The sequence below is a fragment of the Achromobacter sp. RT286_PF genome (assembly GCF_059760425.1).
In genome coordinates, this window is the sequence record NZ_JCBAMR010000001.1 from 1 (window position 1) to 56,219 (window position 56,219).

Sequence of the window (56,219 nt, forward strand, 5' to 3'; positions counted from 1 at the left end):
ATCAAGCGCATCGCCCTTTTTTTATCCCGACCGTTGTTGCGGTTGTTGGGGGTTACGCCGGCGGGTTCAGCTGACGTCGCCCAGACGCGCCAGCGGGGGGTTGGCCGTGAAGTAACGTTGAATGCCGGTCATCATGGCTTGCGCCAGCTTGTCCTGGTGCGAATTGCTGCGCAACAGGGCTTCTTCCTGCGGGTTGCTGATGAAGGCGGTTTCGACCAGCACCGAAGGGATGTCCGGCGCTTTCAGCACGGCAAAGCCGGCCTGCTCGACGCTGTTCTTGTGCAGGCGGTTGATCTTCTTGATTTCGTCCAGGAAGGCGTTGCCCACCTTGAGCGAATCGTTGATCTGCGCGGTGGTGGACAAGTCCAGCAGCACCTTGGCCACCTGACGGTCGTGGCTGCCCAGGTTGACGCCGCCGATCAAGTCGGCCGCGTTTTCCTTGTCGGCCATCCAGCGCGCCTGCGCGCTGGACGCGCCACGTTGCGACAGCGCGAACACCGACGAGCCGTTGGCCGACGGCTTGACCCAGGCATCGGCGTGGATCGAGATGAACAGGTCGGCATGCACGCGGCGGGCCTTTTGCACGCGGACATGCAGCGGCACGAAATAATCGTCGTCGCGGGTCAGGTAGGCGCGCATGTAGGGCTGGCTGTCGATCAGCGCTTTCAGGCGCCGGGCGATGCGCAGCACCACGTCTTTTTCGCGCAGGCCGCTGCTGCCGATGGCGCCGGGATCTTCGCCGCCGTGGCCGGGATCAAGCGCGATGGTCAGCATGCGCTGCTTGCCACGGCCGGCGGTGGCCGGGGGCGACTTGGGCGCGGTGGGCAGGGGCGGGGCCGGCTGCTGGCCGCGCACGCGCGGCGGCTCGGGCGGGTCGGCCCGCGTAACCGGGTTGCGCTGGATGTCTTCCAGGATGCGCGCCAGGGGGTCGTCGACGTCGGGGCCGCTTTTGTTCAGGATCGCCACCAGCGGGTCCTGGGCGATCTTCGGATACAGGTCCAGCACCAGGCGGTACTGGTAGTCGGCCACGGGCTTGAGCGTGAATACCTGCGGCGCCACGGGCTGCTTCAGGTCGAACACCAGCCGCACCACGTTCGGGCGGTTCTGCGCCACGCGCAGGCTTTGGATATAGGGGTCGTCGGGGCGGACCTTGGAGACCAGGTCGTTCAAGGCCGCGCTAAGGGTCAGTCCCTCGATATCCACGACCAGCCGATGGGGATTTTCAAGCGTGAATTGTTCCGCCTTCAGCTCGCTATCGAGCTCCAGCGTGACTCGGGTGTATTCGTCGGCCGGCCAGGTACGTACGGCCAGGATCGTTGCCGCCTGCGCCAGACGCGGCAGGACCGGCAAGACGAGCAGAGTGGCGGCGACGCTGATCAGGCGTCGTCGGGTGGCGCCTGCCGAGGGAAGGGCGCCGTCTTTGGCGGGGGGACAATCGCGTTCAACCATGTTTGTCCTCGTGCGGTGTACGCGGTCAGGGTGGCGTCGCGGCCCTCATCGGCATAAGCCAGGGAAATCAGCAAGTCGGGCGGGGGCAAAAGGCCCTCGGCCCGCTCCGGCCATTCGATCAAAACCACCGCGTCTTCACGCAGTAAATCCCGAAATCCTGCGTCCAACCATTCGCGCGAATCACTAAATCTATAAAAATCAAGATGATAGAAGTATAAGTTAGAAACTTTATAGGATTCAAGCAGCGCGTAGCTGGGACTTTTGATTCGGCCGGTGATGCCGCATTCGCGCAACAGGGCGCGGGTGAAGGCCGTTTTGCCCGCGCCAAGGTCGCCTTGCAGGTGTATGCAGGCGCCGGCGGGCCCGGTCTGTCCCCCGGAAACCAACGGGGCAAGCTGCCGCGCCAGCGATTCCGTGGCGGCTTCGTCGGGCAGGTGCAAGGTCAGGCTGCAAAGAGGGGCGGACATGGCGCGGGGCGAGTGGTAAAAAACGGTGGAGGGATTTCGGATTTCCGCAATTATAGGAATGCGGGTTTCTGCTAATCTATTTAGTGATTTTCATTCTCAATAAGTCGCTTGCGGCCGACGCCGCGCTTTGCGACTGTCAGCCGCCACGGAGTTGTACGCGCCATGAAGACCCGCATCGAAAAAGACACGTTTGGGCCGATCGAAGTCCCCGAGGATCACCTCTGGGGCGCCCAAACGCAACGTTCGCTGCATTTTTTCGCGATTTCCACGGAAAAGATGCCTGTCCCGCTGGTCAACGCCATGGCGCGCCTGAAGCGGGCGGCCGCCAAGGTCAATGCCGAACTTGGCGAGCTGGACCCGAAGATCGCCGACGGCATCATTCGCGCGGCCGACGAAGTCATCGCCGGCAAGTGGCCCAACGAATTTCCGCTGTCGGTCTGGCAGACGGGGTCGGGCACGCAAAGCAACATGAACATGAATGAAGTGCTGGCCAATCGCGCGTCGGAACTGCTGGGCGGCGTGCGCGGCGAAGAGCGCAAGGTGCACCCGAACGACCACGTCAACCGCGGCCAGTCGTCCAACGATACGTTCCCGACCGCCATGCACGTGGCCGCCGCCGTCGAAGTCGAACATCACCTGCTGCCCTCGCTGAAGCAGTTGCGGGCCACGCTGGCCGAGAAAAGCGCAGCCTTCTACGACATCGTCAAGATCGGCCGCACGCACTTGCAGGACGCCACGCCCTTGACGCTGGGCCAGGAACTGTCCGGCTATGTGGCGCAGCTGGATCTGGCTGAACAGCAGATCCGCGCCACGCTGCCCGGCCTGCATCAGTTGGCCATTGGCGGCACGGCGGTGGGCACGGGCCTGAACGCGCATCCCGAATTCAGCGCCAAGGTGTCGGCCGATCTGGCGCATGCCACCGGCACGGCCTTTGTGTCGGCGCCCAACAAATTCCAGGCACTGGCCTCGCACGAGGCCTTGCTGTTCGCGCACGGCGCGTTGAAGTCGCTGGCGGCCGGGCTGATGAAGATTGCCAACGACGTGCGCTGGCTGTCCAGCGGCCCGCGTTCGGGCCTGGGCGAAATCAGCATTCCGGAAAATGAGCCGGGCAGCTCGATCATGCCGGGCAAGGTCAACCCCACGCAGTGCGAAGCCGTCACCATGCTGGCCGCGCAGGTCTTGGGCAACGACGTCGCCATCAATATCGGCGGCGCCAGCGGCAACTTCGAACTGAACGTGTTCAAGCCGCTGGTGATCCACAACTTCCTGCAATCGGTGCGCCTGCTGACGGACGGCATGGCCAGCTTCAACGCGCATTGCGCGGCCGGCATCGAACCCAACCACGAGCGCATCGCTGAACTGGTCGACCGGTCACTGATGCTGGTGACGGCGCTGAACCCGCACATCGGCTACGACAAGGCCGCGCAGATTGCCAAGAAGGCGCACAAGGAAGGCTTGTCGCTGAAGGAGTCGGCGCTGGCGCTGGGTTACGTGACCGAAGCGCAGTTCGCCGAGTGGGTGGTGCCCGGGTCCATGACCAACGCGCACAAGTCGTAAACGTCTGGGGACAGGGCTCAAGCACAGGGCCAAGCCCAAGCCCAGGCCCAAGCCCAAGCCCAGCCCAAGCCCCACAAGGCTGCCCGACCCGGCAGCCTTTTTTTCGTCGGATCAGGGCTGCCCGGCCAGCAGCAGCCACATCGGTATCGTCACCGCCGAGAACAGCGTGCCCAGCGATATCAGCACCGCCACCATGCGCCCGTCGCCGCCCATGCGCATGGCCAGTACATAAGCGGCCGAGGCCGTCGGCAGGGCCGCGAACAGCAGCAGCATGCGCGCTTCCAGCGGCGGCAGGCCCAGCAGCATCGCCACGCCCAGCGCCACGGCGGGCAGCGCGACCAGTTTCACGGCCAGCATCCAGGCGATCAACGTGCCGTAACCCTTGCCGCCTTCCCAGGCCAGGCTGGCGCCTACGCAAATAATCCCCAGCGCCAGCGCCGCCGCGCCCAGCCGCCCCAGCACCGTGTCGACGGGGCCGGGCAGGTGCAGGCCCGCCAGGTTGCAGGCAAGCCCAACCAGCGTGGACACGACCAGGGGGTTGCGCGCCAGCTCGCGCAGCAGATTGCCGCCGTTGTGGCGCGCCAGGCCATAGACCGCGGCCACATTGGCCATGGGCACGGCAAAGCCGACGATCAGCGCCATCACCGTCTGGCCCTGCGTGCCGGCAAGGCTTGCCGACAGCGCCAGGCCGATATACGTGTTGAAGCGGTACCCGCACTGGGCCGACGACGCCAGCCCCAGCGACGACGGCCGCAACACCCAGCCGGCCAGCCACGCCATCGCCACGCCCGCCACCACCACCGCCGCCGTGGCCTGTAGCAACATGGCCGCGTTGCCCGCGGTGATGGGCGTGCGCAGAATGGATTGGAACAGCAGCGCGGGGAACAGGACGAAGTAGACAAGACGCTCGGTGCCCGCAAAAAACTCGCGCGAAAAACCCAGCTTGTGACGCAGCGCCCAACCGAGCGCGACCAGCATGAAATCAGGGAAAACCAGGAAGGCGACCGACATGAGGAAAGGGTGTTTTAACAGCGCGTTGACCGGGGATCGGCACGCTATGCGGGTGTAAGCATTTGCTGCTATTCTCCGTCATTCTGGCGGGCGCGTCTGCCACAAGCACCTTATAAAAGCAGCGCCACACACGCTGCACAGAAGCAATGCGCTCCCACCGTTATCTGCTGGCCCGTCCACAGGCGGAGACCATCTCAAAACGGTCCGTTTACATACGGGCTCGCACTCTTGGAGGAAACACACCTATGAATAAAGTTCGCTCCCTGGCCGTTGCTATCGCTTTGGCTACCGGCGCCGCCGGCACGCTTGGCGCCTCCGTCGCGCATGCCGCCGACAAGTACCCCAGCAAGCCTATCCGCGTGATCGTTCCGTTCGCGCCCGGCGGTTCCACCGACATCATCGCGCGCCTCGTGACGCAACGCATGAGCCAGGAACTTGGCCAGCCGATGGTCGTGGAAAACAAGGGTGGCGCGGGTGGCGCCATCGGTGCCTCTGAAGCCGCGCGCGCCGATGCCGACGGCTACACGCTGTCGATCGCCACGGTCTCGACCATGGCCGTCAACCCGGCCTGCCGTCCGAAGGACCTGCCGTACGACCCGATCAAGGACTTCCAGCCGGTCACCAACTTCGCCAACACGGCGAACGTGGTTGCCGTGAATCCGAAGTTCCCCGCCAAGGACTTCAAGGGCTTCATCGAAGAACTGAAGAAGAACCCCGGCAAGTACTCGTATGGCAGCTCGGGCACGTGCGGCGTGCTGCACTTGATGGGCGAATCGTTCAAGATGGCCACGGGCACCGACATCGTGCACGTGCCGTACAAGGGTTCGGGCCCGGCCGTGGCCGACGCCGTCGGCGGCCAGATCGAAATCCTGTTCGACAACCTGCCGTCCTCGATGCCGCAGATCCAGGCGGGCAAGCTGAACGCCATGGCCATCGCCTGGCCCGAGCAGATTCCCGCCGTCAAGGGCGTGCCCACGTTCAAGGAAGCCGGCTTCCCGGTGCTGAACCAGCCGGTCTGGTACGGCCTGCTGGCCCCGAAGGGCACGCCGATGGAGGTCGTGAACAAGCTGCGTGACGCTGCTGTCGTGGCCCTGAAGGACCCGAAGGTCATCAAGGCGCTGGACGACCAGGGCTCGGCGCCGTCGGGCAACACGCCTGAAGAGTTCGCCAAGGAAATCAAAGAGCAGTTCGACTGGGCTCAAGACGTGGTGAAGAAGCAGAACATCAAGCTGGATTGATCCGGCTTGGGGCTGGCTGCCTAGCCGGTTCCTGATGCTGAAATGAGACGGGCGCCCTGACAGGCGCCCGTTTTTTTTGCCGTGAAGTGATGCCGGCAAGACGGCGACACGACGGCGGAACGACGGCGGCACGACGGCGGCCGGATGGGCGCGCTGCCAGCCTTGCAACGTCGGCCCAGCTGCTCCCGCTACTCCATTTACCCGAACTACCCCGCCACATCCAAGGACGCCACGCGGGCGGCGCAGGCCGCGCGCAGCCGCTCGATCAGGTCAGCATGCAGCGCCGACAAAGGGTCCTGGTTGCGCACCATGATGCTGATCGGCACGCGCAGCGCGGGCTCCAGGCGGCGCAGGCTCATGCCGGGACGCAACATGGCCTGCGCGGTGATGGCGTCGACAATGGCGTCGCCGCATCCCGCGTCCACCAGCGCGCAGGCCACGTAATGCGTTTGCACCTGGATGGAGACCTGCGGCGCCAGCCCCTGTGCGTCCAGCGCCATTTGCAGCAACGCGCCGGACGCATCGCCCGCATCCAGCACGATCAGCGTTTCACCGGTGGGATCGGCCAGTTCGGCCAGGCGCATGGGCCCCGTGGCCGGCCGACGGCTCAGGTGCACGAGCTCGGTGTGGCCCAGGCCGGTGCGCGTCAGGCCGGGATAGTCGTTGGTGTCGAAGGTAATGGCCAGGTCCAGCTCGCGCGTGAGCAGGCCTTGCACGAGTTCCGCACTGTGATGCGTGTGGATGTCGAACGTGATGCCGGGCTGCGCGTCGCGGCTGTCGCGCACCACGCCGGGCAGCAGGCCCAGGCCCAGCGCGGGGGCGCAGCCCAGCCGCAAATGCCCATGCGGCCGGTCGCGCAGGTTGGCGACCAGCCGGCGCACGCTGTTCAGGTCCTGGTTCAGTCGCGCGACCTCGGGCGTCAGGATCTCGGCTTCTCGCGTGGCCACCAGCCGGCCTTTGACGCGATCAAACAGCTTGAAGCCCAGCTGCGCCTCGGCGTGCGCCAGCAGCTTGCTGGCGGCCGGCTGCGAGATATGCAGCGCGGCGGCCGCCTCGGTCAGGGAACCGGTACGACGGATCGCTTCGAAGATTTCGATGTGGCGCAGGCGCATGGCAGGACAGAATAGGGGACCGGAACCGCGATTCTAAGCGGTTGACGGCGCGCGACCCGCTGGCCGATCATCATGGACGCCTGCCGGACACCCGGCGCCACCCTGGAGCTCACCATGCGCGCTTGCCGCCACGCCGCCGCCGTCTTGCTTGCCGCCACCCTGACGGCCAGCATGGCCCCCGTCCCGGCCGCCTGGGCCCGCACGCCGGCCACCGAAGACATCAACCCCGAAGCCGCCAGCGGCGCCAAGGCGCGCGAGCTGGTTCGCGCCAAGCATTACATGATGGTGTCGGCCAACCCGCTGGCTACCGAGGCGGGCGATGCCATGCTGCGCAAGGGCGGCTCGGTGATCGACGCCGCCATCGCGACGCAGCTGGTGCTGAACCTGGTCGAGCCCCAATCGTCCGGTATCGGCGGCGGCGCCTTCATCGTGTGGTATTCGGCCAAGTCCGGGCGCATCCAGACCGTCGACAGCCGCGAAACCGCGCCCGCCGCCGCGCGCCCCGACCGTTTCCTGGACGCCGACGGCAAGCCGCTGCCGTTTGCGCAGGCCGTCAATAACGGCATGTCGGTGGGGGTGCCGGGCTTGTTGCGCGGCCTGGAACTGGCCCACAAAGAAGCGGGCGTGCTGCCCTGGGCCGACCTGTTCCAGCCCGCCATTGACCTGGCCGAACAGGGCTTTGCCGTGTCGCCCCGCCTGCACACGCTGCTGGCCGGCAACAAGGCGCTGCCCACGCAGGCCGCCGCCGCCGCGTATTTCTACGCGCCCGACGGCGCGCCCTGGCCAGTAGGCCATGTGCTGAAAAATCCCGAATTCGCGCGCACGCTGCGCGCCGTGGCCAAGCAGGGCGCCGATGCGTTCTACCAGGGCGACATCGCGCGCGATATCGTGGCCGCCGTGCACGGCCACGCCAAACCGGGCGACCTGACGCTGGCGGACCTGGCCAACTACCGCGCCAAGACGCGCGACCCGGTGTGCGGGCCGTATCGCGGCTACCAGCTGTGCGGCATGGCGCCGCCCAGCAGCGGCGGCATCGCGGTGTTGCAGATGTTGGGCGAGCTGGAACAGTATCCGGTCGCCACCTACACGCCCGGTTCCGTGCAGGCCGTGCATTATTTTTCCGAGGCGGGCCGGCTGGCCTTTGCCGACCGCGACTTCTACGTGGCCGATCCGGACTTCGTCAACGTGCCGGTGCGCGCGCTGCTGGACCCGGCCTATCTGCGCGCGCGCGGTGCGTTGATTCAGCCCGACCGCAGCATGAAGGTGGCCCTGCCCGGCGACCCCGAAGGCAAGCTGCTGACCCTGGGCCGCGACAACGCGCTGGAAGTGCCGTCCACCAGCCACTTGGTCGCGGTGGACGCCAAGGGCAACGCGCTGTCCATGACGACCACCATCGAAAGCGAGTTCGGCAGCAAGATCTTCGTGCGCGGTTTTTTGCTGAACAACGAAATGACGGATTTTTCTTCGTCGTTCAAGGACCCCGAAGGCCGGCTCGTGGCCAACCGCGTCGAAGCGGGAAAACGGCCGCGCAGCTCGATGGCGCCCATGATCGTGCTGCGTGACGGCAAGCCCGTCATGCTGGTGGGATCGCCCGGCGGCAGCGCCATCATCAACTACGTAGCCAAGACCATCGTGGGCGTGCTGGATTGGGGCCTGGACATGCAGGCCGCCATCGCGCTGCCCAACATGGGCAGCCGCAACAAGGAAACCGAACTGGAAAAGGGGACTGCGCTGGAGGCGCTGGCGCCCGCGCTGGAAGCCATGGGCCATCCGGTGCGCATCACGGAATTTCCCAGCGGGATACACGGCATCGTGATCGATGCGCAGGGCTTGCAAGGGGGCGCGGACCCGCGCCGCGAAGGGCTGGCCAAGGGCGGTTGAAACCGCCCGGGGCGGCAGGAAGGCGGGGCGCGATGCGCACCCGCCCATTTCGGGCAAGGCTCATGCCTTGCCGCCCCGCCAGATCGACGCTGTGACGTCCGATCAAGCGGTCCCGCGACCCCGCAATGCCGCGTCAATCCAGCGAGGCCGGGTCGATCTCCATGCGCGCTTCCTTGCGGTGCGCCACGTACGTCACGCCCCACATCACCACGCCCAGCAGCAGCAACCAGCCCGCCACCTGATATTGGATGACGTCGCGCCCGGTCAGCGGGGTCACCATGAACAGGCAGGCCGCCGCGCCCAGCCACGGCACGATGCGATTGATCGTGAAGTGCTGATGCTTGACCTTGTCGCGGCGCAGGACCAGCACCGCCACGTTGACGAAGGCGAACACGCCCAGCAACAGCAGCGCCGTGGTGCCGCCCAACGCGCGGATGGCTTCGGAGTCGGCCAGCGACACCAGGATGATCAGGCCGAAGGCCAGCACGGTCGTGAACAGAATGGCCGTCCACGGCGTCTGGTTCTTGCGATGCACGTGCGCCAGAAAGGCCGGCAGCACGCCCTGGCGCGACATGCCGTACAGCAGGCGGCTGGCCATCATCATGTTGATCAGCGCCGAATTCGCCACGGCAAACATCGAGATGATCGGCATGATGTATTCCACCGGCAGGCCCGGGGCGGCGCGCTTGACCACCAGCACCAGCGGCGTCGAGCTCTTGGCCAGTTCGCCCACCGGCACCAGCGCCACCGCGCAGATCGACACCAGCACGTAGATCACGGCCGTAATGCCCAGCCCCGTCAACATCACCTTGGGAAAAATGCGGCTGGGCTCGTGCGTTTCCTCGGCCATGTTGACCGAGTCCTCGAACCCGACCATCGCGAAGAACGCCAACGCGGTAGCCGACGTCACGGCCAGGAACACGCTTTTATCTTCGGGCGTGTCGAACGCCACCACGCGCGAGAAATCCGCTTGCCCGCCGGCGATGGCATAAAAGCCCAGCAAGATCACCATCAGCAGGCCCGACAGCTCGATCAGCGTCAGCACCACGTTTGCCTTCACGCTTTCGGCCGCGCCGCGCAGGTTCACCAGCATCACCAGCAGCATGAAGCCCAGCGCGCCGAACGTGATCCAGGTCTTCTCGGCCTTGATGCCGAACGCGGCGAACAGGTTCGCGGCGAACGCCTGGGACGCCGTGGCCGCCGATGTCAGCCCCGAACACATGACGGTGAAGCAGACGATGAAGGTCAAAAAGTGCACGCCGAACGCCTTGTGCACGTACAGCGCGGCGCCGGCCGCCTTGGGGTACTTGGTGACCAGTTCCAGGTAGGACAGCGCGGTCAGCAGCGCGATGGCAAAGGCCACCAGGAAGGGCAGCCAGGCCGCGCCGCCAACTTCGGCGGCGACCTGGCCGGTCAGTGCATAAACGCCTGTGCCCAGGATGTCGCCAACAATGAACAGCAACAGCAGCTTGGGGCCCATCACGCGCTTGAGCGGCGCGTTTTCCGATTGCGATGGGGCTTTTACATCGGTTGTAGCCATCTTCTTTTTCTCCTCTTTCTTTGACTCGCGGGAGGCGACCCGAAAAGTCTAAGGGGAGGACGTAGCAGCCGTTGCTACAGCGGTGCAACGAAATGTCTTAGTTGTTGGTATTCGTTGATGGCGCCTCTTGCAGCGCGGGCGGCAGCTTGCGCAAGGTGGCGGGCGTGCGCGACAGCTTGATGGGCGAGCCCACCCCCTTGTAGTCGCCCTGTTCCACCACCATGCCGCGATGGCGCGTGTGCGGGTGCGCCAGCGCCTCGTCCACCGTCTGCACCGCCGCGGCGGGCACGCCCGCGCGCAGCAGGCGGTCGGCCAATGGCGCGGCGTGTTGCGGCGCCAGCAGGTCGGACAAGGCGTCGCGCAAGGCCTGGCGGTTTTGCAGGCGATCGGCGTTGGTGGCAAAGCGCGGGTCGGTGGCAAGTGTCGGCGCGTCCAGCACCTGCGCCATCAATGCAAACTGCCGGTTGTTGCCCACGGCCAGGAAGATCGGGCCGCTGGCGGTGGGCAGCGTTTCGTAAGGCGCGATGTTCGGATGCGCGTTGCCACTGCGCTTGGGCACCTTGCCGCTGTAGAAAAAATTGGCGGCGTGCGGATGCAACAGCGACAGCGCGCAGTCGTACAAGGTGATGTCCAGGAACTGGCCCAGCCCGCTGCGATGGCGTTCGTTCAGCGCCAGCAGGATGGCGACGGCGGCGTTCAAGCCGGTCACCATGTCCACCACCGGCAAGCCCACGCGCGTGGCGTCGCCGTCGGCTTCGCCGTTCACGCTCATCAGGCCGCACATGGCTTGCGCGCAGGCGTCGTAGCCGGGCAAGCCGCCCAACGGGCCATCGGCGCCGAACCCGCTGACGCGGCAATGCACCAGCTTGGGAAACGCCTGGCTTAACGTGTCAAACCCCAGGCCCCATTTTTCCAACGTGCCGGGCTTGAAGTTCTCGACCAGCACGTCCGCGTCGGCCAGCAGATGGCGCAGCAAATCCTGGCCCGCCGGTTGCGACAGGTCCAGCGTCATGCCTTCCTTGTTGCGGTTCACGCCGATGAAGTACGAAGCCGTGTCGCCCAGGAAAGGCGGCCCCCAGCCGCGCGTTTCATCACCGCCCGGCGGTTCGATCTTCAACACGTCGGCGCCGTGGTCGGCCAGGATCTGCGTGCAATACGGGCCGCCCAGCACGCGCGACAGGTCGATGACTTTGCAGCCGGCAAGCGCGCCGGCGTTCGGTAGGGTAGGGGCCATGGGTGGTCTGCTTCAGTCGATGGAAACGTTGGCGCTCTTGATCAGCTCGCGCCACTTGGGGACTTCGGTGGTGATGAACGCGGCCAGGCCTTGCGGCGTCTGGTCCTGCGCGGCAACGATGCCTTGCGAACGCAGCGTCTGTTCGATGGCCGGGTCCGACAGCGCCGTCTTGAACGCGCGGTTCAAGGTATCGACCACATCGGCCGGCGTACCCTTGGGCGCCACGATGCCGAAGAAGACGCTGACGTCGTAGCCCGTCAGTCCTTGCTCGGACAAGGTGGGCAGGTCGGGCAATGCGTCAGAGCGTTGCGCGCTGGCCAGGCCGATGGCGCGCAGCTTGCCGGCCTTGATGTAAGGCAGCGCGGTCAGGATGTCGGTGAATGACATCGATACCTGCCCGCCCAGCAGATCGTTCAGCGCCGGGCCGGTGCCCTTGTACGGGATGTGCATGATCTTGGTGCCGGCCATCTGGTTGAACAGAATGCCGGCCAGATGCGATGACGCGCCGTTGCCCGACGAGGCGTAGCTGAGCTTGTCCGGATTCTGCTTGGCGTACGCGATGAGTTCTTTGGCGTTGTTGACCGGCACCGACGGGTTCACGACCAGGATGTTGGGCAGGTGGCCCAGGCGGATGATCGGCGCGAAGCTGGTCTCGGGGTTGTAGCCCTGCTTCTTGTAAAGGCTGACGTTGATGGCCAGCGGGCCGGACGTGCCGAACAGGATCGTGTAGCCGTCGGGCTTGGCCGACGCCACGTATTCCGAGCCGATGTTGCCGCCCGCGCCGCTGCGGTTTTCGACGATGACGTTCTGCTTGAGCGGTTCACGCAGTTTTTCGGCCAGGCGGCGCGCCATGGCGTCGGTGGGTCCGCCCGGCGGGAAGGGCACGATCAACGTGATGGGTTTGGCGCTGGGGTAGGCGTCGGCCGCCAGCGCGGGCGCGGCGGGCGCCACGGTGGTGGCCACGGCCAGCAGCAAGGGGGCAAATAGGCGTTTCATGGTGGTGTCTCCTGTGAGGGGGGCGCGCCGGCTGTGCCGCCGGCGTCGCGGATTACAGCGCGTACTGCAAGATGGCCTGGCAGGCTGCGCTTTCGTTGGGGGGAATGGCGTAGGGGTCGCGTGGCGCCAGGCGGTGCAACAGCACCTGGTCGGCCAGTTGCGCACGGCTTTGCATGCCCGCGTCCGTGGCTTCCCAGCGCAAGGCGGCCATGGACACGGCGTGGTAAAGCAGGGACGCCGCCTGGCGGGCCAGTTCGGCGTGGTCGCCCATGGCGGCGTGCTCGGCCAGCGCAAAGGTCTTGGCCAGCGCGTCGGCCTGCAACGCGGCCAGCGCGGGCGGGCAGGGCGCGCCGTCTGCCAGCAGCTGGTCGATATGGGCGCGCAGCGCGGGCAGCGAATTTTCTTTCTTGATGGCGCGCAGCACGTCCAGCGCGACGATGTTGCTGGTGCCTTCCCAGATGGATCCCAGATGCGCGTCGCGCACCAGGCGCGGCTCGGTCCATTCTTCGATATAGCCGCAGCCGCCGCGCACTTCCATCGCGTCGCCCGTCACCTTGCGCGCGTCGCGGCAGGCGCGGAACTTGATCAGCGGGGTCAGGATGCGCGCCAGCGCCGGGTCGGCCATGCCCTGGTCAGCGTCGGCCAGCGCGCGCGCCGTCTGGAACATGACGCTGCGCGCCTGCTCGGCCCAGACCGTCATCTTGACCAGTTGGCGTTGCATCAGCGGCATGTCGATCAGGCGCTTGCCGAAGGCGCGGCGCTGCTGCGATACGAAGATCGCTTCGGTCACCGCGCGGCGCATCAGCCCGGCCGCGCGCATGCCGTTGGACAAGCGCGAGTTATTGATCATGTCGGCCATGTGCTTGAAGCCCCGGCCGCGCTCGCCCACCAGCCAGGCCACGGCGCCTTCCAGCCGGATTTCGCCGCTGGCCATGGACCGCGTACCCAGCTTGTCTTTCAGACGCAGGATGCGGTAGTGGTTGTGGCTGCCGTCGGCCAGGTCGCGCGGCAACAGGAACAGCGAGACGCCTTTCAGGCCGGGCGCGGTTTCGCTGCGCGCCAGCACCATCGCAAAACCCGCGTCGGGATTCGAGCAGAACCACTTGTCGCCATGGATGCGCCAGCTGCCGTCCGCTTGCAGGTCGGCGGTGACTTCGGTGGCGCTGACGTCCGAGCCCGCGCCTTGTTCCGTCATGAACATGGCGCCTTGGCGCAGCGCGTCGAAATCCTGCGTGGTCACTTGCGGCAGCACGCGTTGCACCAGCGCCGGGTCGCCGAACTTGCGCAGCGTGCGCGCCAGCGAATCGGTCATGCTGACCGGGCAGCACAGGCCGAATTCCGCTTGCACGAACAAATGGCTCAACGCGTACTTGGCGGCGGCCGGCATGGGTTCGGGCCAGCCCAGCACGCCGCCGCGATGCGACAGCGCGGCCAAGCCGAATTCGCTGTACGCCAGCCGTTCCAGTTCCACATAGGCGGGGTGCTTGTCCACCCGCGATTCGTCGGCCCCGGCCCGGCTGCGCACCGACAGCGTGGGCGGATGCTTGTCCGCCGTGGCGGCCAGTTCGTCCATCACGCCTCCGGCCAAGCCGCCCAGGCGTTCCAGGTGGGGCAGCAGATGGGCGTGCAGCGGTGCGGGCAGGTAGCGCCGGCTGAGCGCGGCGGCGTAGGGGTCGGCAGTGAACAGGTTCAGCCCGCGTGAATCCGGCACCGGGGTGGAGGCGGCGGGAGTGGCAACGGAGGGATTGGGGCGGGCGGGGGCGTCCATGGCGGCATCCTGCGAAAAATCGGGAAGATGGCCGATGTTGCGCGGGTAGATTAATCTATGCAAATACCGTTTTGGTGTAGAACAATCCATAAAAAATATAGATAGGGGGAGACCATGGATCTGGACCCGCGCCTGTTGCGCTACTTCATCGCGGTAGCCGAAGAGCGCCATTTCAGCCGCGCCGCCACCCGCCTGCATATCTCGCAGCCGCCGCTCAGCTACGCCATCCGCCAGCTGGAAGACAACGTGGGCGCGCGCCTGCTTGCTCGCACCAGCCGCCATGTGGAACTGACCGACGCCGGCCACGTGCTGTATCGCGAGGCGCTGACGTTGCTGCGGCAGGCCGAGGAAGTGCGCACACTGGTGCAGCGGGTGGACGCGGGCCTGCGCGGCCGGCTGCGCATCGGCTTTGTCGGGTCGATGCTGTATCGCGGCCTGCCGGTGCTGCTGAACGCCATGCGCGCCGAACTGCCCGACGTGGAGCACGTGCTGACCGAGCTGAACTCGCACGAGCAGATCGAAGCCGTGCGGCGGGGGGAACAGGACCTGGGGTTCATCCATGCCAACCCGGTGCCCGAAGAGGTGCTGGCGCGCGACCTGATCGCCGAACCTTTTGTGGTGTGCCTGCCGGATTCTCACCCGCTGGCTGCGCGCGCGTCGTTGCGGCTGGCCGATCTGGCGGGCGATGACTTCGTCTTCTTCGCCCGCGCGGCCTCACCCAGCTATTACGAAACCGTGTTGTCGATGTGCGTGGCGGCCGGCTTCATGCCGGTGGTCCGCCACGAAGTGCGGCATTGGCTTAGCGTGGCATCGCTGGTGTCGCAGGGGCTGGGCGTGTCGATCGTGCCGTCCTGCCTGTCGCGCAGCGGGCTGGCCGGCACGCGCTTCATTGCGTTCGAACACGAGGCGCGCTCGGTCAGCCAGGTGATCTGGCAAGCCGGCGCGCAGTCGCCTTTGCAGCATCGGGCCATGGCGCTGGTGACGCGCCAGTTTCCGCCGGCCACGCCGGCGGTGGCCCAGCAGGCGGATTGACGATCAGCGGAACACGACGGTTTTGTTGCGGTTCAGCAGGATGCGGTGTTCGACATGGCTGCGCACCGCGCGCGACAGCACCAGCGATTCGATATCGCTGCCCACTTGCGTCAGGTCGGCCGCCGTCATGGTGTGGTCCACGCGTTCGATGTCCTGATCGATGATGGGGCCTTCGTCAAGGTCCGACGTCACGTAATGAGCGGTGGCGCCGATGATCTTCACGCCGCGAGCGTGCGCCTGGTGATACGGGCGCGCGCCCTTGAAGCTGGGCAGGAAGCTGTGGTGGATGTTGATGGCGCGGCCGTTCAGCGCGCGGCACATATCCGCCGACAGGATCTGCATGTAGCGGGCCAGCACCACCAGGTCGGTGTTGGACTGGTCGGCAATCTGCAATACCTGCTTTTCCTGCTCGGCCTTCGTGTCGGCCGTGACGGGCAGGTAATGGAACGGGATGCCGTAGGACGCCGCCAGGCTGGCGTAGTCGTTGTGGTTGGACACGATGGCCGCCACTTCGGCGTGCAAATGCCCGCTATGCACGCGAAACAGCAGGTCGTTCAGGCAATGGCCCTGCTTGCTGACCATGATCAACAGGCGCTGCTTGCGGCGCGCGTCATGTAGCTTCAGGTCCATGCCGTAGTCCGCCGACAGCGTATCCAGGCGGCCGCGCAGGTCGTCGGGGTTCACGGCCACGGGCAGGTCAAAGTGCACGCGCAGGAAGAACTGGCCCGTTTCCTCGTCGCCGAATTGCTGCGAATCCAGGATGTTGCAACCCAATTCGAACAACAGGCCGCTGACGCGGTAGACGATGCCGGTGCGGTCAGGGCAGGACAGGGTCAGGATGTAGTCGTTGTGCTGCATGGTGCGGGAATAGGCCGAGGTAAGGAGAAGAGGGGATGGGCGGAATCAGGCGCTCAGGCGCGCCAGGGTTTCTTCCGCCAGGGCCAGGCTGGAGGTCAGCCCGGGAGATTCAATGCCGAACAGGTTCACCAGCCCGGGCACGCCATGCACGGCGGGGCCGGCAATGACGAAGTCGGCGGCGGGTTCGTGCGGGCCCGAGATCTTGGGCCGGATGCCGGTGTAGCCGGGCGCCAGTGCATGGTCCGGCAGCGCCGGCCAGTAGCTGCGCACCGCGTCGTAGAACACGTCGGCGCGCGCCGGGTCCAGTGTGTAGTCTTCGGTGCCGATCCATTCGGTATCGGGTCCGAACTTGGCTTGGCCGCCCATGTCCAGCGTCAGGTGCACGCCCAGGCCGGCGTGTTGCGGCACCGGGTAGATCAGGCGCGTGAAGGGCGCGCGGCCGGCCAGCGTGAAGTAGCTGCCCTTGCACAGGTAATCGGTCGGGATGGTGGCGGGCGGCACGCCGTCGATGCGGCGGGCCAGCGCGGGCGCTTGCAGCCCGGCTGAATTGATCAGCACGTTACAGGTCAGCGTCATGGCTTCGTCGCCGCCGAATTGCAGTTCGAAGCCGCCTTCGGGGCGCACGCGGCCGGACACCAGCGGCGTGTGAAAGACACACTGAGCGCCGGCATTTTCGGCGTCGCCCTGGAATGACAGCATCAGGGCATGGCTGTCGACGATGCCGGTGGATGGCGACACCAGCGCGGCGGTGCATTGCAGCGCGGGCTCCAGGCGCATGGCTTCTTCGCCGGAAATGAACTGCAAATCGTCCACGCCGTTGGCGCGCGCGCGCTGGGCGATGCCCTCAAGCTGGGCCGCCTGATCGCGGTCGGTGGCCACGATCAGCTTGCCCAGGCGCTTGTGCGGCACGCCGCGTTCGGCGCAGTACGCGTACAGAAGGTGTTTGCCCCGCACGCACAGGCGCGCCTTCAGGCTGCCCGCCGGGTAATAGATGCCCGCGTGGATCACTTCGGAATTGCGTGAGCTGGTGCCGGTGCCGATGGCTTCGGTGGCTTCGGTCACCAGCACTTCCCGGCCGGCTTGCGCCAGCGCGCGGGCCACGGCCAGCCCCACCACGCCCGCGCCGATGACGACGCAATCTACGTCCACGCTCATGGCGTCTTCCTTTCGGACCGGCTGCCCGCGGGCGTCAGGTCAAAGCCGCCGGCGTGAAACACCAGCGGCGGTTCGTTGCTGTGGCCGCAGCGTTCCACTTCGCCCACCATGATGATGTGGTCGCCTTCTTCGTAGCGGCTGCGGTTGCGGCATTCGAACCAGGCGGCGCAATGGCCGTCCAGCATCGGTGTGCCGCCTGGCGCGTAATGCACCGTCAGGCCGGCGTAGCGGTCGGGCGTCTTGCCCGTGGCGAAGCGGCGCGCCAGCGCGATCTGCTCGGCGCTCAGGACGTTGACCACGTAGCGCTCGCACTGTTCGAACGCCGCCAGCGAGGACGACGAGCGCGACAGGCTCCACAGGATCAGCGGCGGGTTCAGCGACACCGAGTTGAACGAGCTGACCGTCAGGCCGATGGGGGCGCCATCAAGCCCGGCGGCCGTCACGACCGTGACGCCGGTGGCGTAGCGGCCCAGCGCGGTGCGGAAAAAAGCGGCGTCAAAATCAGGGGAGGAGGCGGGCATGCAATCGGTAATTGGGCGGGCGCGCAAACGCGCCCGACATCATGGCGACAGGCGTTCGATCTTCCAGGCCGGGCCGTCCGCGACGTAGCGCAGGCGGTCGTGCAGGCGCGACGGCCTGCCTTGCCAGAATTCGATGGCGGTGGGCTTCAAGCGGTAACCGCCCCAGTGCGGCGGACGCGGCGGCTGCTCGCCGAAGCGTTCGCGGAATTCCTTTTCACGGGCTTCCAGCGCTTCACGGGTAATGGGCTGGCTCTGGGGCGAAGCCCAGGCGCCGATGCGCGATCCGGCGGGGCGGCTGTGATAGTAGGCGTCCGACTCTTCGGGCGCCACTTTTTCCACCACGCCCTCAATCCGGACCTGGCGTTCCAGGGGCTGCCAGAAAAACAGCAGGCTGGCGCGCGGCTCGGCCAACAGGTCTTGCCCCTTGCGGGACTCGTAGTTGGTGAAGAACGTGAAGCCGCGTTCGTCAAAGCCCTTGATGAGGACGATGCGGGCGCTGGGCTGGCCGCTTGCGTCGACCGTGGCCAACGTCATCGCGTTGGGCTCGGGCACCTTGGCGGCCAGGGCTTCGTCGAACCAGCGGGTAAATTGCTCGAACGGCGAGGCGGCGGCCTGGTTTTCCAACAGGACGTTCTTTTCGTAGCTTTGACGCAGATCGGAGACGGACATGAGGATGGGGATTCAGGGTGGATAACAGGGAGTTTATACCGCCCGCACCACCACCCGCCCTTTGACCCCGCGCAGACCTCGGGGATGTTTCCGGCCCGGGGTGTGGCCGGGCAACGCTACACACCCCGTTCCCGCCCGGTTCAGGCGCCTTCGGGCAGCCTGTGTCCGTCTTCTTCCAGCAGCCGCGCAATGGCGTCCAGCCGGGCATCGTGGATGCCGGCCGCCCGCAGCGCCTGGGCCGTCTGCACCACGTAATCGGTGCAGGGGCCGTAGCGGCCGGCCGCCCGGCGCACGATGGCCAGAAGTTCGTCCTGGGGCAGCGCGCGGATGTACGCGGGGTTCGCGCGGTTCATGATGAACACCAGCGCGCGCACGGTGCCGGCGTCGGTGGTGCAGTTGATCCAGCGGGGCAGGTAGGCGCCGGTGGACATCTCGCGTTCCCACAAGGCGGGGAAATACGTGGGCACCTGGTCGCCGGCCAGGCGGTAGACGACGCCGCGGCAGGAGCCGCCCCGGTCCAGCCCGAACACCAGCCCCGGGCATTCCGGCGTGCCCCGGTTGACCCGCGACCACAGGCACAGCGCCCGGTGGTGGCCGCGCAAGGTCGCCAGCCGGCGCTCCATGAAGTCAAAGTCCGGGCGCCAGATCAGCGACCCGTACCCATATACCCAGACGTCGTCTCCCGCCTGCCAATGGCGCAGCGCGTCGTCCAGCGAGGCCTGTCTTTCTTCGGGCGTCCACAGGCGAAAAGGCAAGCTGGCGCCGGCGACGCCGGGGGCGGAGGGAGGGGACTGCGTGTTCACTTAAGGCTTCCGGTCAGACTCGAGCGGGGGATTTCGATTGGCCCACCCGCCCGCCATCAGGGCCAGCGAATAGGCCCAGAACAGGGGGGCAACGCCAATTACCGCACCCAGCGCGCCGAAGGTCAACGGCAGGGACACCTGAGAACCGTTGATCAGCGCCATGCGCAGGCCCACGGCTTCGGCCGCGCGGCCGGGCGGGGAATGCTGGTGCAAGAGCGACAGCATACTCGGTTGGCAACAGCCCAGGGCCAGCCCAAGAATGAAAGACAGCACGATCAGCACGGTAACGTCGGTGAACAGCGGGTAAAGCATGAAGTCGATGGCGGCGGTGGCCATCGCCACGCGCACCAGGGTCCAGGACCGCACCCGGCGCATGATCAGCGGCAATACCAGCCGGATCACGAACGTTGCCGCCGCGAACGACGCCAGGATGACGCCGATGGTGGTGGCGGACAGCCCGATCGCCACGCCAAAGATCGGCACCACGAACAGATGCGTGTCCCAGGCGCCCGACAGAATCGTGTTCACCATCAGGATGCGGCGCAGGGCCGGCACCGCCAGCAGTTCGGTCACGCGGCGGCGCTGGGCCTCTTTGGCGCCGGACAACTGCGAGTCCACCGCCTTCAGTTGGTGGCGCAGGTAATAAAGGCCGATGCCGGACAGGATCGGGCCCAGGGCCAGCAGGCCGAAGGCGGTCCGCGTGCCCAGGTTGTCGATGGCCAGACCCGCGATCAGCGGCCCCGAAAAGCCGGAGCCGGCCAAGGCCAGCGACATGAAAGAAAAGTTGCGCAGCCGCTGCGCCGGTTCGGCGTGGCCCAGCAGGTCTTGCGTGGCGACCTGGTGCAGCATGAAACCGATGCCGATACAGCAGGACGCCACCAGCAGCGCCGTCTGTGTCTGAAAGATAAAGGGCAAAGCGGTGCCGATGGCGACCAAAGACGTGCCAATGACCAGCGGGCGCACGATGCCCACGCGGTCCACCCAGCGGCCCGCGCGTACCGAGAACAGCATCGGCAGCACGGCAAACACCGCGACCAGGGTGCCGACCTTGAAGGTGGACAGGCCCATTTGCAGCGCGGTCAGCGACACGGTGATCCGGCCGCCCGTCAGCGCCACGTGGTTCATCATCGCCAACAGACACAGCAGCACCGCCCCGGAAAATTCCGGGGAACCAGAGGGCGAGGAGGGGGATCTGTTGGAGGTAGACACGGCGTTAACTGCAATCATTCTGTGCGGATCGTCGGGCTATGTCGAGGCGCGGGTTTTTTGCGGCGCGGCAAAGTGTTTCAGACGGCGCGAACAAGATAGCGGCCATCTAGCGGCCAAGTCGCGGCCTTACGCAACAAGAGGCGGCACGTTGGCGGCACGATCCCGGCAGGCGCAGGACGGCGGTTTCGTGCATGCGCCATTGCCGTTGTATCGTTCACGCAACGGAACAATCGTTCTTGCCGGCGTCCCGGCCGAAACCCGCTTTACGGTTTTTCACCGTTTCGCCGCAATCGGTCATCGCCACGCACCCTCGCCCCGTTTAGGATGGCGGCCCGACGTTGCGCGACTGCGTGGCGTTGCGAGGGCGTGGCGCTGCGATGGCGTGGCGTTACGTTACGGCCGCCTTGCCGGTCACTCATTCTCAGGTGCAATGAAAAAGTCCCGCAGTAAGTTCAAGCGTTACGCGTTGATCGCCGTCGTCGTCCTGTTGGGGGGGCTGGCGGTGCGCGCCATGTTCTTCTCGGCCCCGCCGCCGCCCACCTTCGCCGTCGCCGAGGTCACCCGTGCCAACCTGGAAGACAGCGTGCTGGCCAGCGGCACGTTGGACGCCATTGAGCGCGTCAGCGTCGGTGCGCAGGCGACCGGCCAGCTCAAGTCCCTGAAAGTGCAGCTGGGTGACCGCGTCAAGAAAGGGCAGCTGGTCGCCGAGATCGACGACCTGACCCAGCAGAACGACCTGCGCAACGCCGAGGCCGCCCTCCAGACCCGGCGCGCCGAGCGGGCCGCCAAGGTCGCCATGCTGAAGCAGGCGGAACTGGCCTTCAAGCGCCAACGCCAGATGCTGGCCGCCGACGCCAGTTCGCGCGAAGCCTACGAATCCGCCGAGGCCACGCTGGGCGTGACCCGCGCCGAGATCGCCTCGCTGGATGCGCAGATCGCGCAGGCCGAGATCCAGGTGGACACGGCCAAGGTCAACCTGGGCTACACCCGCATCGTCTCGCCCATCGACGGCATGGTCGTGGCCGTGGTGACCAAGGAAGGGCAGACGGTCAACGCCATCCAAAGCGCGCCCACCATCATCAAGGTGGCCCAGGTGGACACCATGACGATCAAGGCGCAGATTTCCGAAGCGGACGTCACCCGCGTCAAACCCGGGCTGCCCGTGTACTTCACGATTCTTGGCGAGCCCGACCAGCGCTATCACGCGACCTTGCGCGCCGTGGAACCGGCGCCCGACTCCATCCAGAAAGACGACGCCACCACGTCGCTGACCGCATCCAGCGGCAGCTCGACTACCGCCGCCGTCTACTACAACGGCCTGTTCGATGTGCCCAACCCCGACGAAAAACTGCGCATCTCGATGACCACGCAGGTCTTCATCGTGCTGGGCGAGGCGCGCGACGCCGTCGTGGTGCCGGCCTCGGCGCTGGGCAAGCGGGGCGAGGACGGCCGCTATGCCGTGCGCGTCGTCCTGAAGGACAACAAGACCGAGGTGCGCCACGTCAAGATCGGCATGAACAACAACGTGCAGGCGCAGGTGCTGGAAGGGCTGGAGGTAGGCGAGCGGGTCGTGTCGGCGGATTCCGCCCCGGCCGCCGCCGCCGCGCCGGGGGCCTGACATGAGCGGTCCGCTGATTGCGTTGTCCGGCGTACGGCGTGAATTTCCCGCCGGCGACCAGACCATCGCCGTCCTGAAAGACGTCAACCTGACCATCGAAGCCGGCGAGATGGTCGCCATCGTGGGGGCGTCCGGCTCGGGCAAGTCCACGCTGATGAACATCCTGGGCTGCCTGGACCGCCCGACCCGGGGCGACTACCGCGTGGGCGGCCGCAGCACGGGCGAGCTGGGTCCGGACGAGCTTGCCGAACTGCGCCGCGAGCATTTCGGCTTTATCTTCCAGCGCTATCACCTGCTGTCGGACCTGACCGCGCAGGGCAACGTCGAAATGCCCGCCGTGTATGCCGGCAAGCGCCGCGAGGCCCGCATGGACCGCGCCGAACAACTGCTGGCGCGGCTGGGCCTGGCTGACCGGTCCGAGCACCGGCCCGGCCAATTGTCCGGCGGCCAGCAGCAGCGCGTGAGCATTGCGCGCGCGCTGATGAACGGTGGCGACATCATCCTGGCCGACGAGCCCACCGGCGCGCTGGACACGCACACCGGGCAGGAAGTGCTGCGCATTCTGGAAGAGCTGAATGCGGCCGGGCACACCATCATCATCGTCACGCACGACATGAATGTGGCGCGCCACGCGCAGCGCATCATCGAGATCAGCGACGGCGAAATCGTGGCGGACAAGCGCAACCCCGACGCCCCGCGCCGGGACGCCGCGCGCGATGCACCGCCCGAACTGCCCAGGCGGCCCGCGTGGCAGGCCTACCTGGACCGCTGCGGCGAAGCCCTGCGCATGGCGCTGCTGTCCATGAACGCGCACCGCCTGCGCACCTCGTTGACCATGCTGGGCATCATCATCGGCATTGCCGCCGTGGTGTCGGTGGTGGCGCTGGGGGAAGGGTCGCGGCGCAAGATCCTGGAAGACATCAGCGCCATCGGCACCAACACGGTGGAAGTCTTTCCGGGCAAGGACTTTGGCGACGAAAAGGCCGTCAACATTCGCACGCTGGTCGCGGCGGACGCCGACGCCCTGGCGCGCGAGCCCTATGTGGACAGCGTCACGCCCGAGGTCGCCACCAGCAATACGCTGCGCTATCGCAACGTGTCGGTGAACGGCTCGATCCAGGGCGTGGGCGAACAGTATTTCCGCGTGCGCGCCATCAAGCTGGCGCAAGGCAAGTTCTTCGACGAGACCAGCGTGGTGCGCCGCGCGCAGGAAGTGGTGATCGACGAAGGCACGCGGCGCGCGCTGTTCGGCTCGCACACCGAGCCCATCGGGCAGGTGGTGTTCCTGGGGTCCATGCCCGCGCGCGTGATCGGCGTGACCGCCAAGAAAGACTCGGTGTTCGGCAACAATGAATCGCTGAACGTCTGGATTCCCTACACCACGGCGTTATCCCGCGTGCTGGGGCAGCAGCATCTGAAAAGCATCACGGTGCGCGTCAGCGACGCCACGCCGCCGGCCGCCGCCGAGAAATCCATCGAACGGCTGCTGATGCGCCGCCACGTGGTGAAGGATTTCTTCGTGTTCAACACGGACGCCATCCGCAAGACCATCGAGCGCACCACGGCAACGATGACGCTGCTGGTGTCGCTGATTGCGTTGATTTCGCTGATGGTGGGTGGCATCGGGGTGATGAACATCATGCTGGTGTCCGTTACCGAACGCACACGCGAGATCGGCGTGCGCATGGCGGTGGGCGCGCGGCGCAGCGACATCATGCAGCAGTTCCTGATTGAGGCCGTGCTGGTCTGCCTGATCGGCGGCGCGGTGGGCATCCTGCTGTCGCTGGCGTTGGGCGTGCTGGTGTCCAAGGCCACGGGCGGCTCGTTCCAGATGATTTATTCCACGGCATCGATGGTGGCGGCATTTACGTGCTCGACGCTGATCGGTGTGCTTTTTGGCTATTTGCCGGCGCGCAACGCGGCGCGCCTGGATCCCGTCGAGGCCTTGGCCCGGGAATGAGGACGATGAAAGCGGTTTCCCTGATTTGCAAACCCGTCGCGCTGGCGCTGCTTGTTGCGCTGGGCGGATGCGGCAGCCTGCTGCGCAGTGACTACGAACCCCCCATGACCCAGACGCCCGCCGCCTGGACCCATGGCGGTTCGGAAAACCTGCATGCGCCCCTGGCCCAGGGCGGCCAGTGGTGGCGCAACTTCAACGACCCGGTGCTCAACGGCTTGATCGACGCCGTGCTGGCGCGCAACAACGATCTGGCGGCCGCCGCGATCCGTGTGCGCCGCGCGCAATACCAGGCCGGCTTGACCGAAGACCAGCTGATGCCGCAACTGGGTGGCGACGCCAGCGTGACGCGCAACCGCAACCTGTACGGCGACCGCATCATCACCCGCAACAACCAGGCCCAGCTGACGGTCAGCTACGAAGTGGACCTGTGGGGCAAGCTGTCGCGCCAGCGCGATGCGGCCCAGTGGGAAGCACTGGCCACCGAGCAAGACCGCCAGTCCGCCGCTTTGTCGCTGGTGGGCACTACCGCCACGCTGTATTGGCAGACGGCGTTCATCAACCAGCGCATCGCCAGCAGCGAGGAAAGCATCGCCTACGCGCGCCGCACGCAGGACCTGGTGCGCGCGCAGTACGCGGCGGGCGGCGCGTCGGCGCTGGAGCTGGCCGAAGCCGAACAGACCGTGGCCAGCCAGCAGGCGGCGCACACGCTGCTGGTGCAGCAGCGCGTGGAATACATCAACGCGCTGGCCATCCTGTTTGACGGCCCGCCCGACCGCAGCATGGCCAACCCGCCGCGCCTGCCGCCGTACCCGTTGCCCGAGGCGCGCGCCGGCGTGCCCGCCGATTTGCTGGGCCGTCGCCCCGACCTGCGCGCCGCCGAACTGCGCCTGCGCGAGGCGCTGGCCACCGTGGACGCCACCCGCGCCAGCTTCTATCCGCCCGTGACGCTGACGGGCGCGGTGGGCAGCGCCAGCCCCACGTTGTCGAACGTGCTGCAAAACCCCGTCGCCGCCCTGGGCGTGGGCTTGACGCTGCCGTTCCTGCAATGGAACCAGATGCAGCTGAACATCAAGATATCCAAGGCCGACTATGAAGAACGCGTCGTCAATTTCCGGCAGACGCTGTATCAGGCCATGGCGGATGTTGAAAACGCCTTGTCGAACCGGACGCAGCTGAGCTTGCAAGCCGAGCAACTGGCGGTGTCGCTGCGCGCGGCGCGCGATGCCGAACGCCTGTACGAAGTGCGGTATCGGGCAGGGGCGGTGTCGCTCAAGGACTGGCTGGACGCACAGGAGAAGCGCCGCAGCGCCGAGATCGCGCGCGACGAAAACGGCTTGAACCGCCTGGTGAACCAGGTGACGGTGTACCGGGCGCTGGGCGGGGACGATCAGGAGCAGACTGAGGCGCAGACGCAGGCTGAGACCCAGGCTCAGACCCAGGCGCAGACCCAGACCAAGGTTCAGACTCAGGCCCGGCCCTTGCCCTAAAATAGCCGCCATGGACTTTCCCGACCCCACCCCAGCCCCCGCCGCCGACCTGGACCGCCGTTTCGGCGGCCTTTCCCGTTTGTACGGCCCGCAAGCGCCCGCGCACTTGCAGCGCGCGCACGTGGCCGTGGCCGGCTTGGGCGGCGTCGGGTCGTGGACGGTTGAGGCGCTGGCGCGTTGCGGCGTGGGCGCATTGACGTTGATCGACCTGGATCACATCGCCGAATCCAACGTCAACCGGCAACTGCACGCGCTGACGTCCACGTTGGGCAAGTCCAAGGTGGATGCGATGGCCGAGCGGGTGCTGGAGATCAACCCCGAATGCCGCTTGACGCGGGTGGATGACTTCGTGTCGCCCGAGAACGTGGCCGAGGTGCTGCCCGGCCCCTACACCGTCATCATCGATTGCACCGACCAGGCAGCGGCCAAGATCGCAATGATCCTGCACGCGCGCGCATTGGGCGTGCCGATGCTGCTGTGCGGCGGCGCGGGCGGCAAGACCGATCCGCTGGCGTTGCGGGCGGGGGACTTGTCGGCGGCGGTGAACGACGCCTTGTTGTCCAAGCTGCGCAACAAGCTGCGCCGCGAACACGGGTTTCCGCGCGCGTCCGACCAGAACGGCAAGGCGCTCAAGCGCGTGCCCAAGATGGGCGTGCATGCGTTGTGGTTCGACCAGCCGGCCATTCTGCCCGACGCCTGGACGCGCCCCACTGAAGGCGAGGACGATGTCGGCGCCGCCGGCCAGGCGACCGCCCCGCAAGGCTTGTCCTGCGCGGGCTACGGCTCGGTGGTGACGGTGACGGCGGCCATGGGCATGGCAGCGGCCAACGAAGCGCTGCGCATGGCGATCTGACGCGGCGCTACAGCGCCACGAACACCATTCCGTCTTCGATCCTGACCGGATAGGTCGCCACGTTCTCGCGCAAGGGCGAACACAGCGCCCGGCCGTCGCGCACATCGAAACGCCCCTGGTGCAGCGGGCATTCAATTTCATGGCCGGTTAAAAACCCGTCGCACAGGCGGGCGTTGCCGTGCGTACAGAGGTTGTCCGTGGCGTAGACCTGGCCGTCCACGCCGTACAGCGCAATTTCGCGGTCGCCCGCCTGCACGGCAATCACGTCGTCTTCGGGCACATCGGCATGGGCGATGGCCTGTATCCATTGGGTGGTCATCGTCATGGCGGTGATCCTGGCTAGGCTAGATGGGGTAGATCAGCGAATTGGGCACCAGCTCGCTGTCGAAGATGCACAAGCGCGATTCGAACTTCATGCCGTCGGGCGTGTTGCGCACCACGTCCAGGTAGCGGCCCACGTTGAATACCGTGGTCAGCTGATTGGGCTTGGTGCGAAAGACGGCGTAGTTGGCTTCGGATTCGATGCGGTCGCCCTGGACCGACAGCACGCGCGGCGCTCCGACCACGTGGCGCTGGTAATACGGGTCGTGGAAGATCGTTTCGGTGGCGCCGTAAATGCGGTCTTTCAGCATGCCGCGGCTTTCGAACGCCATGGTGGCCAGTGGGTAGCCGCGTTCATGGTTTTCGCGGGGCAGCACCTTGTAGATGCAGTCTTCCAGGAAAAAGTCGGGCCACTTGTCCCATTGCTCTGCGTCCAGCGCGGCGGCGTAGTCGGTGTACAGGCAGGTCAGCCGGTAATAAAGAGGAAAGTCCAGCATCGTCATGCCTCCATCACGCGGCGCCAATACGCGTACATGCCGCGTATCAACGTTTCAGTGACCATGTGGTCGGTGTTCTCGGCCGTCTTGCCGCCCAGTTCCGCCACGCTGCGGTGCCACGGCTTCTGTTGAAAACCCGATTGCGAAAATTCGATCACTTCGCCGTCGTCGGCCGACACGAAGCCGGCCGGGCCAAACAGGTTTGCCTGGCGCAGCCGCCGTTGCGTCATCTCGGGCGTGTCATCGGCAAAGCCGAAGTGCGTCCAGACGAAGTCGAAGGCGTCGTGGCCCACGGGCTGGATGTGGCGGGTGGATAGCGAATTGACCTGCTGCTGGATGATGACGCTGGGAAACAGCGTCATCAGCACGGCGGTGGGGCCGTTCCACCAGGGCTCCGGCACGATGTCCAGGAAGCGGTCATCGTTCAGCGACATCTGTTCCTTGAAGCTGGACACGCCGCTGGTCACGCTACCCTTGCCGCCCTGGCCGCGCGTGGAAATCATGGCGGCGTGGCGAAAATGGCGGTCCATCTTCAGTTCTGAGCGGTTGTCGGCGCGCCACAGGCCAAAGGTGACGAACCAGGTGTGCAGCAGGCCCGGGTGGTAGGGGTCTTTGATGTTTTCCTGCATCAGCTTCCAGTTGCCGGGGATGCGCTGGCGGCTGTAGCCGTGGATAAGCAGCTGGCGGCCGTCGAACACGCGGTCGAAGTAATGCAGGATGTCCGGGCCCAGATAGTCTTCGAGCGGTTCGGCGTCGTGGTCGAACGAGGCGAACACGACGCCGTTGCGACAGGCCACCGCCAGCTTGGTCAGGCTATGGTCCTCGGTTTTGAAGTCGGGCGGCATGCCGCCGTTGACCTTGCCGTCCTGCTTGACGCCGCGCCGGAACGGCACGCCGATCAGGTTGCCTTGCAGGTCGTAGTTCCACTGGTGATAGGGGCAGACGAATTCGGTGCGGTTGCCGGAACGTTCGCGGCAGAACTGCACGCCACGGTGGGCGCATACGTTTTCCACCACGCGGACCTGGCCGTCGTTGTCGCGTAGCAGGATGACGGAACGTTCGCCGACGGCGGTGCGCTTGAAGTCGCCGGGGTTGGGGATTTCGGCTTCCAGGCCAACATAGCACCAGTGCGCCTGGTAGAAAAAACGTTCCAGCTCGCGTTGGTGCAGGGCGGCGTCGGTGTAGACGCCGAACGGAATGCGGTGGGAACCGTCGTCCGGCCAGGGCGGGTCGATGGGCATGGCTTGTCTCCGAGTCGTTGTCGCGGCTTTTATCGCAGCGTTTATCGCAGCGTTTATCGCTGCTTTTATCGGTCCATGTTCCGCCACGCGCAGAAATAAATAAATAGAATCTGGTCAATAGAACGCATCACCAGAATCAATATTGGTGGAGACAAGCGCATGAACCTGAAAGACGTGGACCTGAACCTGCTGGTCGTCTTCAACGAACTGCACAGGCATGGCCGGGTATCCACCGCCGCGCACAGCCTGGGCATCTCGCAGCCCGGCGTCAGCAACGCGCTGACCCGTCTGCGCAAGCTGCTGGGCGATGAGCTGTTCCTGCGCACGTCGCGCGGCATGGTGCCCACGCCCTATGCCGAGGCGCTGGCCCAGCCCATCGCGGACGCGCTGGCGGCGCTGCATGGCACGCTGAACGCGCGCGCCGTGTTCGACCCCGCAAGCAGCGAACGGGCCTTCGTGATCGGCGTGAACGATGTGGGCGAAACCTATTTCCTGCCACGCCTGATGCGGGCGCTGGATGCCGCCGCCCCGGGCGTCACCATCCGCACGGTGCGCACCACGTCGATCGACGTGCGTGACGAAATGGAGCGCGGCCGCATCGATGTGGCGATGGGTTTCCTGCCCGGTCTGCAAAGCGGTTTTTTCCAGCGCAAGCTGTTCAGCCAGCCTTATGTGTGCATTTTCCGGCGCGACCATCCGCTGGCGCATTCGGGCGTGTCAGCCAAACAATTCCGCGCGGCCGAGCACGTGGCCATCGTGTCCGAAGGCACCGGGCATGGCGTGGTGGACGAGGTGATCGCACGTGCCGGCATCCAGCGCCGCTTGCGGTTAACGGTGCCGCACTTCATTGCGGTGGGGCCGGTGTTGCAGGCCACCGACATGATCGCGGTGGTGCCGCAGCGTTTTGCCGATTGCGCCTGTGCGCCCTTCGGGCTGGCGACGGCGCCCTGTCCGGTGAAGATTCCGGAGTCGGTCATCAATGTGTTCTGGCACGCGCGCAACCATCGCGATCCCGCCAATCAGTGGCTGCGGCAGGTGGTGGTGGAGCAGTTTGCGGACCCGGGCGGGCCGCTCAGGCTTCCCGCAGCGTGACGTTGAACCAGCCGCGCAGCGCGTTCGACAGCCGGATTTCGTCGGCGGCATGCAGGTCGGCCAGCGTCAGCACGCGTTCGCGCACGTTGGCCGTATCCAGCAGTTCGCCGCGTTGCACACCGGGCAGGCAGCCGCTGTCCACCGGGGGCGTATACCAGCGGCCGTCCAGGCGCAGGTATACGTTGCTGCGGCTGCCTTCGCACAGTTCGCCGCGTTCGTTCAGATAGAGCAGGTCAAAGATGTGCGGATGCGCTGGCAGCCATTCGATAGTCTTGGTGTACCAGGGGCGGTGCGTGGTTTTGTAGCGCAGCAGCGGTTCGGTCGAGCGCAGCGTCTCGGGCGCCAGCATCACTTCCTGCACGGCGGGCAGGGGCGGCAGCATGGCGGTCTGGATCTGGCGGCTGCCGTCGCGGGCCACCAGCAACCGCAGCCGATGCGCGCCCGGGGTCACCAGGCTGGTAGCGGCGATCATGATGTCGCCTTCAACGGCGCGCCCGGCCCAGACATAACCCAGGTCCTTGCAGGACGCCTCCAGCCGCTTCAGGTGGCGGTCCAGCAAGGGCACGCGCTGTTCGGCATCAACCAGGATGGTCTCGATCAATTCGGGTTGCATGGGTCGCTCCTGGTCGTGGCGGGTGTGGCCGGGCTCTATGCTACTACCGCCGTCGCCGGAAGTTCCAGCGCGGCATCAGGCCCGCAGGATCCGGGCTTTCCAATGGCACTCCTGCCATTCCTCGGCGGGGTCCGAATCGTGCACGATGCCGCCGCCCACGCTGTAGACGCCGTGGCCGGCGTCATCCAGCACCAGGGTGCGGATCGCCACGTTCAACGAAAAATCGCCATCCGGCGCCAGCCAGCCCACGCTGCCGCAATACAGGCCGCGCGGGCCGGTTTCCATCTGGCGGATGCGGCGCATGGCCGCGACCTTGGGGGCACCGGTGATCGAACCGCAGGGGAACAGCGCGCGCAGCACGGCTTCCAGGGTGGCGTCGGGCGCCTGTGCCGACACGGTGGACGTCATGGTCCAGACAGTGGGATAGCGCTCCAGCGAGAACAACGCGTCGACCTTGACCGAGCCCGGCTGGGCCAGGCGACCCAGGTCGTTGCGCAGCAGGTCCACGATCATCAGGTTTTCGGCGCGGTTTTTCTCGCTGGCCAGCAGGGCCTGCCCCAGCCGCGTGTCTTCCCCGGCATCGGTATGGCGTGGCGCCGTGCCCTTCATGGGGCGGGTCGTCAGCCGCGAGCCGTCTCGCCGTACGAAAAGCTCGGGCGAAAACGACAGCACCGTGCGCGCGCCGTCCTGGATAAAGGCGGCGTGGGCGACCGGGTTGCGGGCGGCGATGCGCCGGTAAAGCGTGGCCGCATCCCCCTGGACTTGCACGTCCAGCGGCTGGGTGTAGTTGACTTGGTATAGCTCGCCGTCTTCGATCAGGCCCCGGATGGCGTTGATCTGGCGCACGTAGTCGGCTTCGGTCATGCGCGGCGCGGGCAGGGTGATGGCTGCGTCGGCGCTGGCCGCGTCGGGCGCGTCCCACGGCGCTTCGTCGACCTTGCGTTCGAACACCAGCGCGGTCAGGCGCGGGTGGCCGTCGTCTTGGCGAGCCGTCCAAGAGCAGGTCGGCGCCGCCCGCGTGGCTTCCGGCAGCAGCCATTCGCCCAATTCGTAGTCCAGCAACAGGGCCACCCAGCGGCCCTGCTGCCGGGCGGCCTCGATGGCCGCCAGCGCCGGGCCGACCTCGGCGGCGGTGCGTGCCTCGATCCGGGAGCAAAAGCCCTCGAACTTCAGTGCGCGACCGGCCAGCCGGTCTTCAAAACGACAATGCATGCTTGCTACGGATGTTGATGAGCCAGGAATTCCGTCAGGACGCGTCCCGTGTGGGAATGGTCGGCCAGGGTCATCACATGTTCCGGCGAGCCTTCGGCAACCAGCTGCCCGCCGCCCGTGCCGCCTTCGGGGCCCAGGTCCAGCAGCCAGTCGGCTTCGGCGATGACGTCCAGATTATGCTCAATCACGACCACCGTATTGCCGGCCTCCACCAGGCGATGCAGCACGTGGATCAACTTTTCAACGTCGGCCATCGACAGGCCCACCGTGGGCTCGTCCAGCACGTACAGCGTGTGCGGGATGCGCGAGGCGCGGCCGGTCTTGATCAGCCCGTCGGTCAGGCGCGCCTTGGATAGCTCGGTGACCAGCTTGATGCGCTGGGCCTCGCCGCCCGACAGCGTGGGCGACGGCTGGCCCAGCGTCAAATAACCCAAGCCCACGTCCTGCATCAATTGCAGCGGGCGATGGATCTTCGGGTGCGCGGCGAAGTAGCCGATGGCGTCGTCCACTTCCATGGACAGCAGCTCGCCGGCGTTCTTGCCGCGCATCTGCACGCTGAGCGTGTCGCTGTTGAAGCGCGCGCCGTTGCAGGCGTCGCACGGCACTTTCACGTCGGGCAGGAAGTTCATTTCGATGGTGCGCATGCCCTGGCCTTCGCAAATGGGGCAGCGGCCATCGCCGGTGTTGAACGAGAAGCGCGCCGCCGTCCAGCCGCGCATGCGGGCTTCGCGGGTGTCGGCGAACTGCTTGCGCACGTCGTCCCAGAAGCCCACATAGGTGGCCGGGCACGAGCGCGGCGTCTTGCCGATGGGGGTCTGGTCCACTTCCAGCACGCGGTCAATGGCTTCCCAGCCCTTGATGCTTTCGCAGCCCGCCCAGCCCGGGGCCTTGCCCTGCGACACGGCTTGCGTCAGGTTGTCCAGCAGCACTTCGCGCGCCAGCGTGGACTTGCCGGAACCGGACACCCCGGTCACGACGCTCAGCCGGCCCACCGGAATCTTGGCGTCCACGCTGCGCAGGTTATGCAGGCGCGCGCCTCGGATTTCGATCATGGGCGTGTCCGCTTCCACCGCACGACGGCCTTGCAGCGGATGCGCCAGCGGCGTCTTCAGGTAGCGGCCGGTGATGGATTCCGGCGCGTTCATGACGTCTTCCACGGTGCCTTGCGCCACGACCCGACCGCCACGGATGCCCGCGCCGGGTCCGATATCGATCACGTGCGAGGCGCGGCGGATGGTGTCGTCGTCATGTTCCACGACCACCAGCGTGTTGCCGTTGCCTTCCAGGCGCGCTAGCGCGTCCAGCAGGATGCGGTTGTCACGCGGGTGCAGGCCGATGGTGGGCTCGTCCAGCACGTAGCAAACACCTTGCAGGTTGGAACCCAGCTGCGCGGCCAGGCGGATGCGCTGCGCTTCGCCGCCGGACAGCGTGGGCGCGGCGCGGTCCAGCGCCAGGTAGTTCAGGCCCACTTCCTGCATGAAGTTCAAACGGCCGCGAATTTCGGTCAGGATGTCGCGGGCGATCTCGCCTTCGCGGCCACGCGCCACCAGTCCGGTAAAGAAGGTGTGCGCGTCCGACACCGGCAGCGACGCCAGTTCGGCAATGGACTTGTCGCGCCAGCGCACGGCGCGCGCCACGCGGTTCAGGCGCTGCCCGTCGCACTGCGTGCACGCCTTGGCCTCGCCTTCGTACCAGGCGTTCCAGGCGGTTTCCTCGCCCGTCTGCTCTTCGTCAAAGCCCTGCAATTGCAGGCCCGTGCCGTAGCAGCCCGTGCACCAGCCGTGCTTGGAGTTGTATGAGAACAGGCGCGGATCGGGTTCCGGGAAGCTGGTGCCGCAAGATGGGCACGCGCGCTTGACCGAAAAATGCTGCTGCTGCAATTCGCTGTTCAGCGCTTCATGCAGCTTGTTCACCGGCCACACCACCGACATCACGCCCTGGCCGTTTTCCAGCGCGCTTTTGACGGCGGCGCGCAGGTCGGCCTCGTTGGCGGGGTCCACCACCACGTCCGCCACGGGCAGTTCGATGGTGTGTTCCTTGTAGCGGTCCAGACGCGGCCACGGGGCCACGGGGATGAACTCGCCATCCACGCGCAGGTGCGAATGGCCCTTCGAACCGGCCCACTTGGCAAGGTCCGTGTAATAACCCTTGCGCGCGGTGACCAGCGGGGCCAGCAGCCCGATGTGCACGCCCTTGTGGTCACGCAGCAGGCGCGCCACGATCTGGTCCGTGTTCTGCGGCTCAACGGCCACGTTGCAATCCGGGCAGTATTGCGTGCCCAGCTTCACATAGAGCAGGCGCAGGAAATGGTGGATTTCCGTCATCGTGGCCACGGTGGACTTGCGCCCGCCACGGCTGGTGCGCTGTTCGATGGCCACGGTGGGCGGAATGCCGAAGATGGCGTCCACGTCGGGCTTGCCGGCCGGCTGCACGATGGCGCGCGCGTAGGCGTTCAGCGATTCCAGGTAGCGGCGCTGGCCTTCGTTGAACAGGATGTCGAACGCCAGCGTCGACTTGCCCGAGCCGGACACGCCGGTGATCACGGTGAATTTGTCGTGCGGGATTTCGACGCTGATGTTCTTCAGGTTGTGCTCGCGCGCGTTGCGGATCTCGATGGCCATGTTGCCTTGGCGACGCGCGCGCATCACGGACTGCAATGGCGTGCCTTCGCCGGCGCCGGGGCCGGCGGCATCGGTGGCCACGTCCGCGCCGTTGTAGACGGCGGTGGGCTCGGCGATGCGCGCGGTCAGGCCGGCTTGCTCGACTTCCTGCGCGTCGATGTCGCTGGTGACCACCACGTCGGCCGGCAGGATGCTGACTTCGTAGTCACGCAGCGCCGCGCCGGTATGCGACTTGGGGTTGTCCATCAGGTCTTGCGGGGTGCCCACGCCGATCAGCAGGCCGCCGGCGTCGCCGCCTTCGGGGCCCAGGTCGATCAGCCAGTCGGCCGCGCGGATCACGTCCAGATTGTGTTCGATGACCAGCAGCGTGTGGCCGGCGGCCAGCAGCTTGCGAAACGCGCGCATCAGCCGCGCCACGTCGTCAAAGTGCAGGCCGGTGGTGGGTTCGTCGAACAGGAACAGGCTGCCCTTCTTGGCGACCTTGGCGGTGGAAATGCCGCTGCGCGCGGCCTCGGCCAGGTGGCCGGCCAGCTTCAGGCGCTGCGCCTCGCCACCGGACAGCGTGGGCACGGGTTGCCCCAGCCGCACGTATTCCAGGCCCACGTCGGCCAGCGGCGCCAGGCCGGTCTGCACGTCGCGCAGGCCCTTGAAGAAGTCCAGCGCTTCGCTGACCGTCATGGCCAGCACTTCGTCGATGGACGCGCTTTTGCCCAGGTGTTCGACACGCACTTCCAGCACTTCGGGGCGGAATCGCTTGCCGTCGCAGTCGGGGCAACGCAGGTAGACGTCGGACAGGAACTGCATTTCAACGTGTTCGAAGCCGGTGCCGCCGCAGGTGGGGCAGCGGCCGTCGCCACCGTTGAAGCTGAACGTGCCGGCCGTGTAGGCGCGTTCGCGCGCCAGCGGGGCCTGGGCAAACAGCTTGCGGATGGCGTCAAACGCGCCCACGTAGCTGGCGGGGTTGGACCGCGCCGTCTTGCCGATGGGCGTCTGGTCCACCATGACCACGTCGGCGATCTGCTCGGTGCCCAACAGGCGGTCGAACGCGCCGGGCGTTTCCGACGGCTTGCCCTTTTGCTTCAGCAGCGCGGGGTACAGCACGTCTTGCACCAGCGTGGACTTGCCCGAACCGGACACGCCGGTCACGCAGACCAGCCGACCCAGCGGCAGTTCGACGGACACGTTTTTCAGGTTGTGCGCGTTGACGCCTTCCAGCAGCAGGCGCGGCGTGTTGGCTGCCACCGGCATGGGGCGCGGCGCTTCCACGCGCTGGCGTCCGCCCAGGTAGTTGCCCGTCAGCGTGTCGGCCGCGCGCAGTTGCTTGGGCGTGCCGTCAAAAACGATGTAGCCGCCGCGTTCGCCGGGGCCGGGGCCGATGTCGATGATGCGATCGGCGGCCACCATGACCTGCGGGTCGTGTTCCACCACCACCAGCGTGTTGCCGGCGTTGCGCAAGCGGTGCATGACTTCGACCACGCGGTGCATGTCGCGCGGGTGCAGGCCGATGGACGGCTCGTCCAGCACGAACAGCGTGTTCACCAGCGAGGTGCCCAGCGCGGTGGTCAGGTTGATGCGCTGCACTTCGCCGCCCGACAGCGTGCGGCTCTGGCGGTCCAGCGTCAGGTAGCCCAGGCCCACGTCGCACAGGAACTTCAGGCGCGCGCGCACCTCGGTCATCAAGAGGTCGGTGGCTGCATCCAGCGCGCCCGAGAAAGACAGCCCGTCAAAGAAGCGCCGTACCCGTTCGATGGGCAACAGCATCACGTCATGGATCGACAGGCCGCCGATGTTGTTCAGCTGATCGCGCGACCAGTTGGCGCCGACCGGCATGAAGCGCTGATAGCGGCCGTCTTCGGGCGGCAGCACGGTGTCGGCTTCTTCCTTGGTGCCCAGGCGCCACAGCAGCGCATCCGGTTTCAGGCGCGCGCCGTTGCAGGTGGGGCAGGGCGTGTAGCTGCGGTACTTGGACAGCAGCACGCGCACGTGCATCTTGTACGCCTTGGTTTCCAGCCAGTCGAAAAAGCGCTGCACGCCGTACCACTGGTGCTTCCAGGCATCGTTGCCGCCCTTCCAGTCGGGCGTGCCGTACAGCACCCAGCGCTTGTGTTCTTCGCTAAGGCTTTTCCAGGGCACGCCCAGCGGTACGCCCGCGCGGGGGGCGTACTTTTGCAGCTCGTCCTGGCATTCCTTGTAGGACGGCGTGGTCCAGGGCTTGATGGCGCCTTCCATCAGGGTCTTGTTTTCGTCGGGGATGACCAGGCCGAAGTCGATGCCGATCACGCGGCCAAAGCCCCGGCACGCCTCGCAGGCGCCCAGCGGGGAATTGAACGAGAAGCTGCTGGGCAACGGGTCGGTGTATTCGATGTTGCAGTCGGCGCAGTGCAGGCGGTCGCTGTATTTCCAGATGTCCGCGTTCTCGCCCTCGGCGTTCATGACGTAGACGGCCAGGTGCCCGGCGCCCATGCGCAGTGCCGTGTCCAGCGCTTCCATCACGCGTTCGCGTTCGGTGCCGGCGAAGCGGAAGCGGTCTTGGATGACGTGCAGGATGCGGCGTTCTTCGCCGGCGTCCTTGGCGGCCTTGCCCTTCTTGGCGCCTTTGGCCGGCTTGGCCACGGTGGCGCGCGGCACCGCCGTTTCCTCGGCGTGCACGCGGGTGTAGCCCTGCTGCTCAAGAAAGCCGCGCACTTCGTCTTCGGTGAAGTTGGCGGGCACGGCAATGGGAAAGGTCACCACCAGGCGCGGGTCGCCGGCCACGGCGGCGCGTTCGGCCAGCGAGTGATAAACGGATTCGGGCGTGTCGCGCCGGACCAGCTTGCCGCAGCCCCGGCAGTACAGCCGCGCGCCGCGCGCAAACAGCAGTTTCAGGTGGTCGTTCAGTTCGGTCATCGTGCCGACCGTGCTGCGCGAGCTGCGCACCGGGTTGGTCTGATCGATGGCGATGGCGGGCAAAATGCCCTCGATGCGGTCTACCTGGGGCTTGTCCATGCGGTCCAGGAACTGGCGCGCGTAGGGCGAGAAGGTTTCCACGTAGCGCCGTTGGCCTTCGGCGTACAGGGTGTCGAAAGCCAGCGAACTTTTGCCGGACCCCGACACGCCGGTCACAACGACCAATTCGCCGGTGGCGAGGGTCAGGTCCAGGTTTTTAAGGTTGTTCTGGCGTGCGCCAACGATGCGGATTTGGGAGATCATGGACGGTATCGTAGCCTGAGGAAGCCGCCTGCCCGAGCGATAACCCATCGCTGGTTCCAAGCGCGGCGATATGGAATAATTGCCTATATTGTGATGCGGTTGTCCACATTATGGACACCACCAGGCGGTCTAGCTGTACAAATAAACAGTATCGCAGATTCGTCTGAAAACCGCGCTGCCTGCATTTCGAATCTGTGGCGTTCTTAGGACTTCTTCGAATTTCCGGGTTGAAGGTCTACGCCGTTCCATGTGCCGTCCCAGGACGGCGCATTGGTCTTATCTGGGGACGTTCTTGTCGGAAACCAAGGTCGCGGGCGCTGCCGCGTTCGGGAAATTCATGGCCGTGCTGCAAGCCGTTGCCGATGCGCCAGAGCCGCCCACGGCCGCCGCGCTGGCGCGCGTTTGCGGCTATCCCCGCCCCACCGTCTACCGTATCGTGGCGGCCCTGGCCGAGCAGGGCATGGTGGCCGAAACGGGCGGCGCCTATCGGCTGGGCACGCGGCTGATATCGCTGGCCAGCCGGGCGTGGTCGCGGTTCGACCTGCGCGCCGCCCTGGCGCCCGACCTGCAAGCCCTGCGCGATGCCACCGGCGAAACGGTCCATCTGGCCGTGCCGGCGGGCCACGAAATGATCTATATCGACAAACTGGAAAGCCCCGGGCCCGTCCGCATGGTGTCGCGCGTGGGCGCGTCCGTGGCGCTGCATTCCAGCGCGGTCGGCAAGGCCTATCTGGCCGCGCTGGACGAGGCGGCCCGCGAACAGCTGCTGCGCGGGCTGCCCCTGCCGGCGCGCATGCCGGGCACCGTCACCAGCTTGCCGGCGCTGCGCGCCGTGCTGGACGAAGCCCGAGGCCGGGGCTACGCCATGGACGACGAAGAAAATGAAGCCGGTATCGTCTGCTATGGCGTGGCGCTGTGCGACGCGGCCGGCCGGCCAGTGGCGGGCGTTAGCGTCAGCACGCTGCTGTTCCGGCGCCAGGACGATCCCCAAACCGCTTATATCGACCCCTTGCTGCGGCTGCGCGATGCCGCCGTGGCCAAACTTGCCGTGTTGCCGGTGTCCACCGGCGGCGCCTGACCGTCAGCCTCAGAGGAATCCCATGACCGCATCCGCTCCCCTCGCGTCCAAGCTATCCGCCTTGCTGGCGGCCCGGGTCGTGCCCGTGCTGCGCTATACCGACGCCGCCACCGCCGCCTATGCCGCCGAAGTGGCGGTGGCGGCCGGTTGCCGCACCCTGGAATTGACCTGGACGATTCCCGGCGTGACCGACCTGGTGCGCGCGCTGCGCGACAAGCACGGCCCCAGCCTGCTGCTGGGCGTGGGCACCGTGCTGGACGAAACCCAGGCGCGCGAGGCGCTGGTGGCCGGCGCCGATTTCCTGGTGTCGCCGGGCCTGGCCACCGATATCGTCGACATGGCCCATGCCGCCGACGCCCTGTGCCTGTTGGGCGCCTTTACCCCCACCGAAGTACTGGCCGCGCGGCGCGCGGGCGTGGATGTGGTGAAGGTTTTTCCGGCGGATACGGGCGGCCCCAAGCACCTGGCCGCCCTGAAATCCGTGTTTCCCGACACCATCTTCTGCCCCACGGGCGGCGTCACGCAGGAAAACATGGGCACGTATTTCGCGGCCGGGGCCGGCTTGGTCGGCATCGGCAGCAACCTTTATGACAAGGCCGCCTTCGCCGCGCGCGATACGGCGGCTCTGGTCGCGCAGATCACTCGCACCCTGGAGGCGTCCCATGGCTGACGTGGACTTCGACATCGTCGCGCTGGGCGAGCCGTTGATCGAACTGAACCAGACGCACAAGGGCCAGCTTCAATACCTGCAAGGCTTTGGCGGCGATACCTCCAACGCAGCCATCGCGGCGGCCCGGCAAGGCGCGCGCTGCGCTTATCTGACCCGGGTGGGCAACGACGCCTTCGGCGCGCAGTTCCTGGACCTGTGGCAGGCAGAAGGCGTGGACACGTCCGGCGTGCAGCGCGACGAGGACGCCCACACGGGCCTGTATTTCGTGCAACACGGGCCCGACGGCCATGCGTTCAGCTACCTGCGCCGGGGCTCGGCCGCCAGCCTGATGACGCCGGCCCTGCTGGACAGCGGGCTGATCGAACGCAGCCGCTTCCTGCATGTGTCGGGCATCAGCATGGCAATCAGCACCAGCGCCTGCGACACGGTGTTTGCCGCCATGCAACGGGCCAGGGCGGCGGGCACCCAGATCAGCCTGGATTCCAACTTGCGCCTGCGCCTGTGGCCCGTGGACCGCGCCCGCGCCATCCTGCGCGAAACGATGCGGCAGGCCGATCTGTTCTTGCCCAGCATGGACGACATGCAGCACCTGACCGGCAATGACGACCCCGAACGCACGCTGGACTGGATCCGCGACGGCGGCGCGGCAGGCGTGGTCGTGCTGAAACTGGGCAAGGACGGTTCCATCATCGACGACGGCAAGACCCGCACGCCGATGGCCGCCCTGCGCGTGGACGCCGTGGACGCCACGGGGGCGGGCGACTGCTTTGCCGGCAGCCTGCTGGCCCGGCGCTGCCAGGGCGACAGCTGGGAAGAGGCCGTGCGCTATGCCAACGCGGCGGCGGCGCTGTCCACCCTGGGCTATGGCGCGGTGGACCCGCTGCCGCGTGCCGAACAGGTTCGGGAACGCCTGGCGTTGCTGGCGGGGCAGGGCGCCGCGGGGTCGAAGTAGGCCTGGGGCGGGGGGCGCGGGAGCGCGGGCGGAGGCGGTCGATGCCGCCTGGATCAATTCAGGGACGGGTCCCGCCGCGCCGCCATGCGCCCCAAATACCCGCCATTGGCGTCGGCGGGAAATTTCAGGCTAAAATGCCAAGTTATCCGAATTTTTTCCGCCAGCCTGATATCCGGTTGTGCGGTGACTTTTTTCCGCAAATTCAACAGGAGAATCAACATGGCTGAACGCAAACGCGTGCGTCGTAACACCCTGGAACGCCGTTGCCTGGGCAAGGCCTTCAAGCGCTTGTTCGTCAAGTCGCCCAAGGGTGTTTTCAAGATGCTGGAAAAGATCAAGCGCGTCTAATCGACGTTCTGGATCTGAAAAATCCCCGCAGGGCTTCGTGCCTTGCGGGGATTTTTTTATGCAGGGGCCGGGCCAAGCTTGGGCTTGATGAAATCCATGAACGCGCGCGTCTTGGCCGGTTGGATGCTTGACGGGTACACCGCGTAGATCGAGATCGGGTCCACTGACCAGCCCGGCAGCACGCGGCGCAGCGAGTTGCGCTTGATGATCGGGTCCAGCGCCAGGCAGTTGGGCATGCGGGTGATGGCCAGGTCCAGGCCGGCAAGCGTGCCCGCGATGCTCATGTTGTTGGCCGCCAGATGGCCGCTGACCGGCACCACTTCGCTGACCGTGCCGTCGTGCAGCGTCCAGTGCGAATGCGCGTCGTCGATCGTGGTTCGCAGGCACTGGTGTTGCGTCAATTCGCCCGGTGTCCGGGGTTCGCCATGGCGTTGCAGGTAGCGCTCGGACGCATACAGGTAGTTGTCCAGGGACACCAGCTCCTGCACCACGGCGCCAACCGGGCGGCCGGCGTCGCCGCCATTGCCGTTACCGTTCCCGTTGCCATGGCCGACGTCCAGCGTCGTCGGCGAAATATCCCCATCGCGGCCAAATCGCAGCACCACGTCAAACGGCGTGCCTTGCGCGTCGGACGCCGTCATCATGCTCAGGTCGAATTCGCATTCGACGTCGGGGTACTGGTCGGTGAAGTCCTTGATGGTTTCGGGCAGCAGCCACATCGCCAGGCTGTACGGCATCGACACCCGCAGGTTGCCCGACGGGCCGCCGGACAGCGACAGCAACTGCTCGTGCGCCAGCCGGGCCTCGTCGATCAGGCCCTGGCAGCGGCGCATGTAGGCGGCGCCCGCTTCGGTCAGGTCCAGCCGCCGGGTGTTGCGGTTGATCAGCCGCAGGCCGATCGCGCGTTCCAGTTCGTTGATACGCCGCGACAGCGTGGACGTAGGCATGTCCAGCGCGCGCGCGGCCATGCTGAAGCTCTTGCGCTTGGCGACCTCTACAAACAAGGCAATGTCATTGAGCTGGACGGTCGAAGCTTCCATAGGCGTTCCGGATTTGGCCGCACGAGTTTACGCCACTCGCGCACGGCAGCGCTTGGTCAAAAGATCGCGATAAATTCGCCAACGCCGCGCCACAGCTGCGCGATATTGCCTAAAAATCGCATGGGTTGACAGATTTGATTGCAAATTTGAATGCCGTGGCATCGGTTCACGTTGGCATATCCCCTACACTTCAGGCGAAAACAGACAGACCAAGACCGCAGCGGTGGCACGGAGATCGCAAAGGGGCATAGCAGGCATGACCGATACACCAACGTTTTTCACCGTTCTAACGCCCACCTACAACCGGGCGGGTACGCTGCACCGGGTGTACGAATCGCTTTCCCGGCAGACATTCAGGGACTTCGAATGGGTCGTGGTGGACGACGGCTCCACCGACAACACCCACGAATCCATCCTGGACTGGCAGACGCGCGCGGATTTTCCCATCCGCTACATCTGGCAGAACAACCAGCACAAGAAAACCGCCTTCAATCGGGGCGTGCGCGAAGCCAACGGCCAGATGATCGTCGGCCTGGACAGCGACGACGAAATGCCGTCCGACGCGCTGGCCATCTTCAAGGAAGCCTGGGAGGCCATCCCGCCCGCGCGCCGCGATTCCTATGTGGCCGTGACCGGGCTGTGCGCGCGGCCCGACGGCAGCATCGTCGGCGACCGCTATCCGCAAGACGTGTTCGACAGCACCGCCGTGGACGTGTACTTCCGCTATCGCATCAAGGGCGAGAAGTTCGGCTGTATGCGCACCGACATCCTGCGCAAATATCCTTTCCCGGAAGACGTGGCCGGCTTCGTGCCGGAAAGCCTGGTGTGGTGGGCGATTGCGCGCGCGGGCTATCTCAGCCGCTTCATCAACCGCGTGGTGCGCACGTACCACGACACCCCGGGCGGCTTGTCCCAAGGCGCGGTGTCGGTCAGCAACAACGCCCAAGGCCTGTACCTGCTGGCCTGGGACATGCTGCAACATCACCTGGAATTCTTCCGCTATCGCCCGCGCGAATTCATCATGGCGGCCGCGCGCTACACGCGCTTTCGGCTGCACCTGAAGCATTCGGGCGTGCCCACGGCAGTGGGCGCCTATCGGCTGACCAACCCCATGGCAACCTTCATGGTGGCGGCGATGTGGCCGGTGGGCTATGCGCTGTACCGGCGGGATCGGCGTCGCGGCGTGGCCTAGACCGCCGTGGGGGCGGCGGGCACGGCAGGCGCGGACGCGCCATGCCCCAGCCCCAGATACACCTCGACCACGCGCGGGTCCACCGCGACCTCGGCGGCCGGCCCTTCCAGCGTGACGGCGCCCGTTTCCAGCACATAGGCGTAGTCGGCCACTTGCAGCGCCGCGCGGGCGTTCTGTTCGATCAGCAGGATCGACACGCCCATCTCGCGCAGCCGCGCCACAATCTTGAACACTTCACGCACGATGCGCGGCGCCAGCCCCAGGCTGGGTTCGTCCAGCATCAGCAGGCGCGGCTTGGCCATCAACGCGCGTCCCACGGCCAGCATCTGGCGTTCACCACCCGACAGCGTGCCGGCCAGTTGCGCATGGCGTTCCTTCAGTCGCGGGAACAGCTCGTAAACTTCCGCCAGCGTTTTGTCCTGGTCGCGCAAGCCCGTGCGAAAACGGTGGAAGCCGCCCAGCATCAGGTTGTCGTGCACCGTCATTTCAGAAAACAGCTCGCGCTTTTCGGGCACCAGGTTCATCCCGGCCGCCACCATTTCCTCGATCTCGGCATGCTCCTGCGGTTTCCCGCCGAACACGATCTGGCCCGTGGAGGGCAGCACGCCCATGATGGCCGACAGCAAGGTGGTCTTGCCCGCGCCGTTGGGGCCGATCACGGTCACGATCTGGCCTTCGCCCACCGTCAGGCTCACGCCCGAGACCGCTTCGACCTTGTCGTACGCCACGCGCAAGTCGCGCACTTCCAGCAGATTCGTGCTCATCATTCCACTCCGCCCAGATAGGCCTCAAGCACCGCGGGGTTGTGCTGGATCTCGGCCGGCAAGCCCTCAGCGATTTTTTCGCCGAAGTCCATGACCACCACGCGATCCACCAAGCCCATCACGAAATCCATGTCGTGCTCGACCAGCAAGATGGCCATGCCTTCCGAACGCAGCTTCTTCAGCAGCTCGGCCAGCTCGCATTTTTCCTGATAGCGCAGCCCCGCCGCCGGCTCGTCCAGCAGCAGGATGCAAGGGTCCGACGCCAGCGCCCGCGCGATTTCCAGAATGCGCTGTTGCCCCAAGGCCAGCGATCCGGCTTCGTCGTGCAGGTGCTTGCCCAGCCCCACGCGTTCGACCTGCCGCGCGGCCTCGGCCAGCAGGCGCGCTTCCTCGGCCCGGTCCAGGCGCCAGGCGGCCGGCAGCACGCCACGATGGCCGCGCAGGTGCGCGCCGATCGCCACGTTTTCCAGCACGCTCATGCGGCCCAACAGGCGCACATGCTGGAACGTGCGAGACAAGCCCAGGCGCGCGATCTTGCGCGCACCGGCGCCCGCCACCGATTGCCCCAGCAGCGTGACCTGGCCCGAGGTGGGCGTGTCCACGCCCGAAATCTGGTTGAACATCGTGCTCTTGCCCGCGCCGTTGGGGCCGATCAACGCCAGGATCTCACCGGCGCGTATCTCCAGGTTCATGGCGTTGTTGGCGACCAGGCCGCCGAACTTGCGCGTCACGTCCACCGCCTTCAACACCACCTCGCCGCGCGCCGGCATGGGCTTGCGCGGCAGGGGCTCGGCGTTCATGTCCACGCGGCGCACTGCTTTCTTCACGCGGATCCAGCGCGTCAGCACCGGCCACAGGCCGCTGCGGGCGCGGTGCAGCAACAGCACCATGCCGAAGCCGAACACGATGACTTCAAAGTTGCCCGTCTGCCCCAGCACCTTGGGCAACCAGTCTTGCAACCATTGCTTGGCCACCGTAAACACGCCGGCGCCCACCAGCGCGCCCCAGACCTGGCCCGCGCCGCCGATCACCGTCATGAACAGATATTCGATACCCATTTGCAGGCCGAACGGATTCGGGTTCACAAAGCGCTGCATGTGCGCGTACAGCCAGCCGGACGCGCAGGCCTGCAAGGCCGCGATGATGAAGATCACCATGCGCGAGCGCGCCGTGTTCACGCCCATGGATTCGGCCATCACGCGGCCGCCCTTGAGCGCGCGGATGGCGCGGCCTTCGCGCGAATCCAGCAGGTTCTGCGTGGACCAGACGGCCACCATCAGAAATGCCCAGATCAGGTAATAGATGCTGCCGCCCTGGTTCAGCGTCCAGCCGAACAGGTTGATGGCCGGGATGTCTGGGATGCCGGTATGGCCGCCCAACCCTTCCACCGAGCCGAACGCAAAGTACAGCGACAGGCCCCAGGCGATGGTGCCCAGCGGCAGGAAGTGGCCCGACAGCTTCAGCGTGATCGCGCCCAGCAGGTAGGCGATGACCAGCGTCAGCAACAAGCCGGCCAGCAGCGTCAGCCAGGGCGATGCGCCCAGCCAGGCCAGCCACGACGGCAGCGTGTCGGCGCGGGTGGTCAGCAGCGCCGTGGTGTAGGCGCCCACGCCCACGAAGGCCGCCTGGCCGAAGCTGGTCAGGCCGCCCACGCCGGTCAGCAGCACCAGGCCCAGCGCTACCAGCGCGTACAGGCCGATGTAGTTCAGCAGCGTGATATAGAACGGCGGCAGGGCCAGCGGCCCCAGCGCCAGCAGCGCCAGGAACGCGACGAGGATGATGCGGGGGTTCATTCGTCTTCTTCCTCGACGTGATGGCTTTTCAACGAGCGCCAGAGCAGCACGGGAATGATCAGCGTGAACACGATGATTTCCTTGTACGCGCTGGCCCAGAACGACGAGAACGCTTCGATCAGCCCGACCAGCACCGCGCCGGCCGCCGCCAAGGGGTAGCTGACCAGGCCGCCGATGATGGCGCCCACGAAGCCCTTCAGGCTGACCATGAAGCCCGAATCGAAATACATGGTGGTGATGGGGGCGATGAGTATGCCCGACACCGTGCCGATCAACGCGGCAAGAAAAAACGTGGCGCGCCCGGCGAAGATGGGCGAAATGCCCATCAGCCGCGCGCCCAGCCGGTTGAACGCCGCGGCGCGCAGCGCCTTGCCGTACATCGAGCGTTCAAAGAACTGGTACAGCACCACGATCAGCACCGCCGACACCGCCACCACCCAAAGCGCCTGGCTGTTGACGTTGATGGGACCCAGCGCCAGGCTGGCGTCGGAAAAAGGCGCGGTGCGCGCGCCCTCGGCGCCGAACGCCAGCAGGCCCAGGCCCACCAGCGCCAGGTGCACGGCAATGGACACGATCAGCAGCACCAGCGTGGACGCCGAGGCGATCGGCTGATAGAACAGCCGATACAGCTGCGGCCCCATTGGCACCACCAGCAGCAGCGTCAACAACGCCTGCACGGCCATCGGCAGCTGCGCCAGCGGCAGTTGGTACAACAGCCCCGCCAGGATCAGCGGGTAGATCGCCTTGGCCGCGATGCGCCAAAGCCCGCGCGAGCGGCCCGGGCGCTTGGCCCGCGCCATCAGGTCGGCCACGGCTTCAGCCAGCGCAAAGGCCAGCAGCAGCCACACCAGCAGCACGGGCTTGCCGGCCTGGATGGCCGCCATGGTCAGCGCGCCGAAGGCGACGAACTCGCCCTGGGGGATGAACAGCACGCGGGTAACGGTAAAGACCAGCAGGATCGACAACGCCAACAACGCATAGATCGCGCCGTTGGTGATGCCGTCCTGCCCGAGTATCAAGGCGATCTGAGCATTCATGCGAAAAGGTCCAAGCCGTTACTTCACCAGCGTCCAGTTGCCGTCCTTGACGGTGATGAGCTCGCGGCCGCGATCATCGAAACCGCTGTGGTCGGCGGCGCTCATGTTGTAGACGCCTTGCGTGCCCACCAGCTCCTTGGTCTGTTCCAGCGCGTCGCGCAAGGCGCTGCGGAATTCCTTGGTGCCCGGCTTGCCGGCCTTCTCGGCAATCGGCACGGCCTTTTCCAGCAGCAGCCCGGCGTCGTAGACGTTGGCGCCGAAGGTGGCGGGCTTGGAACCGTTCAGCTTTTCGTACGCGGCGATGTAGTCGGTGGCGACTTTCTTGGACGGGTTGCTGTCCGGCATTTCCGGCAGCACCAGCATCAGGCTGGCGGCCAGCACCGTGCCTTCGACCTTCTTGCCGCCCAGTTTCAGGAAGTCGGGCAGCGCCGCGCCGTGGGTCTGGTAGAACTTGCCCTTGTAGCCTTGATCGAACAGCGTCGTCTGCGGCAGCACGCTGGCGGCGCCGGGGGCGGCCACCAGCACGGCGTCCGGCTTGGCGGCCAGGATCTTCAAGGCTTGGCCCGTGACCGAGCTGTCAAAGCGCAGATAGCGCTCGTTCGCAATGATCTTGATGCCTTTCTCGGTGGCCAGGCCCGAGAAGACCTTGTACCAATTCTCGCCATACGGATCGTTCAGGCCGATGAAGCCCACCGTCTTGATGCCGGTCTTGGCCATGTGGTCGACCAGCGCGCGCGCGATGATGTCGTCGTTCTGCGTGGTCTTGAACACCCACTTCTTCTGCTCGTTCATGGGCAGCACCACGGCCGCCGTGCCCACCGGCGCCAGCATCGGCACGCCGGCCTCGGCGGCGAACTGGATCACGCCCATGGCGTTGGGCGAACCCGACGGGCCGATCAACGCGTCCACGTTCTGTTCCGAAATCAGCTTCTTGAACGCCGTCACCGAGTTGGTGGAATCGCTGGCGTCGTCCAGCGAGACATATTCCACGGTCAGGTCGCCGATTTTCTTGGGCAGCAGCGGCACGGTGTTCTTCTGCGGAATGCCGACCAGTGCGGTCGGGCCGGTGGAAGACGTGACGACGCCCACTTTCATTTGCGCCAACGCGGGCAGGGCGAACAGGGCGGCAACGGCGGCGGCCGCGGCCAGGGGGAGTTTCTTCGACAGCATGGCAAAACCTCCGGATAGGGAGCAGGGTGGGGGTGCAGCTGAAAAGCGGAGAAAACGGGAACAGCGAAAATCTTGGGAATCGCGAGAATTACTTGTTGCTTAAAATTTCTAACCTGCAAGGATCAGCACTGTAGACGGGCTCTTGGTGCTTACCTATCCGTCAAAACCCGAAGCATGCATGGCGCCACGTCCACTAGATGGTGATGGAACTGACGCTGGCGCCGCCGCAGACGAACAGCGTCTGGCCGGTTACGAAGCTGTTGGCGGGGTCGGCAAAGAACATCACCGCGCGCGCCACGTCGTCGGAGCGGCCCAGGCGCTTGACCGGAATGCCGTTGGCCAGCTGCTTTTCCCGTTCGCTGCCGGGTTCGATCACTTCGTAGAACATGTCCGTCTGGATCGGGCCGGGGGCCACCACGTTCACCGTGATGCCATGGGGCGCCAGTTCCAGCGACCAGGTGCGCGCCATGCCCACCATGCCGGCCTTGGTGGCCGAATAGGCGGTGCGCGTGGGCAGGCCCAATGCGCCGCGCGACGACATCATCACGATGCGGCCGAAATGGCGTTCCTGCATGCCGGGCAGCGCCGCCTGCACCAGGCTGATCGCGGCGCCCAGGTGAATCTGCGTCAGGCCGTGCAGTTCTTCCTGTGTGACTTGCGGCAGCAAGTTGGGCCAGATCACGCCCGCGTTGTGGATAACGTGGCTGATCGGAAAGCGGGACGCGGCCTCCTGACCGGCCTGCGCGGTGGCGTCCGCATCCAGCAAGTCCACCTGCATGTTGTGCAGGCGCGGGTGAGTAAAGTCCGCCGCGCGGCGCGCCATTGAAATCACTTCATAGCCGGCGTCCAGCATGCTGCGGCAGATCTCGGCGCCTATGCCGGCGCTGCCGCCGGTGACCAGCGCTACGTATTGTTGTGTCATGCGTGTCCTTGGTTGCGTTGCCGTATAGGCCAGGTCCGGCGGGGCTCAGGCGCGGGGCGCCAGCGCCAGCACGCGCAGCGGGCTGCCCGAGCCGCTGCGGATCTTCAGCGGGGCCGAGAAAATCACGGCGCCGGTGGGCGGCAACTGGTCCAGGTTGGTCAGGCACTGCAAGCCGTAGCGGTTATTGCCGTGCATGTAGTAGTGGCAGGGGTAGGGCGGGTTCAGGTGGTGAGCCTGGCCGGCGTCGGTGCCCACCGATTCCGTGCCGAAGCCATGCACATCGCGTTCCTTGATCAGCCACGGCACCACGTCGGCGTCCGGGCCGGGCGAGTGGGCGCCGTCTTCCTGCATGTTCAGGTATTCGACGGGCTTGGCGCGCTTGGACCAATCGGTGCGCATCAGCACCCACGACCGCGCGGGGATGCGGCCGTGCTTTTCCTCCCAGGCCTTGACGAAGTCGATGGTCAGCAGAAAGTCGGGGTTGTCGCGGGCCTCGGCGGAACAGTCGATCACGCACGCGCTGGCGATGAAGGCGTCGATGGGAATCGTGTCGACCGTGTTGTCGGGCTGGTCCTTGCCCGATACCCAGTGGGCGGGCGCGTCGAAGTGCGTACCGGTGTGCTCGGAACACGAAAAATTGTTCCAGTACCAAGCCGGGCCGCGCTCGTCATAGCGCGAGATTTCTTCCATGCGGAACGGCCACGCCTGGCCGAATTCCGGCGGCAGGACGATGGTGGGAAATTCCGGCGTCAGCGTCTCGGTCAAGTCCACCAGGCCGATGCGGCCGGTGACAAGTTCCGTCATGAATTGGGCAAGAATGTTCTGGCTCATGCTGCGGCTCCTGGGGGTGGGCGCGTCGCTTGCGCGATGCGCCGGAGGGAATCGGGGGTGTTGTCTTGGGCAGTGGCGTGGCGGGCGCGGTCAGGCGCCCAGCTCGCGTTCCAGCCCCTTGGGGTTGTCGGCCAGGCGTGCTCGGAATTCCTGCGCCACGTCGCCCACATACACGTCTTCCACGCCGTCCTTCAGCGCGCGCACGATGGCGGCGGCGATGGCGGCGGGGGCCACGCGCGGCGGCGGCGTGCGCTGTTCCCATTCGTGGTCGACGGGGCCGGGAAACACGTTCACCACCCGCACGCCGGCGCCGCGCATTTCCGCGCGCAGGCATTGCGTCAGCGACAAGGCGGCGGCCTTCGATGCCGACCACATGCCGCGCGACGGCAGGTTCATGTGCGCGTAGATGGACAGCACGTTGACCCAGGCGGTGGCGTTGTTGACGCCGTCGGCGGCGCGGCTGCACAGGGCAGGGCCGAAGCTCTGCGCCAGGCGCATCAGCCCCAGCACGTTCACGTCCATGGCGTCGCGCGCGGTGTTTACGTCCTTGCGATGGAGCAGGCCGCCTTCGCGTTCCAGATCGGCCGTGTTCACCAGGATTTCCACCTTGCCGCCGATTGAGGCGGCAAGCCGATCCACGGAATCGGAATCCGTCACGTCCAGGGCCACCGATTGCACGCGCGGGTCTTGCGCCAGCGCGTCAAAGGCGGCGTCGCGCTTCCAGGCCTGCGCATCGCCCAGGAACACCGTGGGGCAGCCCGCGTCCAGCAGGGCGCGCGCCACGGCCTGACCCACCGCCGACTTGCCGTCGGTGACCAGCGCGCGGCGGAACTTCGGGTCGCACGAGGTTTCGCGCAGCGTCTTGTCGTCTTCCATGTTGGGCGTATTCCTTTCAGGCAGGGCGATCATCACGGCTTGGCCGCTGCGGTCCAGCTTCAGCGCCAGCCGCACGCGGGCGCCGTCGGCGCAGTCCTGGTGCACGTGCGCCACGACGGAGGGGCCGGCGTCCATCACCACCGTGCCCACGCGCCATGGCAGGCGTTCGCGGAAGTACAGGTCGTTGCTGTGATGCAGCGTGGTGCTGACCAGCAACTTGCCGTTGGGGTCGGCCGGCCGCCAGGGCAGGTGTTCGGACAGGCAGTGGCCGCACACTTCGCGCGGCGGATATTGCACCGCGCCGCAATCGGCGCAGGTCTGCAAATCGAAGCGGCCTTCGGCGGCGGCGGCCGTCAGGCCCAGCGCCGCGCGGCTGCGCGAGCCGGGCGGCAAGGTGGGCTGGCGGGTGCGCGCAACCGGATTCTTCCGGGGCGGCTTGGCTAGCGGCTCGGTCATGCGTCGCTCCTTGCCAGGATGGCCGCGGCGGTGCACAGGCCGCGGTCGTAATTGATCATGCCGAAACCGCTGACCATGCCAACGCGCGCGTCGGCCACTTGCGTGCCGCCCGCCGTGCCGGTCAATTGGCGCAGCGCTTCGACCATGCCCAGATAGCCGCCCGCCGCGCCCGCCTGACCCACCGACAGCTGGCCGCCGTTGGTGTTGAAGGGGAAGCTGCCGTCCACGGTGAAGGTGTGGGCGCGGACGAATTCCGGCGCGTCGCCCTTGTTGCAAAAGCCCAGGTCTTCGATCTGCATCAGGTTGATGACGGGATAGTCGTCATAGGCTTGCAGGAAGTCCATGTCGGCCGGGGTGGCGTTGGCCTGGCCGTACAGTTCGTCCACGTCCATGGTCCAGCCACCGCGCGTCTGGATGGGGTCTTCGATCCAGGCGTTGTGGCGTTCGATGGTGGACAGGATGCGGGCATAGGGCAGGTTCAAGGCGCGGGCCTGGTCTTCACGCATGACGAGGAAGGCGTCGGCGCCCGCGCAGGGCATCACGCAGTCGAACAGATGGATGGGGTCGGTAATGACGCGCGCGTCCAGATACTGTTGCAGGCTGAGCGGCTTTTTCATCAGCGCGTGCGGGTAGCGCAAGGCGTTGTCGCGCTGCGCCACGCACAGCTTGCCGAAATCCTCGCGCGTGGTGCCGGTGGTGCGCATGTAGTGCGCCGTCAGCAGCGCGAAGCTGGCGTTGGGACCGCCCGCGCCATAGGGGTAGACGGCGTCTTGCGCAAAGCGCGAAAACTGGCTGACGGTATTGCGAAACGAGTCCACGTGGTTGGTGTCGCCCGCGATGCAGGCGACGATGTTTGCGTCGCCCGCCTGCACGGCGCGGGCCGCGCGGCGCAGCGCGGCCACGCCGCTGGCGCCGCCCATGGGAATGTGATCCAGCCAGCGCGGGCTCATGCCCAGGTGCTGGACCAGGCCGACGGCGGTGTCCGGCGCCAGCGTGAAGCTGGACACGCACAGGCCGTCCACGTCCGGCTTGGCCACGCCGGATTGCCGGATCAGGGCGCCCAGCGCGCGGCCCAGCCACCAGTGGGCGGCATGCGTGGAATAACGTTCGTACGGGATGGTGACGGGCAGGGCCGCCACGATGCCGTCATAGCCCAGGCGGCTCATCGGGCAGGCTCCTGGCGCTTTTTCATGGCGTTGGTGTCGATGCAGCGCGCCGTGCCCGGCAAGGTCGGCGCCAGCGTTTTCATTTCGCCGCGCTGGATCTTGTTGGTGGTGGTCAGCGGCAGGCTGTCCACAAAGGCCACATAGCCGGGGGCCTTGTAATAGGCCAGCTGTTGCAGGCACCACTGCACGATATCGCGCGCGGCATCGGCCATGGCGGCGTCGTCGGCGGGCAGGGTGTCGGCCACAACGCAGGCCAGCACTTCGTCGCCGCGCACCGGGTCGGGCACGGCGGCCACGGCCACCGCCTTGACCAGCGGGTGCTGCATCAGCACGCTTTCCACTTCCACGGCCGAGATGTTTTCGCCGCTGCGGCGGATCACGTTTTTCTTGCGGTCCACAAAGCGCAGCGCGCCGTCGGCTTCGCGGCGCACGATGTCGCCCGTATGGAACCAGCCGTCTTGCCAGGCCTCGTCGGTGGCGGCTTCATCTTTCAGGTAGCCGGCGAAGAAGCCGTAGCGCGGGTCGTCGCCGGCGTGCCGCACCAGCAGTTCGCCGTGTTCGCCCACGGCGGCGGGCTGGCCCGCGTCCGTCACGATGCGCACCTGCACGTCGTCTTCTTCGCGGCCAAAGCTGCTGGTGCCGACGTGGCGCGGTTCGTGGTTGGCGATGATGACGGCGCCCGCGCCGGTTTCGGTCATGGCCCAGGCTTCAAGCAAGGGAAAGCCGAAGCGCGCTTCAAACGGCGCATGCAGCTTGCGGTCCACGCCCGCGCCAAAGCCGAAGCGGATGGCGGGTTGCAGGTCGCGGTCGGACGGCGGCGCCTTCATCAGTATGGCGGGCATCACGCCCAGGTAATGCAGCACGGTGGCGCCGGCGTCGCGCACGCTGTCCCACCACGTCTTGGGGTGGAAGCGGTCTAGCGGAATCAGGCAGCCGCCGGTCAGCACCATGGCCATGGCGGAATACGCCATGGCGTTCATGTGCACCAGCGGCAGCGGCGTCAGCATGCGTTCCTGGCCGGGGCGCAGCGTTGCCAGCCCGCCGATGCGCGCATACCAGCCGCCCGCGTGCAGGAAATAGCGGTTGGGCAGGATGCAACCCTTGGGCCGGCCGGTGGTGCCGGACGTGTACAGCAGGGCGCATTCCGTCAGCTCGGTGGGCGCGGTGTCGGCCAGCGGCGCGGTGAAGGGCGCGGGCGGCGGTGCATCGTCGGGGCCCATCACGCGCAAGGGGCGGCCCGCGCGTTCGGCAGCGGCCAGCAGGTCGGCGTGGCGGGTGGGCAGGGCAACGGCCAGGGCGATCTCGGAATGGCCGGTCAGGTATTCGAGTTCGGCCGCGCGCAGGTCCGGGTTGATCGGCACGACGGACACGCCCAGCGCGTTCAAGGCGAACCAATGCAGGAAGAAGGCGGGGCGATTTTCCAGCAGCAGCCCCACGCGGTGGCCGTGGCCGTAGCCCGCCGCCGCATAGGCGGCGCGCAGCGTTTCAATGGCGTCGGCCGCGCGGCCATACGACAGTTCGCCGGCGTCTATGCCATAGACCTGGGCCGTTTCCGGCAGGATGCACAGGAAGGGCTGCGCGCGGTAGCGCGAAGCGGTGTCGGCGAATGCCTGGTGGACGGTGGTGCTCACAAGCCGCTCCTACATGAACAATTGGATGTTGCCGAAGGCGGCGTCGCAGTTGACCAGGTCAACGCGCTTCAAACGGATGCGCAGCGCGCCGTCCTGTTCCACCAGGTGGTGCGTGGCCCAGCCGGCGTACAGCGTCTGCATGTCCTGGCGCGTTTCAACATAGTGAAAGGCGGTGCGCACCACATGGCGGCCTTCTTCAGGCGCGGCGTCCGGGTGGCCGTGTTCGACAGTGGGCGCTTGCAGCAGGTGATGGCAGCGGCTTTTAGGCTGCTGCGAAAACGTGCGCTGGCCCGCCAAGCGCTCCACCCGCACGCGCAGCAGCAGCTTGTCTTCGTACATCAGGGATGCGTGCAGCTTGGGGTCCGTCTGGCCGTGCGCCAGCGGCATCCAGTAGTAGCCGTCTTCGGTGTACAGGTTCAGCCAGTCTTCGAAGCGAAGCTCGTCCAGCAGGCGCGCTTCGGCGTAGACAAAGTCGATCAACTCGCGGTCGCTTGCGCTCATACCGACTCCGATCCGGTCATGTAGCGGCCCCATGCGCGGTATTGGTTGCGCATCTGCCATTCGTTGGTGCCGTTGGTGGTGACGTTCTTCTGGCCGGCTTCGTCGGGCGTATACAGCCGGCCCACATTGACCCAGTCGCGCGCGCGGGAATTCAGGCCGTCTTGGGCGCGTTCGTACATTTCCAGGTCGTCATGGCCGACCACGGAGGTGGGCGCGTTGATCAGCCGGTTGTACATCAGCGTGCGCTCCAGCAGCAGGTCGGGCGCGCCGACCAGGCGGAACGTCCACGATTCCACCAGCGTGCGGTCGGCGGCAAGGGGCTTGAAGATGCGCAGCGTCTGGATCGGGCCCTTCACCATGATGTTGGGGAAGTACACGGTGTTGTGGCGCACGTCGCCCAGGATCTGCTTGGCGCGTTCCTCGCCGTAGGCGGCCACCATGGATTCCCAGTAGCCCGGCACGCCGGAGTACGACGCGTGGATCGAGTCCGATACGCCGGTGTGCCCGTGGCCGTTTTCCCAGACGCGGATGCCCATGTTTTCAAAGAACTCGTACGGCGAGATAAAGGGCGCGAACAGTTCCACCGCCATCGGCTTGGGCGTGCCTTCGGGCGCCTGCTCCCAGACCTTAACGGCCGTGCCCGCCGACGATTCGTGCGCCACCATCGGGTGGCAGGTATCGGTCTGGTTATCGACCAGCATCTTCCAGTTGCAGCGGTGCATGTAGCGCAGCACGCCACCGGCCACTTCCAGGCGGCCCTCGGGCGAGCGGTCCACCATGTTGTCCAGCGTGGACAAGGAATCGCCGAAGAAATCCTCGAACGACTGGCCTTCCGGATTCAGGCGGCAGAACACAAAGCCGCGGTGGTTCTTGACGTCTTTGACGGCGGCCATGCCCTGGCTGGCTTCGCAGTTTTCCAGGCCGGTGTTCTCGTAGCCTTTCTTCAGGGGGATCGACAGCAGGCTGCCGTCCGTCTTGAACGTCCAGGCGTGGTACGGGCAGCGAAAGAACTTGCCGGTGTTGCCGCAGGCGTCGCCGGCCACCATCGTGCCTTTGTGCGGGCAGCGGTTGTGCAGCACGCGCACGGTCTTGTCGCTGTGGCGCACCATCACCACGGGCTGGTTGCCGACGGTGGTGGTGATGTAGTCGCCGTTGTTGGGCACCTGGCTGTCGTGGCCGACGTAGACCCAGGTGTTGGCGTACAGGCGTTCCATTTCCAGGTCGAATAATTCCTGGTCGATGAACAGGTCCTTGTGTACTTCCGTGTCGCGCACCAGGGCGCGGATGGCGTCGGGGTTGTTGCGGTATTTGGCCATGGTCGCTTCCTTGTCGTCGGGCCGGCAGCGTTACAGATCCAGCACCAGGCGGGCGGATTTCGCGCGCGAGATACAGATCTGGATGATCTTGCCGCTGGCCTTCTCGGTGTCCGAGAGGTAGTAGTCGCGATGATCGGGCTCGCCTTCCAGCACCGTTGCCTGGCACACGCCGCACTCGCCGCGCTTGCAGTCGTACATCGGGTCGCAGCCTTCTTCTTCCATGACGTCGACGATGGTCTTGTCGGCGGGAATGGTCAGCGTGCGGCCGGACTGGCGCAGTTCGACTTCAAAGGCCTGGTCGCCGGCTTGCGCGGCGGCGGTGACGAACAGTTCGAAGTGAACGTGGGCATCGGGCCAGTGGCGGGCCTTGGCGCCGGCAATGACGGCATCGATCAAGCCCTTGGGGCCGCACACGTACAGGTGCTGGCGCGGGTTGGAAGCGGCCAGAAGCGCTTGCAGGTCGAAGCGGCAGGCGGGGTCGTCATCCGCGTGTACGGTCAGGCTGCTGCCCGCCAGCGCTTCCAGTTCGGGCAGGAAGGCCAGCTGATCCTTGCTGCGGCCACAGTAGTGCAGATGAAAGTCGCGCCCGGCGGCTTTGAGCGCGGCGGCCATGGACGCCACCGGCGTAATGCCGATGCCACCCGCGATCAGCACCACGGGTTCGTCGCCTGCCGGAGATTCATGCAGCGGAAAATCGTTCTTGGGGCCTTCCACGCTAAGCGTGTCGCCTTCGGCCAGCGCATGCAGGTGGCGCGAGCCGCCCTGGCTGGTTTCTTCCAGCCGCACGCCCAGCCGGTATTCGGTGGGCTGCGCGAACTGGCCGGCGTCGGGCGTCAGCTGCACCAGCGAATAGCAGCGCGGTTCATGCACACCGGGCACGGTGACTTTCAGATGCGCGCCGGGGCCGAAGGCGGGCAGCGGCCCGGCATCTTCGCGCGCCAGCCGGAAGGAACGGATCAACGGCGATTCTTGCCGGACTTCCCGGACGATCAGTTTCAGTGTCTGCACGGCGTTTGTCTCTTTCGGTATTCCGGTATTCCGGTATTCGGGTAGCGGGATCAGGCCGCCAGCTTTTCGGCCAGCTTCTCGGCCATCTGGCGTTCCATCGGGGCGCAGCTTTCGTTGGCCAGCGCGGTCTCGCGCAGCGTGCGCAGCGTCTCGGCCGCATCGGGGCGGCCCACCAGCTGTGCCGCCGCCGCGATCAGCTGGCGATACTTGCCGCCGCCGCGCACGTGCGTATCGCTATAACCCTTGACCAGGCGCCGGCAGTTA

At 66.4% G+C, this 56,219-nt stretch carries 49 protein-coding genes (1 of these 49 running past the window's edge); 14 read left to right on the forward strand and 35 right to left on the reverse strand.

What is annotated here, in order from left to right; all coding sequences use genetic code 11:
* Window positions 1-66: 66 nt before the first annotated feature.
* Window positions 67-1,449, reverse strand: a complete 1,383-nt coding sequence (locus AC6LJY_RS00005; protein WP_046806461.1) for an N-acetylmuramoyl-L-alanine amidase — start codon at window positions 1,447-1,449, stop codon at window positions 67-69.
* Window positions 1,377-1,916, reverse strand: a complete 540-nt coding sequence (gene tsaE, locus AC6LJY_RS00010) for a tRNA (adenosine(37)-N6)-threonylcarbamoyltransferase complex ATPase subunit type 1 TsaE (RefSeq protein WP_104143484.1) — start codon at window positions 1,914-1,916, stop codon at window positions 1,377-1,379. Before tsaE ends, AC6LJY_RS00005 begins: the two co-directional genes overlap by 73 nt.
* A 162-nt stretch (window positions 1,917-2,078) precedes the next feature.
* On the opposite strand from tsaE, the gene fumC reads away from it, so the two are divergent.
* Window positions 2,079-3,473, forward strand: coding sequence for a class II fumarate hydratase (gene fumC, locus AC6LJY_RS00015; RefSeq protein ID WP_104143485.1), 1,395 nt, complete (start codon window positions 2,079-2,081; stop codon window positions 3,471-3,473).
* Window positions 3,474-3,584: 111 nt separating this feature from the next.
* Here fumC and AC6LJY_RS00020 read toward each other — a convergent pair whose 3' ends face one another.
* On the reverse strand, window positions 3,585-4,484 hold the full coding sequence (locus AC6LJY_RS00020) for an AEC family transporter (RefSeq protein WP_498135034.1): 900 nt from the start codon (window positions 4,482-4,484) through the stop codon (window positions 3,585-3,587).
* Between the two features lie 245 nt (window positions 4,485-4,729).
* On the opposite strand from AC6LJY_RS00020, the gene AC6LJY_RS00025 reads away from it, so the two are divergent.
* Window positions 4,730-5,722: a tripartite tricarboxylate transporter substrate binding protein BugE gene (locus AC6LJY_RS00025; protein WP_046806457.1), complete on the forward strand. Its 993-nt coding sequence runs from the start codon at window positions 4,730-4,732 to the stop codon at window positions 5,720-5,722.
* A gap of 206 nt (window positions 5,723-5,928) precedes the next feature.
* Here AC6LJY_RS00025 and AC6LJY_RS00030 read toward each other — a convergent pair whose 3' ends face one another.
* A complete protein-coding gene (locus AC6LJY_RS00030; protein WP_104143488.1) occupies window positions 5,929-6,834 on the reverse strand; it encodes a LysR family transcriptional regulator in 906 nt (301 codons plus the stop codon).
* Between the two features lie 114 nt (window positions 6,835-6,948).
* On the opposite strand from AC6LJY_RS00030, the gene ggt reads away from it, so the two are divergent.
* The gene (ggt, locus tag AC6LJY_RS00035) at window positions 6,949-8,715 is read left to right on the forward strand and encodes a gamma-glutamyltransferase (RefSeq protein WP_498135035.1); all 1,767 of its coding nucleotides are present in this window, start codon (window positions 6,949-6,951) and stop codon (window positions 8,713-8,715) included.
* Window positions 8,716-8,848: 133 nt separating this feature from the next.
* Here the strand turns inward: ggt and AC6LJY_RS00040 are convergent, their stop codons facing one another.
* The 4 genes from AC6LJY_RS00040 to AC6LJY_RS00055 all read right to left on the reverse strand — a co-directional run bounded on the left by AC6LJY_RS00040 (window position 8,849) and on the right by AC6LJY_RS00055 (window position 14,253).
* On the reverse strand, window positions 8,849-10,255 hold the full coding sequence (locus tag AC6LJY_RS00040) for an APC family permease (RefSeq protein WP_104143491.1): 1,407 nt from the start codon (window positions 10,253-10,255) through the stop codon (window positions 8,849-8,851).
* Between the two features lie 97 nt (window positions 10,256-10,352).
* Window positions 10,353-11,489, reverse strand: coding sequence for a CaiB/BaiF CoA transferase family protein (locus AC6LJY_RS00045; RefSeq protein ID WP_498135036.1), 1,137 nt, complete (start codon window positions 11,487-11,489; stop codon window positions 10,353-10,355).
* 12 nt (window positions 11,490-11,501) lie between these two features.
* Window positions 11,502-12,485, reverse strand: coding sequence for a Bug family tripartite tricarboxylate transporter substrate binding protein (locus AC6LJY_RS00050; RefSeq protein ID WP_104143494.1), 984 nt, complete (start codon window positions 12,483-12,485; stop codon window positions 11,502-11,504).
* A 52-nt stretch (window positions 12,486-12,537) separates the two neighbouring features.
* The gene (locus AC6LJY_RS00055) at window positions 12,538-14,253 is read right to left on the reverse strand and encodes an acyl-CoA dehydrogenase family protein (protein WP_498135037.1); all 1,716 of its coding nucleotides are present in this window, start codon (window positions 14,251-14,253) and stop codon (window positions 12,538-12,540) included.
* A gap of 114 nt (window positions 14,254-14,367) precedes the next feature.
* Here AC6LJY_RS00055 and AC6LJY_RS00060 point away from each other — a divergent pair, with 114 nt between their 5' ends.
* Window positions 14,368-15,285: a LysR family transcriptional regulator gene (locus AC6LJY_RS00060; RefSeq protein ID WP_104143495.1), complete on the forward strand. Its 918-nt coding sequence runs from the start codon at window positions 14,368-14,370 to the stop codon at window positions 15,283-15,285.
* 3 nt (window positions 15,286-15,288) lie between these two features.
* Here the strand turns inward: AC6LJY_RS00060 and purU are convergent, their stop codons facing one another.
* From purU to AC6LJY_RS00090, 6 genes are all read right to left on the reverse strand, one after another.
* On the reverse strand, window positions 15,289-16,143 hold the full coding sequence (purU, locus tag AC6LJY_RS00065) for a formyltetrahydrofolate deformylase (protein ID WP_046807880.1): 855 nt from the start codon (window positions 16,141-16,143) through the stop codon (window positions 15,289-15,291).
* 45 nt (window positions 16,144-16,188) lie between these two features.
* Window positions 16,189-17,298 carry an NAD(P)/FAD-dependent oxidoreductase gene (locus AC6LJY_RS00070; protein WP_046807881.1) on the reverse strand — a complete coding sequence of 370 codons (1,110 nt, stop codon included), beginning with the start codon at window positions 17,296-17,298 and terminating at the stop codon, window positions 16,189-16,191.
* Window positions 17,295-17,819, reverse strand: a complete 525-nt coding sequence (locus AC6LJY_RS00075; protein WP_046807882.1) for a flavin reductase family protein — start codon at window positions 17,817-17,819, stop codon at window positions 17,295-17,297. The genes AC6LJY_RS00070 and AC6LJY_RS00075 overlap by 4 nt, the downstream gene beginning before the upstream one ends.
* A gap of 39 nt (window positions 17,820-17,858) precedes the next feature.
* Window positions 17,859-18,488, reverse strand: a complete 630-nt coding sequence (pdxH, locus tag AC6LJY_RS00080; protein WP_046807883.1) for a pyridoxamine 5'-phosphate oxidase — start codon at window positions 18,486-18,488, stop codon at window positions 17,859-17,861.
* Between the two features lie 140 nt (window positions 18,489-18,628).
* Window positions 18,629-19,291, reverse strand: coding sequence for a gamma-glutamylcyclotransferase (locus tag AC6LJY_RS00085; RefSeq protein ID WP_104143498.1), 663 nt, complete (start codon window positions 19,289-19,291; stop codon window positions 18,629-18,631).
* A complete protein-coding gene (locus tag AC6LJY_RS00090; RefSeq protein ID WP_104143672.1) occupies window positions 19,292-20,500 on the reverse strand; it encodes an MFS transporter in 1,209 nt (402 codons plus the stop codon).
* Between the two features lie 430 nt (window positions 20,501-20,930).
* Here AC6LJY_RS00090 and AC6LJY_RS00095 point away from each other — a divergent pair, with 430 nt between their 5' ends.
* The 4 genes from AC6LJY_RS00095 to AC6LJY_RS00110 are packed head-to-tail and all read left to right on the forward strand — an operon-like array spanning window position 20,931 to window position 26,418.
* Window positions 20,931-22,118, forward strand: a complete 1,188-nt coding sequence (locus AC6LJY_RS00095) for an efflux RND transporter periplasmic adaptor subunit (protein WP_104143499.1) — start codon at window positions 20,931-20,933, stop codon at window positions 22,116-22,118.
* Between the two features lies 1 nt (window position 22,119).
* Window positions 22,120-24,078, forward strand: coding sequence for a MacB family efflux pump subunit (locus AC6LJY_RS00100; protein ID WP_104143501.1), 1,959 nt, complete (start codon window positions 22,120-22,122; stop codon window positions 24,076-24,078).
* Between the two features lie 5 nt (window positions 24,079-24,083).
* Window positions 24,084-25,565 carry an efflux transporter outer membrane subunit gene (locus AC6LJY_RS00105; protein ID WP_498135038.1) on the forward strand — a complete coding sequence of 494 codons (1,482 nt, stop codon included), beginning with the start codon at window positions 24,084-24,086 and terminating at the stop codon, window positions 25,563-25,565.
* A gap of 10 nt (window positions 25,566-25,575) precedes the next feature.
* Window positions 25,576-26,418 carry a tRNA threonylcarbamoyladenosine dehydratase gene (locus AC6LJY_RS00110; RefSeq protein WP_498135039.1) on the forward strand — a complete coding sequence of 281 codons (843 nt, stop codon included), beginning with the start codon at window positions 25,576-25,578 and terminating at the stop codon, window positions 26,416-26,418.
* Window positions 26,419-26,425: 7 nt separating this feature from the next.
* On the opposite strand, the gene AC6LJY_RS00115 is transcribed toward AC6LJY_RS00110, so the two are convergent.
* The 3 genes from AC6LJY_RS00115 to AC6LJY_RS00125 are packed head-to-tail and all read right to left on the reverse strand — an operon-like array spanning window position 26,426 to window position 28,477.
* Window positions 26,426-26,737: a non-heme iron oxygenase ferredoxin subunit gene (locus AC6LJY_RS00115; RefSeq protein WP_046803552.1), complete on the reverse strand. Its 312-nt coding sequence runs from the start codon at window positions 26,735-26,737 to the stop codon at window positions 26,426-26,428.
* Window positions 26,738-26,762: 25 nt separating this feature from the next.
* Window positions 26,763-27,236 (reverse strand): aromatic-ring-hydroxylating dioxygenase subunit beta, encoded by a 474-nt coding sequence (locus AC6LJY_RS00120; protein ID WP_104143504.1) that lies wholly within the window; start codon window positions 27,234-27,236, stop codon window positions 26,763-26,765.
* Window positions 27,237-27,238: 2 nt separating this feature from the next.
* A complete protein-coding gene (locus AC6LJY_RS00125) occupies window positions 27,239-28,477 on the reverse strand; it encodes an aromatic ring-hydroxylating dioxygenase subunit alpha (RefSeq protein ID WP_046803529.1) in 1,239 nt (412 codons plus the stop codon).
* 159 nt (window positions 28,478-28,636) lie between these two features.
* Between AC6LJY_RS00125 and AC6LJY_RS00130 the strand changes: the two genes are divergently transcribed.
* Entirely contained in the window at window positions 28,637-29,569 is a 933-nt protein-coding gene (locus tag AC6LJY_RS00130) for a LysR family transcriptional regulator (protein ID WP_498135040.1), read from the forward strand.
* Here the strand turns inward: AC6LJY_RS00130 and AC6LJY_RS00135 are convergent.
* From AC6LJY_RS00135 to uvrA, 3 genes are all read right to left on the reverse strand, one after another.
* Window positions 29,550-30,182, reverse strand: coding sequence for an aminotransferase class IV family protein (locus AC6LJY_RS00135; protein ID WP_046803527.1), 633 nt, complete (start codon window positions 30,180-30,182; stop codon window positions 29,550-29,552). The two genes, AC6LJY_RS00130 and AC6LJY_RS00135, sit on opposite strands and share 20 nt — an antisense overlap.
* Before the next feature lie 75 nt (window positions 30,183-30,257).
* Window positions 30,258-31,394, reverse strand: coding sequence for an aminodeoxychorismate synthase component I (locus AC6LJY_RS00140; protein ID WP_498135041.1), 1,137 nt, complete (start codon window positions 31,392-31,394; stop codon window positions 30,258-30,260).
* 5 nt (window positions 31,395-31,399) lie between these two features.
* The gene (gene uvrA, locus AC6LJY_RS00145; protein ID WP_498135042.1) at window positions 31,400-37,204 is read right to left on the reverse strand and encodes an excinuclease ABC subunit UvrA; all 5,805 of its coding nucleotides are present in this window, start codon (window positions 37,202-37,204) and stop codon (window positions 31,400-31,402) included.
* 292 nt (window positions 37,205-37,496) lie between these two features.
* Here uvrA and AC6LJY_RS00150 point away from each other — a divergent pair, with 292 nt between their 5' ends.
* Genes AC6LJY_RS00150 through AC6LJY_RS00160 form a run of 3 tightly spaced genes read left to right on the forward strand, consistent with a single transcriptional unit; the run spans window position 37,497 to window position 39,904 of the window.
* Window positions 37,497-38,282 carry an IclR family transcriptional regulator gene (locus AC6LJY_RS00150; RefSeq protein WP_120153967.1) on the forward strand — a complete coding sequence of 262 codons (786 nt, stop codon included), beginning with the start codon at window positions 37,497-37,499 and terminating at the stop codon, window positions 38,280-38,282.
* Between the two features lie 22 nt (window positions 38,283-38,304).
* The gene (locus AC6LJY_RS00155) at window positions 38,305-38,952 is read left to right on the forward strand and encodes a bifunctional 4-hydroxy-2-oxoglutarate aldolase/2-dehydro-3-deoxy-phosphogluconate aldolase (RefSeq protein WP_120153969.1); all 648 of its coding nucleotides are present in this window, start codon (window positions 38,305-38,307) and stop codon (window positions 38,950-38,952) included.
* Window positions 38,945-39,904 carry a sugar kinase gene (locus tag AC6LJY_RS00160; protein ID WP_498135043.1) on the forward strand — a complete coding sequence of 320 codons (960 nt, stop codon included), beginning with the start codon at window positions 38,945-38,947 and terminating at the stop codon, window positions 39,902-39,904. The genes AC6LJY_RS00155 and AC6LJY_RS00160 overlap by 8 nt, the downstream gene beginning before the upstream one ends.
* Window positions 39,905-39,957: 53 nt before the next feature.
* Here the strand turns inward: AC6LJY_RS00160 and AC6LJY_RS00165 are convergent, their stop codons facing one another.
* Window positions 39,958-40,125: a hypothetical protein gene (locus AC6LJY_RS00165; protein WP_314357478.1), complete on the reverse strand. Its 168-nt coding sequence runs from the start codon at window positions 40,123-40,125 to the stop codon at window positions 39,958-39,960.
* Between AC6LJY_RS00165 and AC6LJY_RS00170 the strand changes: the two genes are divergently transcribed.
* Window positions 40,124-40,252, forward strand: coding sequence for a hypothetical protein (locus AC6LJY_RS00170; RefSeq protein WP_006226408.1), 129 nt, complete (start codon window positions 40,124-40,126; stop codon window positions 40,250-40,252). The genes AC6LJY_RS00165 and AC6LJY_RS00170 overlap by 2 nt on opposite strands.
* A 56-nt stretch (window positions 40,253-40,308) precedes the next feature.
* Here AC6LJY_RS00170 and AC6LJY_RS00175 read toward each other — a convergent pair whose 3' ends face one another.
* Window positions 40,309-41,292, reverse strand: coding sequence for a LysR family transcriptional regulator (locus AC6LJY_RS00175; protein ID WP_120153971.1), 984 nt, complete (start codon window positions 41,290-41,292; stop codon window positions 40,309-40,311).
* Between the two features lie 256 nt (window positions 41,293-41,548).
* On the opposite strand from AC6LJY_RS00175, the gene AC6LJY_RS00180 reads away from it, so the two are divergent.
* On the forward strand, window positions 41,549-42,484 hold the full coding sequence (locus tag AC6LJY_RS00180) for a glycosyltransferase family 2 protein (protein ID WP_120153973.1): 936 nt from the start codon (window positions 41,549-41,551) through the stop codon (window positions 42,482-42,484).
* On the opposite strand, the gene AC6LJY_RS00185 is transcribed toward AC6LJY_RS00180, so the two are convergent.
* The 13 genes from AC6LJY_RS00185 to AC6LJY_RS00245 all read right to left on the reverse strand — a co-directional run.
* On the reverse strand, window positions 42,481-43,248 hold the full coding sequence (locus AC6LJY_RS00185) for an ABC transporter ATP-binding protein (RefSeq protein WP_046803519.1): 768 nt from the start codon (window positions 43,246-43,248) through the stop codon (window positions 42,481-42,483). The genes AC6LJY_RS00180 and AC6LJY_RS00185 overlap by 4 nt on opposite strands.
* A complete protein-coding gene (locus AC6LJY_RS00190) occupies window positions 43,248-45,041 on the reverse strand; it encodes a branched-chain amino acid ABC transporter ATP-binding protein/permease (protein ID WP_219991754.1) in 1,794 nt (597 codons plus the stop codon). The genes AC6LJY_RS00185 and AC6LJY_RS00190 overlap by 1 nt, the downstream gene beginning before the upstream one ends.
* Window positions 45,038-46,078, reverse strand: a complete 1,041-nt coding sequence (locus tag AC6LJY_RS00195; RefSeq protein WP_046803517.1) for a branched-chain amino acid ABC transporter permease — start codon at window positions 46,076-46,078, stop codon at window positions 45,038-45,040. Before AC6LJY_RS00195 ends, AC6LJY_RS00190 begins: the two co-directional genes overlap by 4 nt.
* Before the next feature lie 18 nt (window positions 46,079-46,096).
* Window positions 46,097-47,248 carry an ABC transporter substrate-binding protein gene (locus AC6LJY_RS00200; protein ID WP_046803516.1) on the reverse strand — a complete coding sequence of 384 codons (1,152 nt, stop codon included), beginning with the start codon at window positions 47,246-47,248 and terminating at the stop codon, window positions 46,097-46,099.
* 193 nt (window positions 47,249-47,441) lie between these two features.
* Complete coding sequence (locus tag AC6LJY_RS00205; RefSeq protein ID WP_485132212.1) at window positions 47,442-48,170, reverse strand: SDR family NAD(P)-dependent oxidoreductase; 729 nt, start codon at window positions 48,168-48,170, stop codon at window positions 47,442-47,444.
* A 45-nt stretch (window positions 48,171-48,215) separates the two neighbouring features.
* Window positions 48,216-49,001, reverse strand: a complete 786-nt coding sequence (locus AC6LJY_RS00210) for a cyclase family protein (RefSeq protein ID WP_046803514.1) — start codon at window positions 48,999-49,001, stop codon at window positions 48,216-48,218.
* A gap of 90 nt (window positions 49,002-49,091) precedes the next feature.
* Complete coding sequence (locus tag AC6LJY_RS00215) at window positions 49,092-50,333, reverse strand: SDR family NAD(P)-dependent oxidoreductase (protein WP_498135044.1); 1,242 nt, start codon at window positions 50,331-50,333, stop codon at window positions 49,092-49,094.
* Window positions 50,330-51,499, reverse strand: a complete 1,170-nt coding sequence (locus AC6LJY_RS00220; RefSeq protein ID WP_498135045.1) for a thiolase family protein — start codon at window positions 51,497-51,499, stop codon at window positions 50,330-50,332. Before AC6LJY_RS00220 ends, AC6LJY_RS00215 begins: the two co-directional genes overlap by 4 nt.
* Window positions 51,496-53,130, reverse strand: a complete 1,635-nt coding sequence (locus AC6LJY_RS00225; RefSeq protein ID WP_498135046.1) for an AMP-binding protein — start codon at window positions 53,128-53,130, stop codon at window positions 51,496-51,498. Before AC6LJY_RS00225 ends, AC6LJY_RS00220 begins: the two co-directional genes overlap by 4 nt.
* Before the next feature lie 9 nt (window positions 53,131-53,139).
* The gene (locus tag AC6LJY_RS00230) at window positions 53,140-53,631 is read right to left on the reverse strand and encodes an aromatic-ring-hydroxylating dioxygenase subunit beta (protein ID WP_314357542.1); all 492 of its coding nucleotides are present in this window, start codon (window positions 53,629-53,631) and stop codon (window positions 53,140-53,142) included.
* Complete coding sequence (locus tag AC6LJY_RS00235; protein WP_498135047.1) at window positions 53,628-54,947, reverse strand: aromatic ring-hydroxylating dioxygenase subunit alpha; 1,320 nt, start codon at window positions 54,945-54,947, stop codon at window positions 53,628-53,630. The genes AC6LJY_RS00230 and AC6LJY_RS00235 overlap by 4 nt, the downstream gene beginning before the upstream one ends.
* 30 nt (window positions 54,948-54,977) lie before the next feature.
* The gene (locus AC6LJY_RS00240; protein WP_498135048.1) at window positions 54,978-55,955 is read right to left on the reverse strand and encodes a PDR/VanB family oxidoreductase; all 978 of its coding nucleotides are present in this window, start codon (window positions 55,953-55,955) and stop codon (window positions 54,978-54,980) included.
* Between the two features lie 50 nt (window positions 55,956-56,005).
* Window positions 56,006-56,219: the final stretch of an indolepyruvate oxidoreductase subunit beta family protein gene (locus AC6LJY_RS00245; RefSeq protein WP_314357552.1), read on the reverse strand. 1,343 nt of this gene lie beyond the right edge of the window; 214 of the gene's 1,557 nt are visible here — the last part of the coding sequence; its start codon lies beyond the right edge, outside the window — the gene reads right to left on this strand; its stop codon occupies window positions 56,006-56,008.

Excerpts from the sequence above, each read along its gene's own strand:
- AC6LJY_RS00005 (WP_046806461.1), bottom strand. The coding sequence starts at position 1,449 with ATGGTTGAACGCGATTGTCCCCCCGCCAAAGACGGCGCCCTTCCCTCG.
- tsaE (WP_104143484.1), bottom strand. The coding sequence starts at position 1,916 with ATGTCCGCCCCTCTTTGCAGCCTGACCTTGCACCTGCCCGACGAAGCC.
- fumC (WP_104143485.1), top strand. The coding sequence starts at position 2,079 with ATGAAGACCCGCATCGAAAAAGACACGTTTGGGCCGATCGAAGTCCCC.
- AC6LJY_RS00020 (WP_498135034.1), bottom strand. The coding sequence starts at position 4,484 with ATGTCGGTCGCCTTCCTGGTTTTCCCTGATTTCATGCTGGTCGCGCTC.
- AC6LJY_RS00025 (WP_046806457.1), top strand. The coding sequence starts at position 4,730 with ATGAATAAAGTTCGCTCCCTGGCCGTTGCTATCGCTTTGGCTACCGGC.
- AC6LJY_RS00030 (WP_104143488.1), bottom strand. The coding sequence starts at position 6,834 with ATGCGCCTGCGCCACATCGAAATCTTCGAAGCGATCCGTCGTACCGGT.
- ggt (WP_498135035.1), top strand. The coding sequence starts at position 6,949 with ATGCGCGCTTGCCGCCACGCCGCCGCCGTCTTGCTTGCCGCCACCCTG.
- AC6LJY_RS00040 (WP_104143491.1), bottom strand. The coding sequence starts at position 10,255 with ATGGCTACAACCGATGTAAAAGCCCCATCGCAATCGGAAAACGCGCCG.
- AC6LJY_RS00045 (WP_498135036.1), bottom strand. The coding sequence starts at position 11,489 with ATGGCCCCTACCCTACCGAACGCCGGCGCGCTTGCCGGCTGCAAAGTC.
- AC6LJY_RS00050 (WP_104143494.1), bottom strand. The coding sequence starts at position 12,485 with ATGAAACGCCTATTTGCCCCCTTGCTGCTGGCCGTGGCCACCACCGTG.
- AC6LJY_RS00055 (WP_498135037.1), bottom strand. The coding sequence starts at position 14,253 with ATGGACGCCCCCGCCCGCCCCAATCCCTCCGTTGCCACTCCCGCCGCC.
- AC6LJY_RS00060 (WP_104143495.1), top strand. The coding sequence starts at position 14,368 with ATGGATCTGGACCCGCGCCTGTTGCGCTACTTCATCGCGGTAGCCGAA.
- purU (WP_046807880.1), bottom strand. The coding sequence starts at position 16,143 with ATGCAGCACAACGACTACATCCTGACCCTGTCCTGCCCTGACCGCACC.
- AC6LJY_RS00070 (WP_046807881.1), bottom strand. The coding sequence starts at position 17,298 with ATGAGCGTGGACGTAGATTGCGTCGTCATCGGCGCGGGCGTGGTGGGG.
- AC6LJY_RS00075 (WP_046807882.1), bottom strand. The coding sequence starts at position 17,819 with ATGCCCGCCTCCTCCCCTGATTTTGACGCCGCTTTTTTCCGCACCGCG.
- pdxH (WP_046807883.1), bottom strand. The coding sequence starts at position 18,488 with ATGTCCGTCTCCGATCTGCGTCAAAGCTACGAAAAGAACGTCCTGTTG.
- AC6LJY_RS00095 (WP_104143499.1), top strand. The coding sequence starts at position 20,931 with ATGAAAAAGTCCCGCAGTAAGTTCAAGCGTTACGCGTTGATCGCCGTC.
- AC6LJY_RS00100 (WP_104143501.1), top strand. The coding sequence starts at position 22,120 with ATGAGCGGTCCGCTGATTGCGTTGTCCGGCGTACGGCGTGAATTTCCC.
- AC6LJY_RS00105 (WP_498135038.1), top strand. The coding sequence starts at position 24,084 with ATGAAAGCGGTTTCCCTGATTTGCAAACCCGTCGCGCTGGCGCTGCTT.
- AC6LJY_RS00110 (WP_498135039.1), top strand. The coding sequence starts at position 25,576 with ATGGACTTTCCCGACCCCACCCCAGCCCCCGCCGCCGACCTGGACCGC.
- AC6LJY_RS00115 (WP_046803552.1), bottom strand. The coding sequence starts at position 26,737 with ATGACCACCCAATGGATACAGGCCATCGCCCATGCCGATGTGCCCGAA.
- AC6LJY_RS00120 (WP_104143504.1), bottom strand. The coding sequence starts at position 27,236 with ATGCTGGACTTTCCTCTTTATTACCGGCTGACCTGCCTGTACACCGAC.
- AC6LJY_RS00125 (WP_046803529.1), bottom strand. The coding sequence starts at position 28,477 with ATGCCCATCGACCCGCCCTGGCCGGACGACGGTTCCCACCGCATTCCG.
- AC6LJY_RS00130 (WP_498135040.1), top strand. The coding sequence starts at position 28,637 with ATGAACCTGAAAGACGTGGACCTGAACCTGCTGGTCGTCTTCAACGAA.
- AC6LJY_RS00135 (WP_046803527.1), bottom strand. The coding sequence starts at position 30,182 with ATGCAACCCGAATTGATCGAGACCATCCTGGTTGATGCCGAACAGCGC.
- AC6LJY_RS00140 (WP_498135041.1), bottom strand. The coding sequence starts at position 31,394 with ATGCATTGTCGTTTTGAAGACCGGCTGGCCGGTCGCGCACTGAAGTTC.
- uvrA (WP_498135042.1), bottom strand. The coding sequence starts at position 37,204 with ATGATCTCCCAAATCCGCATCGTTGGCGCACGCCAGAACAACCTTAAA.
- AC6LJY_RS00155 (WP_120153969.1), top strand. The coding sequence starts at position 38,305 with ATGACCGCATCCGCTCCCCTCGCGTCCAAGCTATCCGCCTTGCTGGCG.
- AC6LJY_RS00160 (WP_498135043.1), top strand. The coding sequence starts at position 38,945 with ATGGCTGACGTGGACTTCGACATCGTCGCGCTGGGCGAGCCGTTGATC.
- AC6LJY_RS00170 (WP_006226408.1), top strand. The coding sequence starts at position 40,124 with ATGGCTGAACGCAAACGCGTGCGTCGTAACACCCTGGAACGCCGTTGC.
- AC6LJY_RS00165 (WP_314357478.1), bottom strand. The coding sequence starts at position 40,125 with ATGTTGATTCTCCTGTTGAATTTGCGGAAAAAAGTCACCGCACAACCG.
- AC6LJY_RS00175 (WP_120153971.1), bottom strand. The coding sequence starts at position 41,292 with ATGGAAGCTTCGACCGTCCAGCTCAATGACATTGCCTTGTTTGTAGAG.
- AC6LJY_RS00180 (WP_120153973.1), top strand. The coding sequence starts at position 41,549 with ATGACCGATACACCAACGTTTTTCACCGTTCTAACGCCCACCTACAAC.
- AC6LJY_RS00185 (WP_046803519.1), bottom strand. The coding sequence starts at position 43,248 with ATGAGCACGAATCTGCTGGAAGTGCGCGACTTGCGCGTGGCGTACGAC.
- AC6LJY_RS00190 (WP_219991754.1), bottom strand. The coding sequence starts at position 45,041 with ATGAACCCCCGCATCATCCTCGTCGCGTTCCTGGCGCTGCTGGCGCTG.
- AC6LJY_RS00195 (WP_046803517.1), bottom strand. The coding sequence starts at position 46,078 with ATGAATGCTCAGATCGCCTTGATACTCGGGCAGGACGGCATCACCAAC.
- AC6LJY_RS00200 (WP_046803516.1), bottom strand. The coding sequence starts at position 47,248 with ATGCTGTCGAAGAAACTCCCCCTGGCCGCGGCCGCCGCCGTTGCCGCC.
- AC6LJY_RS00205 (WP_485132212.1), bottom strand. The coding sequence starts at position 48,170 with ATGACACAACAATACGTAGCGCTGGTCACCGGCGGCAGCGCCGGCATA.
- AC6LJY_RS00210 (WP_046803514.1), bottom strand. The coding sequence starts at position 49,001 with ATGAGCCAGAACATTCTTGCCCAATTCATGACGGAACTTGTCACCGGC.
- AC6LJY_RS00215 (WP_498135044.1), bottom strand. The coding sequence starts at position 50,333 with ATGACCGAGCCGCTAGCCAAGCCGCCCCGGAAGAATCCGGTTGCGCGC.
- AC6LJY_RS00220 (WP_498135045.1), bottom strand. The coding sequence starts at position 51,499 with ATGAGCCGCCTGGGCTATGACGGCATCGTGGCGGCCCTGCCCGTCACC.
- AC6LJY_RS00230 (WP_314357542.1), bottom strand. The coding sequence starts at position 53,631 with ATGAGCGCAAGCGACCGCGAGTTGATCGACTTTGTCTACGCCGAAGCG.
- AC6LJY_RS00235 (WP_498135047.1), bottom strand. The coding sequence starts at position 54,947 with ATGGCCAAATACCGCAACAACCCCGACGCCATCCGCGCCCTGGTGCGC.